Raw genomic sequence first — 57,451 nt, 5'->3', positions numbered from 1 at the left:
TCGACCCGGAAACGATCACCAGTCCTAACCTCGTGGATCGCCTTGTCGATTTCGCAGAACGGGCTCGGTCGCTTGTGAACTGGATGCACAAAATCGAAAAGACGGTTTCCCAACAATCATAATCGTTCATGAATACATCAGCCGGGGTTATGAGTGATGCGCAAATGCGGCATCGCTGTTTAATAGTATGATTTTTTGGGAAATCATATTCCAACGGACCGCAGAATTTCCTAACTACTCTTCATTCGGAGGAGTGAGTATTCGTGGATCAGACTTTTCAGCCTGTAAGAGCCTCGGCGCGCGCCGATATTGTTGATGGTGTACGGCGCGGACTTCCGCTTGTTGTTGCCGGAGCGCCCTTTGGCTTGCTATTCGGCGCGCTTGCCGTCGACAACGGATTGTCACTCGCCGAAACGGTATTCATGAGTGCCGTCATCTATGCCGGTGCCAGCCAGATGGTTGGACTTGACCTCTTTGGTCAGAACATCGCACCGTGGATGATCGTCATGTCGATTTTCGCCGTTAATTTCCGGCACGTGCTTTATTCGGCGACGACAGGACGGCGTATCCGCCATTTCAAACCATGGCAGAAGGTGCTGGCCTTTTTCGTTCTGGTGGATATCCAGTATGCGGAAGTTGAACAGAGAGCGGAAGCAGGCAAGCCAGTCACCTTTGTCTGGTATATGGCCATCGGGCTGACATTCTATCTGACATGGGTTCTCGAAGCGCTGATTGGCGGGCTATTCGGCAATCTGATCACGAACCCTTACGCCTTCGGCATAGATTTTCTGCTACCGATCTACTTTCTCGGTATGGTGATGAGTTTCCGCCATCGAAAGAACTGGTTGCCTGTCGTCATTGTCAGTGCGATTTCCGCGGTAGCGGCATACAAATTCGTTGGGTCGCCCTGGCATGTTTCGCTGGGTGCACTCGGCGGCATTACGCTCGCTGCGATTATTGCCAAGCCACGCGAAGGGGAGGCCTAAATTGTCCACTACGATCTGGATTATTCTCGCAGGCGCTCTCTGCACCTATCTCACCCGTATTGGCGGACATTTGGTCCTTTCACGGTTCAACCGCGTGCATTATCGGGTTGAAGCAGCGCTCAATGCCGTACCCGCAGCCGTTCTGACAGCCATTGTAGCTGCACCGGCTTCGGATCACGGCTGGCGGGAATTGCTCGTGCTTGCCGTCTGTATCGTGCTTTCGTTGCGACTGAGCATGATGACCATGTTCTTCGCAGGCGTAGCGCTTTTGATCGCGCTACGTCATTTCACGGTGTGAAGACATTATTAAAGTGGAGCGGTTGCTGCTTCGAGCCATTTGCTTTCAGCGTCCTTGAGGTGGCCGGACAGTTTTTCGCGCACCTCGGCATGGTAGCAGTTCAGCCAGTCGATTTCATCTTGGGTTAGAAGCGACTTGTCAATCAGGCGCCGGTCGATTGGGCAGAACGTCAGCGTCTCGAAACCCATCATTGGAATATCGCCGCCCTCTGGCACTTCCGGCTCGGTGACGATGATGAGGTTCTCGATGCGGATGCCGAATGAACCAGGCCTGTAATAACCCGGTTCATTGGAAAGAATCATGCCCGGCAGCAGTTCCTGTGCACCCTTTCTCGAAATGCTCTGCGGGCCCTCGTGTACCGACAGATAGGAGCCGACACCGTGACCGGTTCCATGCGCATAATCGAAGCCATGCTTCCATAGCGCAATACGGGCCAGAACGTCGATATCCTGCCCACGTGTGCCTTTTGGGAAGCGAGCCGTGGTGATTGCAATCACCCCTTTCAGCACGAGCGTGAATGCCTTGATCGTCTCTGGCGCTACCTTGCCAATTGGGACGGTGCGGGTGATGTCGGTGGTGCCATCGCGATATTGCGCGCCGGAATCGACCAGATAAAGCTCGCCGTCTTCAAGTGTTCTGTTGGTGTCGGTATTGACGCGATAATGGATAATTGCGCCATTCGGCCCCGCACCGGAGATCGTGTCGAACGATATATCTTCCAGCGGCATTTGGAAGTCGCGCCCGGCATCGATACGCGATTTTTCAAGCTTCTGCGCGGCGCTGATTTCATCAATCGTCCCAGGTTTCTGGGCGTCGATCCAGGAGAGGAAATTGACCATTGCCACGCCGTCGCGCTCATGGGCTGCCCGTGAGCCGTCAAGCTCGGCTTTGTTCTTGATTGCGCGTGGAATACGGGCAGGATCTTTGCCCTCAATTACGTTTCCGCCTGCGCTCGTGACAACGAGGCGAAGTTTTTCGGCAGCGAGGGTCGGGTCGAGAAGGATAGCTTCGCCGTTTGCGGCACCTTGGGTTGCAAGGGCGCTGAGGCGCCCTTCCAGATTGGCAGGTGCAGAGAGCTTGGCGAGCTGGGTCAGATAGGCGCGCGGTTCGATGGCAAGTTTGCGTTCATCGATGAAGAGCTCCGGTTCACCCTTTGCCGGAATGATGGCAAAGCTCAGCGGAAGCGGTGTGTTGGATACGTCTTTGCCACGGATATTGAACCCCCATGCGACCGACGACGGGTCAGTCAGGACGGTAGCGCGGGCGCCGCTTGCGGCGACTGCCGCCTGCATTTCCTTGATCTTGTCTTCCGCTTCATGACCCGCGAAACGGGCCGGTTGGATGGTGACTTCCGCCGTCGGTACGTCAGGCTGGTCGTCCCATACAGCGTCGACAAGATTGATTTCGACGGGAACGAGCTGACCGCCCTGAGCTTCCAGTGCTTCGCGTAAGCTGCGAGCTTCAGCAATGGTGTGGAGCCAAGGATCGAAACCGATACTTAGGTCCTTACCGTTTTCCGCCAGCCAGGAAGACGGCGGATTTGTAACGAGGCTTTCATAGGAAAAGACCTTTGGGTCTGTCTGCGTGCGGACCTGTAGTTCATACCGCCCATCGACGAATATATAGGCACTGTTCTTGAGGATGAGCGCAGCACCGGCCGATCCTGTGAAACCGGTCAACCAGGCGAGACGCTGCGCATGGGGCGGAACATATTCGCCCTGATGCTCATCCGCGCGAGGAACCAGAAAACCGTCGAGGCCAAGTTCGGCCATTCTCTCGCGCAGCCTCGCAACGCGCGGGCTCCCATTGGCCGGATTGGTGGTGACGTCGAAACTCTGAAAAGCCATAGGTTTAACTCGCTCAAAACAGGAATATGTCGTGCTTCGTGTGGCCTGTTACTTCAGATGAATTGCCACCCATCCTTCGCGATGAAGCGTCTTTTGATGGGTGAGTCCCTGTGCCTGATAGGCAGCGAGCACCGCATCGTGCTGGCTGTCAAGTATCCCCGAAAGAATGATGGAGCCACCGGATGCCATATGTTCCTTGAGCGAAGGAGCGAGTTCGATAAGAGGATTTGCAAGAATATTGGCGACGATCAGGTCGAATGGCGCATAGGAACGGAAGATCGGATGGCCGAAGCCTTCCGCTGTTGCCGTAACGATATGTTCCGCAACGCCGTTCTTGGAGGCATTTTCAGCGGCGACCGTGACGGCGACAGGGTCGATATCGGTAGCCAGTACGGGAATGGGGGCGAGCTTGGCAATGGCAATAGCGAGAACAGCGCTGCCGGTGCCAAGGTCAAGCGCATTGGTTGGATGTTCGGTATTGACAGTTTCCTCGATCAGTTCGAGGCATCCTGCCGTTGTTCCATGGTGACCCGTACCAAATGCAAGCCCGGCATCAATTTCGATAGGAATGTCGCCAGCTTCGATCTTGTCACGGTCGTGCGAACCATGGACAAAGAAATGTCCGGCTCTGACAGGTTTCAGACCTTCCAGCGAGTGTGTGACCCAGTCGATGTCGGGAAGTTCCTCGACGGCAAAAAGACTTGGTCCGACCAAGGTATCGATCCGCTCGACGACATCTTCGGCGGCGTCCTCAACATAGACCGAAACCTCGAAAATCTGCCGGTCTTCATCAATCTCCGTGATAGCGATTGGGAAACCGTCTTCCTCAAAAGCCTGTTCGAGAATGTTGTAGACGCGCTCGGCTTCCGCCTTATGCGCCGAAAAGAAAAGTCGTGACTGGGCCATGAAGGAAAAAGCTCTCTGCTGGAAATGTTCTGGAGCTTCTCCTTAGCTCTTTGCAGCGCCTTTGGCCAGATTCTTCAACTTTTCCAGAGCCGTATCCGCGTTTTCCTGATAGGCGATTGTGCTGCGGAAACGTCCACCTTTGTCAAGCAGGAATACCGACGCGGTATGATCCATCGTATAGTCGCCGTCTTCGCCCGGAACCTTCTTGGCATAGATGTGATAGGATTTGACCGCGTCAGCGATATTCTGCGGCGTGCCAGTGATGCCGATGATGCGGTCGGAAACATTGCTTACGTAGGTCTTCATCACCTCCTGTGTGTCGCGCTCAGGGTCGACCGTGATGAAATAGGCCTTGATATCCTTGCCTTCCGGTCCGAGCTGCTTCAGCCAGCCATCCAGTTCGTAAAGTGTGGTGGGGCAAATGTCCGGGCAATGGGTAAAACCGAAGAAGATGGCTGCCGGCGTAGCGCGCAGGTCCTTCTCGGTGAAAGGTGTGCCGTCCATGGTCACAAGGTTGAGCGGACCGCCGAAGGGTTCTTTGGCCGCCTGCTTATCGCGGAAAAGGTTGAGCCCTGCAGCGCCGACTATGACGACGATGAAGGCGATGATGAAGATGGGCAGGAATTTTTTCATGTCCAGTCAGCCTTGAATTTCCGAACGCGCCTCAGCTACGCTGCTCAACAACCAATCTTTTCTTTATGCACAGCAGAACGGTCGATATAGCCGCGTCCTGCCAACATTTAAGAGCGTGGCGGCAATGTACAGTCATTTATTCAATTTTCAATAATTTCTGAAACTTTTGACGATTTGTCGCGTGAAGGAAGAAGCTTCTCTGCTCTTTCTTTTCTACGAGGTCAGTCAAACTGATTTATTTCCATCGTAAAACTGCAATTTGTTGTGAGTGCCATAGTGGAGGTCGGTTATGTAATCGCTTGGTCGATGAGCATAGCTGGTGTGCATATGGCGTACTTTTTCGGGAAGCCTGCCGTTAGTAATTAGCTCAACTCCACCTCTCGTGAACAATTCATGAGGTTGCTCTGGTTCGTCCTGCGAGACGGCTGTCTTATCTGGGGCTTCTACAGGAAAAGCGTGTGGTGCAAGGACGGCTAGTAATTGAAGCGGTATTAGCGCCTTTCGCCTGTGTGCGAGGGGTTGAGTGTTTCGCTTCTAGTTCACCAAACCCGCATTACGAAGTTTGAAGATGATCTGCCGAATGTTATCAAGGTCTCTCTTTCCCAAGAGGAAGATAGCTCGCGGGAAGCGGCCTAGGCAGTTCCAGAGCTGACTATGCTACAGCTAGGCTTGAGGTTAAGTTGCAATGACGTCGTCGGACGAACTTCGTTTTCAGAACAGCGAACCCCGCATTCATTCCACGGCCCAGTTGAAATCCGTTAAGCTCGGACGGTATGCGGATATTGGAGAGCGCGTGATTCTTCGTGAAGTCACGGTCGGCGACTTCACCTATTTCGAGCGGAACGGTGAGGGGATCTATGCCGAGATCGGCAAGTTCTGTTCCATTGCCGCGAATGTTCGTATCAACGCGCTCGAACATCCGATGGAACGATTGACGACTCATAAAGTCAGCTATCGACCGAATGAGTATTTTCGCTATCTCGGCGTTGACGGAGAGTTCCGGGCGAGACGTCAGGCGCAGCGCGTGGTCATCGGCAACGATGTATGGATCGGTCATGGTGCGGTTATCACGCCGGGCGTCCAGATCGGTCATGGTGCTGTCGTAGGAGCAAATGCGGTGGTGACGAAAGATGTCCCACCCTATCATGTGATTGGCGGTGTTCCTGCTCATTTCATCCGCAAACGGTTTGACAATACGGTTATAGACCGGTTGCTTGAACTCGAGTGGTGGAACTGGCCGGTGGAAAAGCTCTATGAAGCGGTGCCGGACATACAGGCGCTTGAAATCGAAACGTTCCTTGAGAAATGGGGTGGTTGAACTCCGGCCCTTGCAAAGCCGCAATTGTTCACCCACTTTTCGCACCACAACAGGTCTGGAGGCTGGAAGATATGGTCGGACTGAAGCGTTTTGCCGGATTAATGCTTGCTCCCATGCTGGTCGTTGCTGCTTCGGCAGCTTCGGCTGAAGAAGTAGGCAAGGTTGGAGTCGACTGGCTTGGAAACGACATCGTCATTGACGCCGTACAGGACCCGAAAGTGCAGGGTGTAACCTGTCATCTGGCGTCGTTTTCACGTGGCATGATTGACCGGCTGCAAAAAGGCAATTGGTTTGAGGACCCTTCCAATGCTTCAATCTCATGCGAGCAGACGGGGCCGATCACAATCGGAGACATCGATCTGGGTAAGGGCGGAGAAAGGGTTTTTTCCGAGCGCACCAGTCTGATCTGGAAGAAGCTTGTCATTACGCGCATTTATGACAAGACGAACAATACATTACTTTATCTTGCCCATGCGACACAGGTTCAGGATGGTTCAGCCAAGACATCGCTGTCCACCGTGCCGCTTTATAAGGGGGATGTAACATGGGCGAAGGGTAAGCCGGAATAATCCGGCTGCCTGATGTTTGACTGAAAATACGAGTTTAGATGGGCTGGACGAAGCTATCGAGAACCCGCTTCTGCCCGGCCTTGTCAAAGTCGATGGTCAGTTTGTTACCATCGATAAGCGAAATCGTGCCATTCCCGAACTTGATATGGAACACGCGGTCGCCGAGCTTGAAGGCCGATGGCTTGTCAGCCACTGACTTGGCTACCAGCTCGCCGTCAATCGTGCGTCCTTTCACGGAGCTACGCCCAGCACCGAAGCCTGAATCGGTTTCACCATAGCCGATACGCTCGACGCGGCTACCGGAGCGCGAGCCCCAGTTGTTGCGTGTGGCATCGGAACGGTTCTGCTGTGCACGCTGCCAGCCGGGCGTCGAATAGGAGTTCTGGAAAGGGTCAGCCTTGTCGAAGCGCGACTGTCCATAGCCGCCGCCGTACCCGCCATAATTGCCTTCCAGTTCGGCCACTTCCACGTGTGCTTCTGGCAGTTCTTCCAGGAAACGAGAAGGAATAGTCGATTGCCACATACCGTGGATGCGCCGGTTGGAAACGAACCATATATGCAGATTCTTTTTGGCGCGGGTGACGCCGACATAGGCAAGACGACGTTCCTCCTCAAGGCCGGAACGTCCGCCTTCATCGAGCGCGCGCTGGTGCGGAAACAAGCCTTCTTCCCAGCCGGGAAGGAAGACGGTTTCAAATTCCAGACCTTTGGCCGAATGCAGCGTCATGATGTTGACGGCATCCATATCCTCGTTCTGCTCGGCATCCATCACGAGTGCGACATGCTCGAGAAAACCACGCAGGCTTTCATACTCCTCCATGGAACGGATCAGTTCCTTGAGGTTTTCAAGCCGCCCCGGCGCTTCCGCGGATTTGTCGTTCTGCCACATGGCCGTATAGCCGGACTCATCAAGGATGGTTTCGGCCAGTTCCGTGTGCGGTGTATTGTCGATCAGAGACTGCCAGCGCAGGAAATTTTCGACCACTTCGCGCAGCGCGGAGCGCGGCTTTGGCTTCAATTCCTCGGTTTCAACGAGGTCGCAGGCTGCGGCGAACATGGAAATATCGCGTGCGCGGGCATAGTCATGGATTTGTCGGATCGCGGCTTCACCTAGACCGCGCTTCGGCGTGTTGATGATCCGTTCCAGTGCCAGATCATCGGCCGGTTGGGCTACGACGCGCAAATAGGCCATCGCGTCGCGGATTTCGAGGCGTTCATAGAAGCGCGGCCCCCCGATGACGCGATAGTTGAGGCCAAGCGTGACAAAACGGTCTTCGAACTCTCGCATCTGGAAGGATGCGCGGACGAGAATCGCCATGTTGTTGAGGAGATGCCCCTGGCGCTGGGCCTGTTCTATGGCTTCGCCGACGGCACGGGCTTCCTCTTCCGAATCCCATGCTGCATGAACTTTGACTCGCGGATCATCTGGATTGGGTGCTTCGGTAAACAGCGTTTTGCCAAGGCGCCCCTCATTGTGTGCAATCAGATGGGCGGCTGCACCGAGGATATGTGCTGTGGAGCGGTAGTTGCGCTCAAGCTTGATGACAACTGCACCAGGAAAATCTTTCTCGAAGCGAAGAATATTGTCCACTTCCGCCCCACGCCAGCCGTAAATCGACTGGTCGTCGTCGCCAACGCAACAGAGATTGACTTTGTTTTCGCTCGCGCCGAGTTCGCCGCGTTCACTGGCTCCGCGGGGACCTCGCATCGGCTCGGACGCATTAGCGGGCTGTATGGGTGCATTTCCGCCTTGGGTGGTGGCAGGTGTAAATGTTGCGTTTCTCGGCTGCGGGCGCTGGGCCAACAGGCGCAGCCAGAGATACTGCGCGGTGTTGGTGTCCTGATATTCGTCTACCAGAATATAGCGAAACTTCGCGTGATACTCACGCAGTATGTCGGGATGATTGCGGAAGATGCGGATCGGGTGCAGCAGAAGATCGCCAAAATCGCAGGCATTCAATGTGCGCAAACGCTCCTGATAGGCCTGATAAAGCTCGCGCCCGCGACCGTTGCCGAAGGAACGCGCATCACCCTCAGGAATATCCGATGGCCCAAATCCCTTGTTTTTCCAGCCGTCGATCATGTTGGCGAAGGTGCGAGCAGGCCAGCGCTTGTCATCGAGGCCTTCAGCCTGAATAAGCTGCTTGATGAGGCGGATCACATCATCTGTGTCGAGGATCGTAAAATCCGATGTCAAATTTGCAAGCTCCGCATGCCGTCGCAGAAGCTTGACGCCGATCGAGTGGAACGTGCCGAGCCACGGCATGCCTTCGACCGCTCCACCGACCAGATGGCCGATGCGTTCCTTCATTTCCCGCGCGGCTTTGTTCGTGAAAGTCACGGCGAGAATCTGGCTTGGATAGGCAAGGCCGGTTGTAAGGATATGTGCGATACGGGTTGTCAGAACGCGGGTCTTTCCCGTGCCTGCACCGGCGAGTACCAGAACCGGACCTTCAGTCGTCAGGACGGCCTGACGCTGCTCCGGGTTCAGCCCTTTCAGGTAATCGGGCTCGCCGCGCTGCTGGTTGCGTGCCGCCATTGCACGCGCGGCAATGCTTCCGGGAGCAGGCGTACGGCTTGCCGGAGCGTCGTCATCGCCGAAAAACGGCATATCGTCGGGAAAGTCAGACATTTGACCCGAATGTAATGATTCGTGGCTGAAAGACCAGCGAAAGGGTTAAAATATTCAATTACTCTAATTGAGTTATACGCCGGTCTGTGAAGTTCAGCCGGTGCGCTGCCAGCGCTTCAACAAGTCCGCGCATTTCCGGTTCGCGGAGCAGAAGATCATCAAGCTCGGTCATCTGGTTCATTGCAATCAACCGCAGAATATCGTCGCGGATGGTCCCGTCAGCACGCCTTGGCAAGTGGGCGACCGGCTGTATAAGTTCAACCTTCTGTCCTTTAAGCCTTGCGCGCAGGCTTTTTTCGTCGGCGTTTAGCGTTTCCACGAATGCGTAGATGCCGACGCCCTTGGCTGGCAGCGAATAAAGCGCAAGAGCCACATCCGATACACGCGGATCGGATTTGAGAGCAGCTTGAATTGCGGGGCCTTCATTGTCGATGCGATCACCGGTGCCTTCACCGTCCGACCAACTGAAAATGCCGCGGGTGATGAAGTTGTAGACCTTCTTGCCTGTCGCCAGCCAGATGCGCGACGGCAGGGAGCGGCGCGCAAGAATGCGCTTTTCCGTCGGTGTCATAAGGTCTTTTGCGAAAGCGCGTTTCTGTTTGATGAGGTGGCGGAAATCCTCATAGGCCATAAGGCGATAGAGAGCGCCACGACGACGATGGACGCTTGCAAGCTGGAAGTCGATGACGGCAGCTTCCCCTTCGGGCGTCATTAGCCAGTTCTGCGGCTTGGCGAGATCGTTGTGAGTGACGCCGAGACGGCGCATGTCGCGCAGGATGCGGTGCGCGGTGCGATACCATTTCGGATCGGAAGGGCGTGCAAGATGCAGCGGTGTCCCCTCAGTCCAAGATCGATACAGGCCATCCTTGTCAGTGGCGAGGAGCTGCGGGACACCTTCTATGCCGCGCACTGTCTTGAGGCCCCGGATTTCGCGCCGGGCTAATATCCACGCCAGCGGCCTGGACCACCAAGGAGCTGCGCTTACGACACGACGGATAATACGAGTGTCGGGATCACCAACGAAATAACCGGCATGCGTTTCTGAGAACACGTCGCGCTTGAACACGGCGGTTTCGACAAATTCCGGTATTCGAGCGCCTTTCAGAGGCACATCTAGATTAGGGTTCTGAACCATAAGGCTCCACTAGCCGCTTGTGTTGGATCAATCAAGTTTGATGGTGCACAACCCTTATTGCAATCGCGTGATCGAAAGCGCACAAGGAACGCACAGGTTTCGTGCAGCTCATCGGGGGAATGCAGAAAATGGCACAGGGCGACGACAGCAAGCGGGCAATCGCGCAGATACTCCGACAGGAGCAGGCGCTTATTTTTCCGTCATTTGACGAGAACGGCGCATTTGCGCTCGGCTATCGCATTCGCGAGATCGCTGTGAAGGAAAAGCTCGGTATCGCTACCGAAATTTCCCTATGGGACCGGCAATTATTTTATGCAACGACTGCCGGAAGTACCGTGGACAATCAAGAATGGTTGCGCCGCAAGTTCAATGTCGTGCGCCGTTTTCATGCTTCGACCTATCGTCTTGTTTTGGAACAGAATCGCGACGACCGCATGTTTGCTCCCCATAAGGCACTGAATGTGGAAGATTATGCCCTGGCAGGCGGCGGATTTCCGATCCATGTTGCGGGGGCCGGCGTGATTGGTGCCGTGATCGTATCAGGGTTGCCGCAGCGCGAGGACCACAACCTTGTTGTCCGTGCTGTTGCCGAACATCTGGGGCAAGACCCCGTTGCATTGGCGTTGCCCGCTGTTTGAATATGAATTTCGGAGAATGAACGATGTCGCTTGAAAATGTTGTCGCGCTTACCCGCAATGAGGCCGGTATTGCAGCGGCAGTGGGAATTCTCAAGCAGCGTTTCGGTGAACGTGCGCAGACCGGTCAGGCTATCCGCGAACAGCACGGCCACACGACGACCTATGTGCCGACACAGGCGCCGGACATCGTCATCTTTGCGGAGACTGCGAAAGAAGTGCAGGACGTTGTGCGTATCTGCGCTGAACATCGTGTTCCTGTCATCGCTTTCGGTGCTGGTTCCTCGCTTGAAGGGCAGGTGAATGCGCCCGCTGGTGGCGTATCGCTCGATCTCACGCGCATGAACAGGGTGATTACTGTGCATGCGGAAGATCTCGATTGTGTCGTAGAGCCTGGCATCACGCGTCGGGAGCTGAATGAATATCTGCGCGATACGGGACTGTTCTTCCCTATAGATCCAGGTGCCAATGCCACGCTGGGCGGCATGGCTTCCACGCGTGCGTCCGGTACGAATGCAGTGCGTTATGGAACTATGCGTGAGAATGTTTTGGCGCTTAAAGCCGTGATGCCCGATGGACGGCTGATCGAGACTTCCAAGCGCGTGAAGAAGACGGCCGCCGGCTATGATCTCACGCGGTTGCTTGTCGGAGCCGAGGGAACACTGGGCATCATCACCGAACTCACATTGAAACTACAGGGGATACCGCAGGCGATCTCCGGTGGTATCTGTCCTTTCCCGGATGTGGATTCGGCTTGCCGCACGGTGATTGAAACCATCCAGATGGGTATTCCGATCGCGCGCATCGAGCTTGTGAACACGCTTCAGATGCAGGCGCTGATCCTCCATTCCAAGTTGCCTTACGAAGCGCAGCCTTATCTGTTCGTAGAGTTCCATGGCACCGAAAACGGCGTTGCCGAACAGGCGGAATTGTTTGGCGAAATTGCTACTGGCAATGGCGGCGGCGAGTTCCGATGGACACACGATGCCGAGGAACGTGACCGGCTCTGGCGGGCGCGTCACGACGCCTATCTTGCGTCCTTTCTGCTGAGGCCCGGTTGCAAGGGCGTTTCCACGGATGTCTGCGTGCCGATTTCACGTCTGGCCGACTGCATTGGGGAGACAGAAGAGGACCTTGCCCAAACCGGTCTTGTAGCTCCGATTGTCGGGCACGTGGGAGACGGCAACTTCCACCTTCTTCTGCTCCTGGACACGGATGATGTGAGTGAGATGGAACGTGCCGAAGCTTTCATGGATCGGCTGGCCAAGCGCGCCATTGCCATGGAGGGAACCTGCACCGGCGAACATGGTATCGGGCAGGGGAAGATGAAGTATCTGGCTATGGAGCTGGGCGAAGCCACGGACTACATGAGCGCCATTAAGAAAGCGCTTGATCCCGACAACATCATGAATCCGGGCAAAATACTGATTTCGTGATTCAAATCAGTCGCTTGGATGGGTTTGCCAAGAGTTTGATTCAGGCAGGCGCGCATATCGATGTGGTCGCGATGCAATTTGCCTTGTTGTCGCCGGATCGATGCCTTTATGTTGCGCAGATAAAGACAGCGTGATTCACTCTTTGTTTCGCGCTAACTTGCAATCTGTTTGACCGGAGCTGTTTCTTGGGCCGCATATTCGTCATCGTCGGCGGACTTCTGGTGCTGCTGTTGACGGCAGCACTTGTCGTGCCGCCTTTTGTTGACTGGAGCGGCTATCGTGCCGATTTCGAGCGCGAGGCGAGCCGTGTTCTTGGGCGCCCTGTCAAGGTTGCGGGTGACGTCAGTGCACGGCTCTTGCCGTTCCCCTCGGTTGCATTTTCTGATGTGCGGGTTGGAGCCGATGCGGCTCATCCGGTAATGGCCGTCGACACGTTTTCGATGGATGCCGAGCTGATGCCGTTCCTGCGCGGCGAGCTTCTGATTTTCGATATGCGCATGGAGCGTCCCCGAGCTACGATCTCTCTCGACAGAAGCGGCAAGATTGACTGGGCAATCCGCCCGTCAACTCCGCTCGATCCAACGAAAATCAAACTCGAACGGCTTTCCATCAGTGACGGATCAATCACGCTGCGCGAAGAGGCAAGCGGCCGCAGTCATACTGCAACCGACCTCAACGCTGTGATCTCCGCAAACAGCCTTGCCGGGCCGTGGCAGGCAAACGGAAGTCTCGTTCTTCAGGGCGAAAAGCTTGCCATCGACCTAGCGAGCGGTGAAGCGAAGCCGGACGGGTCGCTGCGTGTTCGCGCACGTATTTCGCCGGAGTCAATCCCGGCTACTTTCGAGACCGATGGCGATGTGACCGTGACCGAAGGCCGGCTCGACTATGCCGGTGATTTTTCGCTCCGCTCTTCTGATATGGTTGCCAAAACGGCCAAGGATCAGAAGAAGGGGGCGGAGACGCCTTTTTTCAGTGGTGTGAGAGTAACAGGCACATTCAAGGCGGATCGCAATCGCTTTGATGCCAGCGAATTTCGGATGGAGCAGGGGCCTGCCGATAATCCTTATGTAGTGAATGGCACGGCATTCATCGATTATGGTAAAAAGCCGCATTTCGAGGTTAGCGCTGACGGTCAGCAGCTTTTTTGGGGGGCGAATAAAGCCGCAAGCGAAGAACAATCGGGTTCTGTCATGCCGGTTGCAGATCGTATTGCGATAGCGCGCCGCGTTCTCGAACAACTGCCTATTCCGACTATCCCCGGCAATGTGGATTTACGCCTTCCTGCCGTAATCGCAGGTGGGACAACGATACGCTCGGTCACAGTGAGCGCGGAACCTGATGGAAAGAACTGGAATATTCGTCAGTTTGCGGCCGATCTTCCGGGACGAACCAAGGTAGAAGCCAAGGGTACATTATCGGTCGGCAAGGATTTCGGTTTCAAGGGCGATATGCTCGTCGCCTCGCGTCAACCGTCCGGCCTGGCAAGCTGGCTCAATGAGACCGTTGACGATTCCATACGTAAGCTTGAAGGCGCTGGTTTTTCAGGGCGGGTCGATCTTCGCGACGGAATGCAGCGGATCGATAGTCTCGAAATTGCATTGGGGAAAACGACACTCAAAGGCTCGTTTGTTCGCGAAGTGAAGGGGGTGGCGCAACCAGCACTCACACTCACCCTCAATGGTCGGTCGGTTGAAAGTGAAGCCCTGCAGGCGTTTACAGCCTTTTTCTCCAGTGGTGAAGGGCTGGATTTTCTCGACGGGCAGTCGCTGAACCTGGCATTCAAGGCAGGGCCTGTCCGCTATCAGGACATGGAAGCGGCCAATGTCGATATGGCGCTCCGACTGCATGACGGGCGTTTCGATTTCGATCGGCTTTTGGTTGGCGATGTAGCGGGGACCACGCTGACCGCAACAGGCACTTATGAGCCTTTCGCCAATACGCCTTCCGGCTCGCTCGATGCGACGATCCTGTCCGGTGACCTTTCGCGTTTCCTCTCACTGATAGCCAATCGCTATCCCCAGTTGCCACTGTTTCACGCGCTTTCGTTGCGTGCGGCTAATTTTCCGGGACTGTTCGAGGATAGCGAAATTAATGTCGTTGCCAATGCTGTGGTGCCATCGGCGCCACAAGCCGGCAAGATCCCTGCAAGCGGCACGGTATCCAAGGGTAAGAGTGCTCGACCTGTCGAAGCGAATAGCAAAAGCACTCCCGGTGTAGGGGAGTTCTCGTTCAGCGTTACCGGAAAAACAGGAGGTATGAAGCTGGACCTTTCGGGTACGGCGAGCGGCGGTGAGGGGGAAAGCGAGCCGTTGCAGATGCAATTGAACGGCACTGCGATGTCGAAGCACGGTGAGGCGGTACTTGCTTTGATCGGTTTACCTGCCTTGCCTCTTGGGCTTGCTGGTGAGCTCACTGCCGATCTGAGCATGCAGGGTGCGCCGAGTGCGGGCATGCGAACATCGCTCAAACTCACCGCGACCGACGGGTCGGCGACGGCAGACGGCGTGATTTCATTGGTCGGCGGCGATATCGCTGCCAGCGGCAAGGCGCAACTGATGTCCGCCGATCTGCAGCCGTTCATCGCGACGGCTGGTCTTGCACTGCCCGGATTTGGTGAAGGGCTTTCAGCAGACCTCGCCAGCGATTTTCAGTTCGCAAAGGGTATCTTGCGTTTCCCCAATCTGGCCGGAAAGTTGGACGGAGAAGATGTTTCTGCGCGACTGGAGGCCAATTTTGCCGATAGTGGTTTGCCGCAGTTGAAGGGCGAGGCAAAGCTTGCAACGCTCGAGGTTGATAGTCTTGCCGCGATCATGCTTGGGCAGGATGCATTCGAGCCAGGAAAACATACAGCAAAGACAATTTGGCCGCGTGGTGCTTTCTCGGTCCGTCCATCTTTGCCGCTTCTGCTGGATATGAAGCTTAACGTGGCGCAAGCTCACATGGAGGGGTTTGGAACTGCCACAGATTTTTCCACACGACTTATGAAGACCATGGACGGACTTCAGTTAAATGAGTTGACGGGCAACTGGGCTGGCGGATACCTCGTTGGCAAAGTGTCTCTGAGTAACAGCGACAAGAACGCTATTCTCTCGACAGAGCTGAAATGGAGTGGCGCAAACCTCAAGGATTTTTACCAGCTCGAGAGTGGTACTGCGCCGCTCGGCGGTGTGGTGAAGGCTGCCGTCAATCTGAATGGCAGTGGTGAGAGCATTGCGGCGCTGGTCGGGTCATTGGCCGGAACTGCAAGTTTTGACGTGGAGAATTTTACCGTCAATGGTCTGGATGCGACGGCATTGCCTGCAATGATCGCGGCAGCCGATGCCACGGGCGACCAGTCTTCCGGTCCCGACAAGCTCGCCTCCAAGCAATTTGTCGGTATTGCTGACAAGGCAACCGGGCAGGGTACATTCGCACCAGGTAACGCACGGTTCGATTTTACGATCAGCGGCGGTGTTGCGCGTATGGCAGCGGCAAATCTGAACGACGGAAATGCAGCTCTCCTAAGTGATCTGCATTTCGATCTGTCGACACTCGGCATTGGTGGAAATGGTACCTTGACGTTCCAGAACGGCGATGGTGTCGATACGGGCATCTCTCCACAAGTAGCCTTTGCACTCAGCGGCAGCTACAGTGCGCCTGAGGTATCATTCGACAAACAGCCGCTCGTTCAGTTTCTGACTCAGCGTGCGCTTGAGCGCGAACAGGAACGTGTCGAATCGATGCAGGCGAGCCTGATGGAGAAACAGCGTCTTCGTCGCCAACTTGGGCTTTTCGAGGCGGAGGAAGCGGAACGTGATCGTTCACAGCGCGAGGATGAGGCAAGACGGCGTGCTGAGGCCAATGCGCGCGAAGTGGCCCGGAAAGCCGCCGAGGAGGCTCAACGGTCTCAGGCCGAGAAGCCGGAAAGCGGGCCGGCAGGCGGCTCGACAGATCCTCTGGCATCGCCAAGGGGTGGTCAATCCCTGAATGAGTTCCTGAAAAGTCTGGAACGCACTCCCGCTGCGCCGGCACCTCAGCCTTGAACTATTCTGGATTTAAGCCAGTCCAGAACATGCAGTCTAAGCGCGGAAGACAGATTGATTGACTTGTCACGCTTGCTGTCGATTTCAGCGATCAGAGCCGCCACGGAAAGCTCGCGCTCGGTCGCAATCTCTTCGACCAGTTCAAAAAACGAATCTTCCAGCGTATAACTGGTCGCGTGTCCACGGATACTGACGGAATGTTTGCGCAGCCGTCCCGACGAGGTCACTTTCTTTCGTCCGGCTTTGTGGTGCTTTCTCGACGGTTCTGATCCAGAAAACGTTCTGCTTTCGTTAATTCATTGCGAGCGAGAGCTTTTTCAATCTTGGTTCGACCGAATTGAATTCGGTTCTGGTCAGCCAGCCTTTCTTTTTCGGCGCGGGCTTTCTGCTTTTTGAATTGCTTGAGATTGACGATGTCGTTCATGGAACCACGCGGAAATGTTGAGGATACCTAAAAAATACCGCGTTTCGGCTCGGTCTCGCAAGCTCGTAATGGGTTGGCGTTATTTCTGCGGGTTCTTCGGATTGGTAAACCACCAGATGGCCAAGGACACCAAAATCAGAAGTATGAGGCCCACTGTCATCTGCAGCAGAGGAAAGTTGGGTTCATCCTTTGCGACGAAGAAGGCCGCTACGATGCCGCTTATCCACAATACTGCCTGAGCAATCGCACGAATCATCGAACTCAATCCTCAACTGTTGCCGCCACAACAGAGTATAAAACGCCCGCTTGTTTTTCACCATTGATCATGATCAACAACTAAAACAGAACTGTCCAATCAAATGGACAGGACCAGCAGGCGTTCGGGCGCATTCTACAATAAGGAAGGTGCGTATAGAATTACTTCTTACGGAATGCATCCAGGGAAACAACATCGGCAGAAGGTTTGGCTTCCTTGTCGGCGCCTTCATCTGCATTGTTGCCTTTGGACAGTGCAGCGTCTTTTTCGGCTACGGATTTGCGCGACTTCGATTTGGGTTTGTTTGTTTTCTCGACGGGCGTTTCTGCCGGGAGGATTTCGATCGGAGCTACATTGCCGCCTTCATCATTGTCGCTTTCAGGTTGTGCAACAGCAACATCGAACTCGAGTTCGAAATTGACGGAAGGATCGTAGAAGCCGCGGACGGCAGAAAACGGTACTGTGAGCTTTTCGGGAATATCACCGAACGACAGGCCCACTTCGAACAATTGATCCGTAACGAGCATGTCCCAGAACTGATGCTGCAAAACGATTGTCATCTGCTCGGGATATTTCTCCTTCAGGCGCGAGGAAATTCGCACACCAGGCGCTCCAGTCAGGAACGTGATGAAGAAATGATGGTTGCCCGGCAAGCCAGCCTTGGCCACTTCCGCAAGAACCTTGCGAATGACGCCGCGTAGGGCTTCCTGAGCGAGAATATCGTAACGGATCAGGTCTTGTACCATGGTTTGCTTATCCCACGGATTCGGAGGTCGATGTCAAGTTCGTTCTCGCAGGAACCGATGATATATGACCTGAAAAAGCAACAGGGCGATGTCTGTTGTGGGAAGATGTACAATTTTGAACGCAATAGGATAGGCTTGCCCCTACCGGCATCCAAAGGCCATCAGGAAGGTGCGCACTCCGTTGACGGCGCTATCCTCGATGATTGCATCGTCAACGCTTTGACCTGTCAGCATATGATAGTGTGTATCGGCATTGATAAGCGCCATGAAATGGCGTGCGGCAAGATCCGGATCATCAACGCGAAGATGGCCATCCATGGCAAGCCGTGCCAGACGCGCTGCTATGGCAGGAATAGCTTGCGCCGGGCCTTTAGTGCTGCAAATGTTCGCTGCGAGAGGCAAGTTAGTTTCGTTCGCCTGCATTAACCTGCGCAGAAAAGCGCCCGACGAATCGTAGATGCAATTCCGGCTCATGCGGATGGAAAAGGCCACGAGATTCTGTTCCAGGTCCTCGCCGGTCTGTGGAAAAGTAGCCAAAACCGCGAACAGGCTCGCGTTCATGCGTGTGAGCGCATCCTCGACAACGGCGGTGAGCAAGGCTTCTTTGTCGCGATAGTGGTTATAAATGGTCTGACGCGACACGCCTGCTTCGTTGGCGATGAGGTCTATGCTCGCGCCTTGAAAGCCGTCGCGATTGAAAACACGCGCCGCAGAGCACAAAATGAAGTCGCGCTTCATACACTGTCCGGGCTTTATCGCCACGGAATTCGGGCCCTTATCGGATACAGCACGCTTCTCGGGCAGAGCGGCAATGTCGATTATGTCAGTAGGCTTCATAACTCCAACATAAGATAGCTTGACGTTTTGGACAATGGTGTCTAATTTTACATCAATGTCAAAACTGTTTTGACTGCACGTATAGAAATGCTTTTCGCTACAGAGTTTTCAAGTGCCAGCCTTATGGAAAATGGGTCGGTACCATCAAGATCAAACGAAAACTGCTAGTGAATACAAATACCTATCTGTCCTGTGCCGGTTTGCGAAGTTGATGGCGCCATCCTCCCAAGCAAAGCCGGAGATTCTAAATCGGTGCAGGAATCTCACGAAACATTGATGAAAGCGCGTTCCCCATGGCTTCCAGTCTTGTGCGCAATGCCATTGTTCTTGGCCTTCTTTCCGCCATTGGCCCATTTGCGATCGATATGTATCTGCCCGCTCTACCGACCATCGCTGCTGACTTGCACGCGGAAACGGGGGCGGTGCAGATGAGCCTTCTGGCCTTTTTCATTGCTCTCGCGGTTGCGCAGCTCTTCTGCGGGCCGCTGTCCGACATGATCGGGCGCAAGCTTCCGCTCTACGGCGGGCTGGTCTTGTTTGGTATTGGCAGCATCGGTTCCGCTGTCGCTACCGATATAGACGTGCTCGTGCTTTTCCGTTTCGTCCAGGGGCTTGGCGCAGCGGCCGGTATGGTCATCCCGCGTGCTGTCGTGCGCGACCTTCATACAGGTATCGAGGCGGCGCGTCTCATGTCGCTTCTGATGCTGGTTTTCTCCATTTCGCCGATTCTTGCACCGCTGACAGGTTCCGTCATCATCAGCTTCTTCGGTTGGCGTGGCGTTTTCTGGGCGGTTCTGGTCGCTGCCGTCATTGGTATCATTCTGGTCGCAACGGCGCAGAAGGAAACACGCACGACAGAGGCGCGTCTTGAAAGCAATCTGGGCAGCGCTTTGCGTGGGTACGGCCGTCTTCTGAAAGACCGCTATTTCCTTGGCCTGGTTTTTGTCGGGGGCTTTGGTATCGCGTCGTTTTTTGTCTATCTCGCCAATTCGTCTTTCGTACTCATCGATCATTACGGCTTGACGCCAACGCAATATGCCATCGCTTTTTCGGCCAATGCCGTATCGTTCTTTGGTGTTTCCCAGTTGAACGGCTGGCTGGGGTCTCGTTTTGGACTTCGCCGTGTCATGCGATTTGCCGTTTCTGGATTTGCGGCGGCAATGCTGGCAATGCTTGCAGCAGTAGTCATGGGCCATCAGGCGCTTTGGCTGATTGCCGGATTCCTGTTCGTGGGGTATGGCTTCCTCGGCCTTGTCATACCGACAACGGCAGTGCTGGCTCTCGAAGATCATGGGGAGATTGCAGGGACTGCGTCAGCGCTGATGGGAACGATGCATTTTGTGATTGGCGGCTTGGCAATTGGCGTAACAGGGGCGTTCTTTGATGGAACGGCTGCGCCGATGGTCGGCGGGATCGCTGGCTGTGCGCTGATGGCCTTCTTGCTGACGCAGATCGTTCTAGCACGCAAGGCGGGTGAACTCGATACGGAAGCTGCGGTTGCATAGGCTTTTGGAAAGTGGAGGCTTCTGTTGCCAGGTGCCTCCGAACCCCGCCTTAAGGGGCTAACCCTAAGGACTTTAGAGTGGGTTTCCCGCACCGCCATTAGGCAGCGAGAGCATAACCCTGAGCTTTGTTGTCATTTGCAACTACTCAATTGACCCGATAACGGTGGTATCATGCCGAGTAAAAGAGCGATCTTTACACCCTTGTCGATCCTGTTTCGCCCCCGCCACAATACAAACCGATAGGATGATCTGTATTCTGGTGGAGGCGCCGGGTACCGCCCCCGGGTCCAATGGGTTTATTACACCGTCCGTTTATCACCATAGTCAGCTTGCGCCGACACGCCGTATATAGGCGCGGTTGATCGTGATTGGAAGAGGGGGCGCAGCTTTTAATGGGTTTTGCCAATAGGCTCCCGACAACCGGCCCTTGTGTTCATTTTTCATTGACAGCCTGCATTTGCTGGTAAATCCTCGCAGCATATCGGGGTCGGCAAGTAAATTCATATCTAGCTGGATTCCGTGGCTGAAACGGGGTGCTGATACCCCATTCGAAGGAGAGTGGATATATGAGTGAATATCTCGCGGATGTCCGTCGCTACGATGCCGGTGCCGATGAAGCTGTAGTCGACAAGATCGTCAAGCATCTGGGTATTGCGTTGCGCAATCGCGATTCCTCGCTCGTTTCGGCAACGGACCCGGAAGAAATGAAGCGCGTCCGCACCAACTGGGTTTCCAAGAAACTCGGCGTCGATGACGAAGCGAAGGGCGACGAAGTGGTTGCCCATGTTGCTGAAGTCATGAAGGGTGACCGCAACAAAAATCGCGTCACTTTCTATTATCTGGTTGCAAAACAGCTCGGGAAACTCGGCAGCCTCTGATCCACAGCGATCTCGTGAATCCGAAACCCCGGTGTCTCACGCCGGGGTTTTTTCTTTATAGTGGTTTCAAAACGAATCGGATTCTGGATATCCCCCATGCGCACCTATCTCGACCTCCTTCAACACGTGCTGGATACCGGTCTCGACCGTGGCGACCGCACGGGCACCGGCACACGGTCGGTTTTTGGCTATCAGATGCGCTTCAATCTGGAAGAGGGCTTCCCGGTTCTCACGACCAAGAAGCTGCATCTTCGCTCGATCATCCATGAGCTGCTCTGGTTTCTGAAAGGCGATACGAATATCGCTTATTTGAAGGAGAATGGTGTCTCGATCTGGGATGAATGGGCCGACGAGAATGGCGACCTCGGGCCGGTGTATGGTTATCAATGGCGCTCCTGGCCTGCGCCGGATGGCCGTCACATTGATCAGATCTCGAATCTTCTGAAGATGCTGCATGGGAATCCCAATTCGCGGCGTCTGATCGTATCGGCTTGGAACCCGGCGCTGGTCGATGAAATGGCCCTGCCGCCATGTCACTGTCTTTTCCAGTTTTATGTTGCGGACGGAAAGCTCTCCTGCCAGCTATATCAGCGTTCGGCGGATATTTTTCTGGGGGTGCCGTTCAACATAGCTTCCTATGCATTGCTGACAATGATGATCGCACAGGTTGCCGGGCTGAAGCCCGGAGAGTTCATCCATACGCTGGGTGACGCGCATATTTACGCTAATCATTTTGATCAGGCGCGTTTACAGCTTGCCCGGACGCCAAAGAAACTACCGGCTATGCGGATCAATCCGGACGTGAAGGATCTTTTTGCCTTCCGTTTCGAGGACTTCCAGCTTGAGGGTTATGAAGCTGATCCGACCATCAAAGCTCCTATTGCGGTCTGAGGTCCATAATGTGCGCAAACAGCCCGATAGTTTCGATCGTTGTTGCTGCCGCCAAAAATGGTGTCATTGGTCGCGACAATGACATGCCGTGGCGGCTCTCAACTGATCTCAAGCGTTTCAAGGCATTGACGCTCGGGAAGCCTGTTATCATGGGACGGCGGACCTGGGAATCCATCGGGCGTCCCTTGCCGGGACGACCCAATATCGTGGTGACGAGAGACAAGCAATTTCAAGCAGAAGGTGCGAGCATTGTCGGCTCTCTCGATGAAGCAATTGCACTTGGGCAAAAGCTGGCTACTGACCTCGCGGTGGAAGAGATTTGCGTCATAGGCGGTGGAAATATCTATGCGCAGGCCATGTCTCTTGCGGGTCGCATTCATCTGACTCGCGTTCTGGCTGAGATCGATGGAGATACGCATTTTCCGGAAATCGATCCGCAAGTTTGGTGCGTCGTGTCTGAGGAAGATGTGCCCGCCGGTGACAAGGATAGTCACCCAACGCGCTATTTCGTGTACGAAAAACGTGCTGTGTAAAGCATAGTTCACGAATTTTGTCGTCTTCGCGTTGAAAGCGGACCTCCCGATGCCTATAAAACGGAAACATTAGTTGATGACGGGAGTGGGCAGCTCGCTTTCCCGTCGCCTGGACGAGAGGTGAGGATGCCCTGGAGTAATCAGAACGGCGGCGGCGGCCCATGGGGCGGTGGCGGCGATAATAATAACAACAACAATAATGGCGGCCCTTGGGGACAAGGACCGAAAGCCCCACGCGGTGGCGGCCAGAACACCCCGCCTGATCTCGAAGATATTCTGCGAAAAGGACAAGATCGCCTGAAGCAGGTCTTCCCCGGCGGTGGCGGCAAGGGCGGCAGCAATCGCGGCATTCTTTTCCTTATTGGTGCGGCAGTTGTCGGCTTCTGGCTTTTCCAGTCGGTCTATACCGTGCAGCCGGATGAACTGGCTGTCGAACTGCGCTTCGGCAAGCCGAAGGACGAGGTGTCCGAGCCGGGCCTGCATTTCCATTGGTGGCCAATCGAAACCTATGAAAAGGCGCAGATCGTCGAAAAGCAGATTAATATCGGTGGTCAGGGCAACCGGAGTGCCACGCAGGGCTTGATGCTGACGGGCGACCAGAACATCGTCAACGTTCAGTTCTCTGTACTCTACCGCGTATCTGATCCACGCGCTTATCTTTTCAACGTCGACAGTCCCGATGCGATGGTACAGCAGGTTTCTGAAAGCGCGATTCGTGAAATCGTTGGTCGTCGTCCCGCTCAGGACGTTTTCCGCGATAACCGTTCGGCAATCGCGTCGAGCGTTCGCGACATCGTCCAGCAGACGCTCGACACTTATAAAGCCGGTATCCAGATCAATGCGGTTTCTATCGAGGATGCTTCGCCGCCACGTGAGGTCGCTGACGCCTTCGATGAAGTGCAGCGTGCCGAACAGGACGAAGATCGTTTCGTAGAAGAATCGAACCAATATTCAAATCAGAAGCTCGGTCAGGCTCGCGGTGAAGCAGCACAGCTTCGCGAAGAGGCCGCCGCTTACAAGAACCGTGTCGTTCAGGATGCGGAAGGTGAGGCGCAACGTTTCAGCTCTGTTCTGGGTGAATACCAGAAGGCGCCGGAAGTGACGCGTAACCGTCTGTTCCTCGAAACCATGGAACAGGTGCTGAAGAGCACCAAGAAAGTTATTGTCGAGCCTGGAAAGGATGTCGTGCCATATCTGCCGCTGAATGAACTCATGCGCCAGCAGCCACGCCCAGGCGTGAATGCGACTACGACGACCCCGAGCGGAGGTAACCAGTAATGGCTCAGAACAGGCTCCCAATCATTGGCGGCATTATCGCCGTCATCGCTTTCCTGATCTACTCCGCCACGTTCATCGTATCCGAGCGTCAGCAGGCTATCGTGCTTCGTTTTGGTCAGATCGTGGATGTGAAAACAGAACCGGGTATCTACTTCAAGCTGCCTTTCGGTTTTCTTGATGCAGATACGGTGCAATTGATCGATGATCGCCTCCTACGCTTTGATCTGGACGATATCCGCGTTCAGGTTTCGGGCGGCAAGTTCTATGACGTTGACGCATTCCTCGTCTACCGCATTACCGATGCCCGTAAGTTCCGCGAAACCGTTTCGGGCAGCACTCTTCTTGCCGAACAGCGTCTTCGTACGCGTCTCGATGCTGCTCTGCGTGGTGTCTATGGTCAGCGCGGTTTCGAAGCAGCACTTTCGGAAGAGCGCGGAGATATGATGCGCGAAGTGCGAGACCAGCTTCGTCCCGATGCGACGTCTCTTGGTCTGACCATCGCCGACGTACGAATTCGTCGTACCGATCTGACGGCCGAAGTATCGCAGCAGACTTATGACCGCATGAAGGCCGAGCGTCTCGCTGAAGCGGAGCGTCTGCGTGCCCGTGGCCGTGAAGCCGCCCAACGTATACGCGCTGTCGCTGATCGTCAGGTCGTTGAAACGATTGCGGAAGCGCGTAAAGAATCGGAAATCCTCCGCGGTGAAGGCGATGCACAGCGCAGTGAAATCTTCGCTGCCGCTGCGGGCAAAGATCCTGGCTTCTTTGCCTTCTACCGGTCGATGTCCGCTTATCGTGAGTCCCTTGAAACACCGGATACAACGCTGGTTCTCTCGCCGGATTCGGAGTTCTTCAAGTTCTTCCGTGATGCTGGCGGGAAGCTGGCAACGCCTGCCCAGTAGTATCCGGGTCAAACGCTCATGAGCGATTTTCTAGCCGCCGTAGGTCTTCTCTTCGTTCTCGAAGGGCTGCTCTACGGCGGCTTTCCTTCTTTGGCGAAGAAGCTTGCCCGTGATGCAAGCGAAGCACCGGAGAACATGTTGCGCATTGCCGGGATTGCAGCACTAGCAATCGGCGTCGGCATTGTCTGGCTTGTCAGGGGATAAGCCACTTTCCTCCCGTTAATTGTTGTCTGTAGTCTATGCGGGGCCGTAAACAGGCCGTATTTTGCAGCAATTAAGCCTTAGTATATCTATCGCTAATCAAACGACTGCAAGCAGACAGGAACGGAGCAGGGCTTCATGGCAATTGCACCAAAAGCGGGATTTGCTCGCACCCTTTTCGCAACCGTGGCATTGGGGGCGATGACCGTCACTGGAACTCTTTCGATAGGCGTGCCTTCGGCAATCGCGGCGCAGGGACCAGCTTCCGTTGCCGATCTGGCCGAAGGGCTGCTGGATGCGGTTGTGAACATCTCGACTTCCCAGACCGTCAAGGACGACGGCGAAGATGACGGCGCGGTGCCGATGCCGCAAGTGCCGGAAGGTTCTCCGTTCCAGGAATACTTCAAGGACTTTTTTGGTGACAAAGGCGGTGTGCAAGGTGAGGAATCACGCAAGGTCCAGTCGCTGGGTTCCGGCTTCGTCATAGATGCCGAAAAGGGCTTTATCGTCACGAACAATCACGTGATTGCCGATGCGGATGAGATCGAAGTCAATTTTAACGATGGCTCCAAGCTGAAAGCGGAGCTGATTGGAAAAGACATCAAGACCGATTTGGCCGTGCTGAAGGTAGACCCGGCCAAGCACAAGCTGCAGGCTGTACAGTTCGGGAACTCGGACAAGGCGCGTATCGGCGACTGGGTTCTTGCAATTGGCAATCCGTTCGGTCTCGGTGGAACGGTAACAGCGGGCATTATCTCGGCCCGCAAGCGCGACATCAATTCTGGTCCCTATGATGATTTCATTCAGACCGATGCGGCCATCAACCGGGGTAATTCCGGTGGGCCACTGTTCGATATGGACGGCAAGGTGATCGGCATCAACACGGCAATCATCTCGCCGTCGGGCGGCTCTATCGGTATCGGCTTTGCTATCCCCGCCGAAATGGCTGTGGGCGTGATTGACCAGATCAAGGAATTCGGTGAGGTTCGTCGCGGCTGGCTTGGTGTACGTATCCAGCCTGTAACAGAGGATATTGCCCAGAGTTTGGGACTTAAGGACGCCAAGGGTGCGCTGATTGCCGGTCTGATCGAGAATTCCGGCGTTGACAACAAGGCTATTGAAGCCGGTGACGTCGTGATCCGCTATGAAGGCAAGCCCGTCGAAACCGCACGTGATCTGCCACGGCTCGTTGCTGAAACCCCGGTCGGCAAGGAAGTCGAGATCGTCGTTATTCGTCAGGGCGAAGAAAAGACAGTGAAAGTCAAGCTCGGGCGCCTGGTTGAAGACGATAAGAGCACCGAAGCTGCGGCTGAAGATCAGGCTCCTTTGCCTGAGGGCGAGGGCGATGACGAAGGTACGCAAACACCGGATACGCCGAAAAAGGAACAGAAAAGCGATGCTGCGCCGAGCGTGCTTGGAATGAAGCTCAGCGAACTGAATGACGATGTTCGCGGAGAGTTTGGCATTGCAGAAGATGTGGAGGGGGTTGCTATCCTGTATGTTTCTCCAGGCTCTGCCGCGGGCGAGAAACGTATCGAAACCGGCGATGTTATCGTCGATGTAGGACAGGTGAATGTGAAGACACCAGAGGACGTTAAGAAACGTATTGATGCCCTGCGCCGCGAAGGACGCAAGAATGCGCTCATTATGCTGGCCTCACGGTCGGGAGAGCTGCGTTTTGTGACTGTCCGTCTCAATTGATTCTGAAATATACCTGTCGCGGAAACGGCATTGCAGGGAAATCTGCAATGCCGTTTTGTTTTGCGGTTTGAAACACTTGGCGCAAGAGCTGCATAAAGAGATTCGAACGTTTCATCAGTTGCCGTACAAAATGGCGTGGCCTTCTGTTTCATTATCGTCCGGTGTGCTATGGACCGGCGCCATTTGGAGTAGGGTTAGTTGGAAACAGTCGACATTGTGGTCATAGGCGCTGGCGCGGCAGGCATGATGTGCGCCATCGAGGCGGCCAGACGCGGACGTTCCGTGCTGGTAGTGGATCATGCAAAAGCTGCCGGTGAGAAAATACGCATATCGGGCGGCGGTCGCTGCAACTTCACCAATCTTTATGCAAGCCCGAAGAACTATCTCTCGCAGAACCCGCACTTCTGTATTTCGGCTATGAGTCGCTACACGCAGCGCGACTTCATTGCGCTCGTGGAGCGTCACCGTATCGCCTACCATGAAAAGACGCTTGGCCAGCTTTTCTGTGATGGCTCGGCGTTGCAGATAATTGAAATGTTGCTCGGAGAAATGAAGCGCAACGGCGCGCGATTGAAGCTTGGTTGCAGTGTCAGTTCGGTCGAAAAAACCGCGAAGGGCTTTTCACTTCAACTGTCGGATGGACCTGTTGGCTGCCGATCGCTGGTGGTGGCCTGTGGTGGGAAGTCGATTCCCAAGATGGGGGCGACAGGATTCGGCTACGACATCGCGACACAATTTGGGTTGCGGATTGTCGAAACACGACCGGCGCTTGTGCCGCTTACATTTGAACCCAACACATTGGAACGGCTAAAGCCGCTGGCCGGTGTTGCCGTGGATGCCGTTGTCTCCTGCGGCAAAGCCGATTTTGCCGAGGCGATGCTTTTTACGCATCGTGGCATTAGTGGACCTTCGATCCTGCAGATTTCTTCCTATTGGCGGGAAGGCGATGAGATCCGCATTGCGATGCTGCCTAAAGTTGACATTTTTGAAGCACTGCGCGAGCAGCGCAAACAGAACGGCAAGCAAGCACTGCAGACCGCTCTGGCGCTTTATCTTCCGAGGAAGCTTGCGCAGACCGTTGCCGAAGATATCGGTGCGGTTGGTCATCTGGCGGATATATCCGACAAGATATTCCGTCGTGTTGAGGCCGCGATAAACGACTGGCGTATCAAACCCGCCGGCTCGGAAGGCTATCGTACGGCTGAGGTCACACTTGGAGGGGTCGATACACGCGATCTCGACTCCAGGACCATGGAAGCCAAAGCCGTTCCCGGACTGTTTTTCATCGGCGAGGTCGTCGATGTTACCGGGTGGCTCGGCGGCTATAATTTCCAGTGGGCATGGTCTTCGGGCTGGGTGGCCGGTCAGTCTGCCTGAATGCGATAGACTGTGTGACGCTTCAAATGCGGAGTTTCATCCGGCACGCGAGGATGATCGAAATCGCTTGCCGGATCGCGGGTCATGCCGATGCGCTGCATGACAGCCGTGGATCGCTCGTTATTGTGAACGGCGAAAGAAACCACTTCCGAGAGGCCAAGAGCGTCAAAAGCATATTCGATCAGCGCTTTGCCGGCTTCGGTTACATAGCCCTTGCCCCAAAAGGGAGTGGCCAGTCGCCAGCCGATTTCAACCGTGCCGTCCGGTAAATGCGGTTCCAGGTTGGTGCGGGCGAGACCGGCGAAGCCGATGCACTGACCACGTTCTTTTTCTTCCAATGCATAGAAGCCGAGGCCCGTTTCAGAAATCATCTTCTGGAGGTGGTCGAAAAGTTCATCCGATTGCGAGCGATTCCTGCGAAAGGGAAAGAAGCGCATCACTTCTTCATCAGAATTGAGGACATGGAACAGGTCGCGGTCGCGATCCTCCCAGTTTCGGATGATAAGGCGTGGCGTTTCCAGAATAATCATTGAACGAAGTCCGTCTTTCGATAGCCCTGAATATAGAGGAGGGCAGTCAGGTCGCCATGGTCAACCCGCATTCTGGCCTGAGCCGCCACCGCTGGCTTTGCGTGGAGTGCGACGCCGGTGCCTGCAAGCTTGATCATGCCGAGATCGTTCGCTCCGTCGCCCACCGCAATTGCGTCATCCGGTTTGAGGCCAAGGCGCTCGGATATCTCCACGAGTTTCTCGACTTTGGCTTCACGGCCAAGAATTGGTTCTGTGACAAGGCCAGTCAGATGCATGCCATCGTCGATCAGCCTGTTTGCACGCTCTTCGTTGAAGCCGATCATTTCAGCAATACGTTGGGTGAATGAGGTGAACCCGCCGGACACAAGCGCCGTGTAAGCACCATGTTTACGCATAGTGCGGACGAGTTCGGGCCCGCCCGGCATTAGTGTGATGCGGGTTGCAATGACCTTGTCGATTACATTGAGCGGCAGGCCTTTCAACAAGGCCACACGCTCGCGCAAAGCCGGTTCAAAGGCGATCTCGCCATTCATGGCACGTGCGGTGATTGCCGCCACATGTTCGCGCAGCCCGGCTTCTTCTGCCAGTTCGTCGATGCACTCTTGCTGAATCATCGTAGAATCCATGTCAGCAATCAGAATTTTCTTGCGTCGGCGCTCCTGTTCCTGCACCACGACGTCGACCGGCGCGCCATCAAGCGAACGGCGCAGCAGGGTTTCGGCTTCTTCACTGCTGATCCCCGATGGAAGCGGAATGTCGCAGGCGATGTTGTCGGCCAGCCAATAGAGACCGGTTGCATTCACTGCCGCTGAGGCTTTAATCCCAAGCGCTGATGCAAGCGAGGCTTTGGCCGGGTTGGCAATCAAAGTGGCGACGAGAGAAACCTGTTGGGACATGGAGAACAATTCCGGCGATGAATGAAGGGGCGGTCACGAATGCAATCCTGATAGCTGGCCCGACGGCCAGCGGCAAGTCGGCACTTGCCATTCGCATTGCGCGTGAGACTGGCGGTTTCATCGTGAACACCGATTCCATGCAGATTTACGATGTTCTTGATCTTCTGACTGCGCGACCGGACAAGGCAGATCTTGCCGCCGCAGAACATCATCTCTATGGACATGTTCCTCCGTCGGTATCCTATTCGACCGGACGATGGCTGGATGACGTAGCCAGCCTGTTATCACAACCTGTCATGAAAAATAGACCCCCGATCTTTGTTGGCGGAACTGGGCTTTACTTCAGAGCGCTGCTCGGAGGACTGTCACAAATGCCAGAGATACCAGGTGATGTTCGCGCCTACTGGCGGGGACGGATGGAGGCGGATGGTCCAGAAAATCTTCACCGGCTCCTCAGCGAACGTGATCCGGATATGGCTTCAACCCTTCAACCATTCGACAGCCAGCGCATTGTCCGGGCGCTGGAAGTTTTTGAAGGTACTGGAAAGTCACTTCTTGGGTGGCAGCAGACAAAAGGGCGAGTGCTGGTAGACGATGATAGCGCGCGCAAAGTCGTGTTGCTGCCGGACCGGACATGGCTTTCCGAGCGCATTGCTCGGCGATTTGCTCTCATGTGGGACAATGGCGCGATTGACGAAGTGAAAGCTTTGCTGGCGCTTGATCTCGACCCGGCATTGCCTGCAATGAAGGCCATTGGTGTACGCGAGATCGCGGCATTTCTGCAATGTTCAATGTCGCGGGAAGCAGCCATTGAACGTTCGGTCGTCGCCACCCGACAATATGCAAAGCGTCAGTCAACCTGGTTTCGCAATCAGCTCGATGATCGGTGGCACGTACACGCAAACTCTGATGATGCCTTCGCTCAATTAACGACAACGAAATAACTCGCTGGCACTCTTTGATACAGGAGAGGCGGGCGCGAACAATGCGATTCCATAAATCGGAGCGGGCATTTTTCATTCTGATTGTTTTGATGTTCGGTATCGGGCTGTTGGTCTATCAAGCTCGTGTCGACATCGGACAATTGCAGGCGTTGCCTCTTGATGTGGGTACTTCTGAACTCGTGTCGAGGCTTGACCAGTTGAGTTACGTCACAATCTGGGTGCTAATTGCGACCATCGCTTGCGGGCTGTTCCTGATCTATCCGCAAATCCGTACCGATGCGCAGGACCGCGGCAAGTTGCAGGTCATTACGCAGGATCTATCCGAACGATCGCAAACCTTGGAACACGCCGCGCTGACGGATAGCCTGACCGGCATGCAGAACAGGCGGTATTTCGATGAGGCGCTGAAGGAATATCTGGTTCAATTTGACCGTATCCAGCGACCTGTCGGGCTGATGATTATCGATCTCGACCACTTCAAGGCAGTGAATGACACTTATGGGCATGACATTGGCGACATCGTGCTGCAAGAAGTGGCGCGGTGTCTCAAGGACTATACGCGGTATCATGACGTCGTTGCCCGGCTTGGCGGCGAAGAGTTCGCAGTCCTTGCGCCGAACATGGACGCGGAATTGATGATCAAACTTGCCAATCGAATCCGCAAAGCCATATCGACGCTCGAAATCGATCTGGGCGATGAAAAGCTTGGCGTCACTGTCAGTATTGGCCTTGCCATATGGGACAGGCGCGAGAACTCGAAGGATCTCTATCGCCGGGCCGACAAAATGCTCTATGCCGCTAAGAACATGGGGCGGAATCGTGTCTGTGCGTGAATTTAGCGCTCGCGATCCTTCCGAAAATTGCGTACCAGTTCCCCCATCTTTTCAATGCTTTGCTTCGCATCAAGGCTGAGTGATACCTGCGGCCTTGCTGGGGGCGAAAAATCATCGGCCGGTGAGTAGCCCACACGACTGGTGGAAGCCGGACTGCCCCACAGACTATCCTCGTCTCCGAGGTGGTCCACCGATTCCACCTGTGAACTGTTCTCAAAAGCGCGCAACTTTTCAACGATACGGTCGAGCGATACTTTGCCCTCGCTGCGCCAGCTCGAAAGAGCACTGTCGTTCTTGCTGCGTCCTGGAAGCTGATGCGGGGGAATGGTTTCGAATGTAAGGCGCATCGGCGTAGAGAATGCCTCGCCAAAGGCTATCGCTTCGCGATTGGCGATTGATGAAAGAAAGCCTGCCATGCTTTGCGCGCCGCCGCGAATAGCGCCCCTAATAATCTCCTGATCACGTTCATTGCCGAGGCGCATTGCAAAAATCGAGTTGCACTGTGACAGGATTGTTGGATCAAGCTCGCCGGGGCGCTGGCTTATCACTCCGAGATAGGAGCCGTACTTCCGCCCCTCTTTGGCAATTCGCGCTATGGCTTGTCTTGTTGGCCAGAACCCTGCCTCACGATCGCTGGGAATATACCGATGCGCTTCTTCACAGATCACGAGCGTCTGTAAGCTACCCTCGCTTGATAGAGCGATATCGAATGACAGACGGCACAAGACGGAAGCAACAGCGTTGACGACTTCGGATGGCAAGCCTGCGAGCTGAAATGTGCAGATAGGCTTGTCGTTTTGCGGGATGCGGAAAATCCGGCCAATGGCCTGCCGCATTGTTTCCGGGCCTCCAGTTACGGCGAACATGAAACGGAAGCGAGGATCGGCTGAGATCGATTCCAGTCGAGCCTTGAGGCTACGCAGATAGGGACGTTCCGTCTTGCTGTCGAGAAGTCCCATACGTTCATCGATGAGGGCTATCAGGTCAGCCAAGCGATAGGCGACAGGCGTGTCGGCGCTGACGCTTTGGCGGTCGGCAAGCTGTCGTCGCAGTGTTTTCGTGGCGGGCGTATCAGTGCCTTGCATTTTTTCGCGGGCAAGCTGGACCAGATCACGCAATATATCGAGTTCTACAGGATCCGGTGGACGACCGCGGAAGATCACATCTGCAAACTCGTCCAATCGCAGCATCCAGAATGGTAGTTCGATATTGGTTTGATCGACAGCCACCGCCAGATCGGGAAATGCACTCGCGAACTCATTGTGTGGATCGAGGATAAGCACGCGCAGATTAGGCTTTTCGGCGACGATCCGGCGGAGCAACAGCATGACTGCACTCGATTTACCGACGCCCGTTGTGCCGACGATAGCGAAGTGCCGGGAGATAAGATCTTCGACCGATATGTAGGCGGGTACGGTCGCGTCCTGTGTGAGCGTACCGATTGAAACGCTGCTGTTGCCGGTTTGTGCATAAATGGCAGCCAGATCGGTGGCGCGGATGCGGTGGGCAATCGCGCCAGGGTGGGGGAACTGCGAGATACCGCTGTTGAATGTGGTTTGTCCGGCAGGCTGGACGCGAACTTCGCCTAGAAACTCAACATGGACATGGAGCATGTTGTCACCACCGCGTATCCAGATATCTCCGGGAACAAGTACATTGCGGATGAGGCCTACGACGCGGCTTTTACCTGTCTGAATGGATATAAGCTGGCCTACGGTCCAATAATCGTCAGACGCGGTCGACGAAGGACCTGACACTGCTGAGACGATGGCGCTCTCGCCGTCACATTGGATAACATAGCCTTCCGTGCGGTTGCGATGGACAAAATCGCTCTGCCCCCGCCCGTTGGAACTGTCCCGGATTTCGCTCATGCTGCCCACTCCGCCCCAAACTTCAACAGGAGGTTTTGCATCAGGATAAGAATCTTCTGTTGAAATAAAGTTATCGTTTGGGGCGATTGAGCCTAAGAAAATATCACGCGCGACGCATTTATGCGTTGACGACGCCAAATCCCGCTATTAGTGTCCGCGACCATGAACACGATTATTATTCTTGTGGTACGGGCGCGCATGGGCAGGATGGTGTAACCATCCGGCGAAAGCTCCCATGCGCGAAAGACAGGCTCCCTCGGGGGCCTTTTTTATTATCCAGATCAGAAATGAAATGCAGACGACGGGAAGAGAACAATGACTGCAGGTAAACGTGAGGCGGACGCAAACGCCGCAGAAACGCAGGAAGCAAGCAATCCACGCGAAATGACCGGCGCTGAAATGGTCATTCAAGCTTTGATCGATCAGGGCGTGGAGAGCCTCTTCGGTTATCCCGGCGGCGCCGTGCTTCCGATCTATGACGAGTTGTTCCAACAGGACAAGATACAACACATTCTGGTCCGCCATGAGCAGGGTGCGGGGCATGCTGCGGAAGGCTATGCACGTTCGACCGGCAAGGTCGGAGTGATGCTTGTTACGTCCGGTCCCGGGGCGACCAATGCAGTCACGCCGCTGCAGGATGCTCTGATGGACTCTATTCCATTGGTTTGCATTTCAGGCCAGGTTCCGACAACGCTGATCGGTTCCGATGCATTTCAGGAGTGCGATACTATCGGCATCACACGTCCGTGTACCAAGCACAACTGGCTGGTGAAGGATGTCAACGATCTGGCACGCATTCTGCATGAAGCCTTTCATGTCGCTTCCACCGGTCGTCCCGGTCCTGTTGTTGTTGACATTCCAAAGGATATCCAGTTCGCCAAGGGCATTTATACGCCGCCAGAGACGGTGCCGCGCACCAGCTACCGTCCGGCTCTCGACGGCAATGCTCAGGCAATCTCGGATGCCGTTCGACTGCTTGTCAACGCGAAGAAGCCTGTCATCTATTCTGGCGGCGGCGTGATCAATTCCGGCCCGGCAGCTTCCCGTCTGCTGCGCGAACTGGTCGAGATCAGCAATTTTCCGATCACATCTACGCTGATGGGGCTTGGTGCCTATCCGGCCTCGGGCAAGAACTGGCTCGGCATGCTCGGTATGCACGGTACCTACGAAGCCAATATGACCATGCACGATTGTGATGTCATGCTGTGCGTCGGCGCCCGTTTCGACGACCGCATCACCGGGCGTCTGAACGCATTTTCTCCGAACTCGAAGAAAATCCATATCGATATCGACCCGTCATCGATTAACAAAAGCGTTCGCGTTGATGTCCCGATAATTGGCGACGTCGCGCATGTTCTGGAAGATATTGTTCGGCAATTCCGCGCCTCTGACAAAAAGCCGGAGAAGCAGGCTATCAGCGCGTGGTGGGAACAAGTCGATCGCTGGCGTGCCCGCAATTCGCTCGCTTATGCGCCGAACAAAGACGTTATCATGCCGCAATATGCAATTCAGCGGCTTTATGAACTGACCAAGGATCGGAAGACCTATATCACTACTGAAGTTGGTCAGCACCAGATGTGGGCAGCGCAATTCTATGGCTTCGACGAGCCAAACCGCTGGTTGACCTCTGGCGGGCTCGGCACGATGGGCTACGGACTGCCAGCAGCACTCGGCGTGCAGATCGCACATCCTGATGCGCTGGTTATCGATATTGCAGGCGATGCCTCAATCCAGATGTGCATTCAGGAAATGTCGGCTGCTATCCAGCATAATGCTCCGATCAAGATTTTCATCTTGAACAACCAGTATATGGGCATGGTGCGCCAGTGGCAGCAACTCCTGCATGGCAACCGCCTGTCGCACTCCTATACCGAGGCAATGCCTGATTTTGTCAAGCTGGCCGAAGCTTACGGTGCGCATGGCATCCGCTGCGACAAACCGGGTAATCTCGATGCAGCCATTCAGGAAATGATCGATATCGACAAGCCGGTCATTTTTGATTGCCGCGTGGCAAATCTCGCCAACTGCTTCCCGATGATTCCGTCGGGCAAAGCGCATAATGAAATGCTGTTGCCGGATGAAGCAACGGATGAGGCAGTCGCCAACGCTATCGATGCCAAGGGCCGCGCGCTCGTCTGATCCTGGAGAAAAAATCATGAATGCACAGAACCTAGCTTCCGGATCGGCCTATTTTATTGCAGCCGAAACGCAAACGCCGGAAACCCATACGCTTGCCGTGCTCGTTGACAACGAACCGGGTGTCCTCGCCCGCGTGATTGGTCTTTTCTCCGGTCGTGGCTACAATATTGAAAGCCTGACGGTTTCGGAAACCGAGCATGAAAAGCATCTCTCGCGCATCACAATCGTGACGCGCGGCACGCCTCACGTGCTTGACCAGATTCGCCATCAGTTGGCTCGTATTGTTCCGGTGCACCGCGTTGTCGATCTCAGCCATCGCGCATTTGAACTCGGTCACGACCGTCCTGTCGAGCGTGAACTGGCGCTGGTGAAGGTTGCAGGTAAAGGCGAGGCAAGGGCCGAAACGCTTCGTCTTGCCGATGCCTTCAAGGCCAAGGTGGTGGATGCGACGACCGATCATTTCATCTTGGAAATTACCGGAAAGACCGCCAAGATTGATCAGTTTATCTCGATCATGAAGCCACTGGGGCTGGTTGAAACCTGCCGTACGGGAGTTGCAGCCATGAATCGCGGTCCGGAAAGCATGTAAGGGTTTTCCACAAAACTGATACAATATGTTTGAAAACCGGCACAATGTTTCGATTGTGCCGGTTTTTTATTGAGCTAATTTGTCCCCATAAATTGGGGCTGTCCTATGTCTGTTGAAATTTTTCTGGCGCTTCTTGTCTTCGCCTTCGTGTCGTCTGTTACGCCAGGACCAAACAATCTCATGCTTCTGGCATCAGGCGTAAACTTTGGTTTCCGTCGTACGATCCCGCATATGCTGGGTATCGGTGCCGGATTTTTCATATTGCTGCTGGCGGTTGGTTTTGGTCTGGGTGCTTTGATTGAGACAGTACCATCATTCTATACCATCCTGAAGTTCGCCGGCGGCGCGTACATGCTTTACCTTGCCTGGAAGATTGCCATGTCGCGTTCCATCGGAGAGGCAAAACATCGGGATAAAGCTGAGCCGATGACTTTTTTACAGGCTGCAGCGTTTCAGTGGGTCAACCCCAAGGCATGGGTCATGGCGATCACAGGAATTGCCACCTATGCCAATCACGAGAACTACTATGTCGCCGTGCTTCTGGTTAGCACTGCCTTCGCGATTGTGAATTTGCCAAGCGTTTCGGTCTGGGCAGGGTTCGGCACATTGCTGCGCAACTGGCTTTCCGATCCTGTTCGATTGAAATGGTTCAACCTTATCATGGCCTTGCTGCTCGTTTTGAGCCTGTGGCCGATGCTGAAATAAAGAATGAAGAGGCGAATGATGCACCAGCTTCCAGCTTATGATGATGTGATCTCAGCCGCAAAGCAGATCGAAGGATACGCGCACCATACTCCGGTCTTCACATCGTCAACTATCGACCGTGAAACCGGCGCGCAATTCTTTTTCAAATGCGAGAACTTCCAGCGCATTGGTGCTTTTAAGTTTCGCGGAGCCTTCAATGCTCTTTCGCGGTTTACGGATGAGCAAAAGGCACGAGGGGTGCTGGCTTTTTCGTCCGGCAACCACGCGCAGGCAATTGCACTCGCAGCAAAACTGCTCGGTATTGGCGCGACTATCATCATGCCTGAGGATGCGCCGCGCATGAAACTTGACGCAACGCGAGGCTATGGCGCGAAGGTTGTCACCTATAACCGTTACGAAGAAGACCGCGATGTGATCTCGAAGCGTCTGGCCGACGAGGGTGGGCTGACCCTCATTCCGCCGTTCAACCATCCTGATATCATCGCCGGACAAGGGACTGCGACCAAGGAGTTGATCGAAGAAACCGGTCCGCTCGACGCTCTCTTCGTGTGTCTTGGCGGTGGTGGCCTGCTTGCGGGTTCGGCCCTTGCCGCGAAAGCCCTGTCGCCGGACTGTGATGTTTACGGGGTGGAGCCGGAGGCGGGAAACGACGGGCAGCAATCTTTCCGGTCTGGCAAAATAGTCCACATCGACGTGCCGAAGACCTTGGCGGATGGCGCGCAGACACAAGCCCTCGGCGACATCACCTTTGCCATTATCCGCGAAACCGTTCGCGATATTCTAGCCGTCCGCGATGATGAGTTGGTTGAAAGCATGAAATTTTTCGCCAGCCGGATGAAAATGGTGGTCGAACCTACTGGATGTCTCGCTTTTGCCGGTGCGCGACAGATGTCGTCGAAGCTGAAAGGCAAGCGTGTGGGTGTGATCGTCAGTGGCGGCAATGTCGATCTCGACAGATTTGCCGCGTTAGTTAGCACAAGCGTTTGATCACGGTTTGATCTTGTTTTCAGGCAGCGAATCCTGTCTGAAAAGATCATGCAGTTTTCACCGGAACAGGATCAGGCGCTGAAGGCCGTCGGACAATGGCTTAAAGGCGGTCGTAGCCCCATTTTCAGATTGTTCGGCTATGCGGGTACGGGCAAGACGACGCTCGCCCGCTATTTCGCCGAGCATGTGGATGGCGATGTGCAATTTGCCGCCTTTACCGGCAAAGCGGCACAGGTGTTGCGCTCTAAAGGCGCCAGCAATGCCCGCACGCTCCATTCGTTGATCTATCGCCCGCGTGGTGAAGAAGCGATTGAGGACGAAACGACAGGCAAGACTTCCATTGCACCAACCTTCTCGCTTAACCGGCAAAGCCCTGTTGCCAAGGCGGCGATGATCGTCGTGGACGAATGTTCCATGGTTGATGAAGCACTGGGGCGCGATTTGATGAGCTTCGGCACTCCGATCCTCGTTCTCGGCGATCCCGGACAGTTGCCTCCAATTTCCGGCGGTGGTTTTTTCACTGAGCACGAGCCGGATTATCTTCTGACCGAGATACATCGCCAGGCACAGGACAATCCGATCATCCGGATGGCGCTTGATGTGCGGGAAGGCCGTGAACTTCCCTATGGTGACTATGGTGCTGCGAAGGTTATCGGAAAAAGCGACGTCAATCAGGAAATGGTGCTGTCTGCTGACCAAGTGCTCGTTGGTACCAATCGGACACGGCGTCGCTACAATCAGCGCTTGCGGGAGCTGAAAGGTTTTACTGCGGATTACCCGCAGGCCGGAGATAAACTGGTCTGCCTGCGTAACGATCCTGCGAAGGGGCTTCTCAATGGTTCGCTTTGGAAGGTAATGACTTCTTCTAAGGAAACGGTGAAGCCCGGCATCAATCTTCTGGTTGCGCCGGAGGATGATGATCGCGGTGTGGCAAAGATCAAGCTGCTAAAGGCACAGTTTGAAGACCCCGACAGTGAAATTCCGTGGCAGACCAAAAAGCGCTACGACGATTTCGATTACGGTTATGCCTTGACAGTCCACAAAGCGCAGGGTTCCCAATGGGATGAAGTCGTGCTCTTCGATGAAAGTTTTGCGTTTCGTGATACGCGCGAGCGTTGGCTTTACACAGCGATCACGCGTGCGGCTGAACGTTTGACTATTGTGAAATAACTATTCGTCGGTCGGTCGGGCACCGAGCCATTCCCAGGCTTCATTTTCCTCGTCTGCTTCGAAAGCACGAAGTTCGATGGAGAGGAAAGGTTGCATGAGCGTTATGCTGGCCTGTATCCACAAGGGGCCGCCGACGATTGCATAGTGGCGGAGTTTTTTGAGGGACTTTGCGCGTATGGAGAGCATGCTCTCGGAGAAGGCAGCCGTCCAATCGACCCCTTCATAGCCGGTCAGACGGATCAGGAGGTCGATTTCTTCGTGCGTTTCGTAAGCTGCGTCGAGAAGGCCGTAGAGGTTTTCCAATGACGCATCGTCGAGATGTCCTTCGATTGCAAAAGCGAAAACGTCTTCCCGGTTCGTTGGAATGCGGCGAATGACGGGTATGTCTTCATTTCGCATTATAGACCTCCATTAGTGATCAGATTTAAACGTCGAAGCTAGGGCAATGGTTGCGTCACACCGCAAATTGATGCGAACTGGAGAACTCTGCAAACCCCGAGCGTTGTGCGCTTATTTCATGATTGGGGATTGCGGATGTGGTGTGGCGGCAAAACACTCACATTTTTTCATGGCAGGCGTTATAAAGCGGAATATTCATCCGGGAGTCTCCAATGCCTGCGAAATTATCGGTCAATCTCAACGCTGTTGCGATGCTGCGAAACCGGCGCGATTTGCCATGGCCAAGTGTTACCGGCCTGGGTCGTGTCGCTCTTGCCGCCGGTGCTGCCGGACTGACAGTGCATCCGCGCCCCGATCAGCGTCATATCCGGTTTTCCGATCTTGGTGATATACGCGCTTTGATTGACGACGAATTTCCGCAGGCAGAGTTCAATATAGAGGGCTTTCCGAGCGAGGCATTCCTTGATCTGGTGGAGAAGCATCAGCCGGAACAGGTGACGCTGGTGCCCGATGATCCAACCCAGGCGACGTCGGATCATGGTTGGGACTTTGTGTCGAAGGCTGACTTCCTGGCTCCAATTGTGGCCCGTCTGAAAGCCGGTGGAATGCGGGTGTCGCTGTTCGCCGACCCCGACCCGCTAGGTTATGAAAGCGCTGCGGCTATCGGTGTGGATCGTGTCGAGCTCTATACTGGCCCTTATGGTGCAACCTACGATGACCCCGCCGCTGCGGCACGCGAGTTGGATCGATTGGAAGAGGCTGCAAATGCAGCCGCGGCGCTAGGCCTCGCTGTTAATGCCGGACATGATCTGACAGTAGACAATCTGCCTGCACTGGTGAAACGTATTCCGCAGTTGAGAGAGGTGTCCATTGGGCACGGATTGACAGCCGATGCATTGATGTATGGAATGACGGTAACGGTCAGTCGCTACATCTCAGCCCTTGCGCAGCGTGTCGGCCAATGCGTTTAATGCATAGCTAAGATGGAAGCTGTGCAAAAAGTGCAATTGCAATCGCACGAGGCAAGCTTTAGGCGTCCGCCACTATTCATATGCGCTGGGGGCGCGATTGTATGAGGGAAGCATTGAAGCAGTTTTCTGACTCTGCTTTCCGTGCCATGGCAAGTCTGTTGATATTGCGTTCGAGCGGATTGCCGGGTTCAACCAGCACTAACAGCATGTTTAACGCTGATTTGGGCAATGGTACGGCAACAATGCTGCATTTCGCAACTTTGTGCGAATACGTTCTTTATCTCAATTCGATACCCAGTGATTCCGGCCAGAATCTTTTCAGGAAGTTGCGAGGTGCCTGCACATGAGCGGCGAGCTAAATGGCAAAGATACGCCGATAGAGGCCGCTGTGCCTGCTTCCAGTTCTTCTGAAACCGCCGCTTTTGCAGAAGATACCGAACAGCACAATGAGAGCATGAAGACTTTGGTACTTGGCGCTCTGGGGGTTGTCTACGGGGACATCGGCACTAGCCCTATCTATGCTTTTCGCGAAGCCCTCCACGCAGCGGCAAGTGATGGTATTCTCGCTCGCAGCGACATTCTGGGTGTTGTTTCGCTGATCTTCTGGGCGCTTACACTGGTTGTGACCATCAAATACGTGCTGTTTGTTCTGCGTGCCGACAATAACGGCGAGGGCGGTATCCTTTCCCTGATGGCTCTTGTCAGAGGTGCACTGAAGGGGAGGCCTGACCTGATCCTCGGCGTGGGCATCTGCGGTGCGGCGCTGTTCTTCGGCGATGCGGTTATTACGCCCGCAATCTCGGTTCTATCGGCAATGGAAGGTCTTGAGATCGTCGCACCAGACTTAACGCCTTTCGTGGTTCCCATAACTGTCGTTATTCTCGTGACACTGTTTTCGGTGCAAAAGCTAGGCACGGGAAAAGTTGCCATTGTCTTCGGGCCGATCATGGCATTGTGGTTCTTGGCGCTGGGCGCGTCGGGCCTTTGGCATATTTTCGATGATCCGACTGTTATGGTGGCGCTCAATCCATATTATGCGGTGCGCTTCCTGACAGTTAGTCCCAGTGTAGCGTTCATCACCGTCGGTGCCGTGTTCCTCGCAATGACAGGCGCCGAAGCTCTCTACGCTGATCTCGGTCATTTCGGGCGTAAGCCGATCGTGCGTGCATGGTTGTGGATCGTGTTCCCATGTCTGCTGCTCAACTATTTCGGGCAGGCTGCATTCATTCTTTCACATGGTGAAGCGGCGGCATTGCCATTCTTTCAGATGATGCCCAGTTTTGCTCTTTTGCCCATTGTTCTGTTGGCGACGGCGGCGACCGTTATCGCCAGTCAGGCCGTGATCACGGGCGCTTATTCAGTGGCGCGCCAGGCAGTTCAGCTCAACATTCTACCGCGTCTCGAAATCCAGCACACCTCGGAAAAGCTGCATGGGCAGATCTATATTCCGCGCGTGAACCTGCTTTTGGGGCTGGCGGTGGTTATTCTGGTGCTCGGGTTCGAGAAGTCCAGCAATCTGGCCGCAGCATATGGCATTGCCGTCACTGGCAACATGCTGGTAACCACGGTACTTCTCTATATCGTGATGACCCGGATCTGGAACTGGCGTGTGAGCCGCGCACTGCCGATCATTCTGGGTTTTCTCGTTATTGACGTGATGTTCTTCGGCGCGAATATCATCAAGGTCCATGAGGGCGGATGGGCTTCGATCAGTATCGCTGCCGTACTCGTCCTCATTATGTGGACGTGGGTGCGTGGAACGCGGCATCTCTTTAACAAGACCCGCAAGGCTGAAGTGCCGCTTGATCTCATCGTCCAGCAGATGACCAAGCGCCCGCCAACCATCGTTCCGGGCACGGCAGTGTTTCTCACCGGCGACCCAAAAAGTGCTCCAACCGCCCTCATGCACAGCCTGAAACATTATAAGGTTCTGCACGAAAACAACGTCATACTAACGGTCGTGACCGCCTCAAGGCCATGGGTTTCCAGTGCTGATCGCGCACGTGTCTCCCAATATAACGAGCGCTTTATGCAGGTAACGCTCACTTTCGGCTATATGCAGCAGCCGAACATTCCGCGAGCACTTGGCATCTGTCGCAAGCTTGGCTGGAAGTTCGACATCATGACGACATCTTTCTTCCTGTCTCGCCGGTCACTCAAAGCATCTGCCCATTCAGGCTTGCCGCTCTGGCAGGACAAGCTGTTTATTCTGCTCGCCCGAACCGCTTCCGACGCGACAGAATATTTCCAGATTCCGACTGGCCGCGTGGTGGAAATTGGAACGCAGGTAAATCTGTAAACACGCCTGAATGACAGTTTTAAAAAGCGCTTTTCCGTTTTCGGGAAAGCGCTTTTTTGCACATGTTTCGATGAAAGTTACTTTTGCGGGAGTCGATTGCAATTCTCGAAAACATGCTTGACCGCTGATGAGACAGCAATTATGAATTAGGAACCGTACCGTACGGTACAAGGTGGAGGAAAGACCCGTGACTGATAACAGCGACGAATTGCAGGCTCAGAAGCAGCAGGCTCTTTCGCCGCGTCAGAACGATGTTCTGGAGCAGGCGTTGCGCCTTCTAGTGGAAGGCGGAGACCGCGCTTTGACGACGGCAAGCATTGCGCGTGCCGCCAACTGCTCGAAGGAAAGCCTCTACAAATGGTTTGGTGATCGGGATGGCTTGCTGACGGCGATGGTTCGCTGGCAGGCATCCAAGGTCCGTGTGGTGCCACTGACCCGTGAGAAGCTGGACGCGGAATCTCTTTTCTCTAGTCTGGAGCATTTTGCACGTGACTGGCTGCTGGTGCTGTCGGGAAAAACGTCGATTGCCCTGAACCGACTGGCTGTGAGCCATGCAGCGTCCAGCAAATCGACATTGGGTGATATCGTTCTGGCTAACGGTCCGGTGGCCATGGCACAGCGCCTCAAGCCCATTCTTCATATGGGGCAGGAGGCCCGTTTGCTGGTCTTCGACGATATAGATGAGGCATTTCGCACGTTTTTCGGACTTGTCGTCCGGGACATGCAAATACGGTTGCTGCTTGGCGACCGTCTGGAACTGACTGACGACGTGGTCATCCGGGACGCCCGGCGCGCCACCAAGCAGTTTTTTGCCCTATACGGGGCCTAATCACATCGGTGGACGCAAGAAAGCCGAAGAACAATCTGAACGAAGGGAAAAAGGAAATGCGCGTTTACTACGATCGGGATGCAGACGTTAACCTGATCAAGTCGAAGAAGGTGGTTATCGTCGGTTATGGCAGCCAGGGCCGCGCCCATGCGCTGAACCTCAAGGATTCCGGCGCCGCCAACGTGCGTGTTGCCCTTCGTGACGGTTCTGCGACCGCGAAGAAGGCACAGGCTGACGGCTTTGAAGTGATGAACGTTGCCGATGCCGCCAAGTGGGCTGATCTTATGATGATGGCAACCCCTGACGAGCTGCAGGCTGACATCTACAAAGAGCACATTCACGACAATCTTCGTGATGGCGCAGCTATCGCTTTCGCTCACGGCCTCAATGTGCATTTCGGCCTCATCGAGCCGAAGAAATCGGTTGATGTGGTCATGATCGCACCGAAAGGCCCGGGCCATACGGTTCGCGGCGAGTACCAGAAGGGCGGCGGCGTTCCGTGCCTTATCGCCATTCATCAGGATGCCTCGGGCAATGCGCATGATCTGGCTCTCTCCTACGCTTCGGGCGTTGGCGGCGGTCGTTCAGGCGTTATCGAAACCACCTTCAAGGAAGAGTGCGAAACTGACTTGTTCGGTGAACAGGCTGTTCTTTGCGGCGGCGTTGTCGAACTGATCCGCACCGGCTTTGAAGTTCTGGTTGAAGCCGGTTATGCGCCGGAAATGGCTTACTTTGAGTGCCTGCACGAAATGAAGCTAATCGTGGATCTGATCTACGAAGGTGGCATCGCCAACATGAACTACTCGATCTCGAACACTGCCGAATGGGGCGAATACGTTACCGGCCCGCGCATTATCACTGCCGAAACGAAGGCTGAAATGAAGCGCGTCCTGAAAGACATTCAGACCGGCAAGTTCACGTCGGACTGGATGCAGGAGTGGAAGGCAGGCGGTGCTCGCTTCAAGGGTATCCGTCGTCTCAACGATGCTCACCAGATCGAAGAAGTCGGCGGCAAGTTGCGCGCCATGATGCCTTGGATCGAAAAGAACAAGTTGGTCGACAAGGCTCGCAACTAAAATCAGTGAGCTTCAGGTTCTGGTCGCCTGCGGGCGCAAGAGCCGAGTATCGTCTGATTATGAAACTCTGCGAAGCTTGAAAAGAGGGGGCGTTTCTTACGCCCCCTTCATTCATAGTGCGTTTTGACGAGGTCAATCGTGAGCATGTTGCGAACAAAAAGAACGCGAATCCTGCGCCAGTTTTTTCGTTTCGTGCACTTTTAAGGCCAAAACAATTCCGAATATCTTTATTCCATAGAAGCATGGGAAAAGCTGTTCTCGTCTGCCGAAAATTGCGCTAGAGCTTCACATCCAATAGCGAAGTTTTGAGGAGACTTAGCTATTACAAGTTCCGTAAGATGTACGGATAGTCTAATTGAGGAGATTTCCCGTGTTGGACTGGGAAAATGTTTTTGCAACGCGCTCGAAACGTATGCGCGCATCGGAAATCCGCGAACTATTGAAGCTTCTGGAACGTCCAGATATTATTTCGTTTGCGGGTGGTATTCCTGATCCGGCGCTTTTCCCGCACGAGGAATTCCAGGCGGCCTATCAGGATATTCTTACCGGCCCTGAGGCTAATGCTGCGCTGCAATATTCCGTTTCGGAAGGTTATAAGCCGTTGCGCACCTGGCTCGTCAGTGAGCTTGCGAAGATCGGCATTCCCTGCACGGAAGACAATGTTTTCATCACATCGGGTTCGCAGCAGGCTCTTGATTATCTGGGCAAGCTGTTTTTGTCGCCCGCCGACACGGCGCTCGTGACCGCGCCTACGTACCTTGGCGCACTGCAGGCTTTTAACGCTTATGAGCCGAACTACGATACGCTGGCGATCAATGGCAATCGTACTCCTGCGTCCTACGCCGAAGCCGCCAAGAAAGCTGGTGGTCAGGTGAAGTTCGCTTATCTGTCTGCCGATTTCAGCAACCCAACAGGAGAAACGGTCGATCTTGCAGGTCGTGAAAAATTGCTCGGCCAGGCGGACGAACTTGACATTCCTGTAATCGAAGATGCCGCCTATCAGTATCTTCGCTACAATGGCGATGCGATTTCGCCGATCCTGGCGCTCGATATTGCCCGAAACGGTGGTGACATAGAGAAAACCCGTACCATCTATTGCGGCTCTTTCTCGAAGACGCTGGCTCCGGGGTTGCGCGTCGGCTATGTGGTTGCGTCGAAGCCTGTTATTCGCAAGCTGGTTCTCATGAAGCAGGCTGCTGATCTTCATTCGTCCACTATCAACCAGATCGCTATTCAACGTGTCGCGACCAATGGCTTTGATGTTCAGGTGGCAAAGCTGCACAAGGTTTATAAGCACCGTCGCGACAAGATGCTCGAAGCGCTAGCGAAATATATGCCGGAGACCGCAAGCTGGACGAAACCTGAAGGGGGTATGTTCATCTGGGTCACGCTGCCCGAAGGTATGGATGGTGCCGCATTGCTCGCTGCATCCATTGATAGCGAGAAAGTGGCGTTTGTTCCGGGGCGGGCATTTTTTGCCGACGGTAGTGGTGTCAATACATTGCGTCTCAGCTATTCTTGCGCCAACGACGAGATGATTGATGAAGGTATCAAACGGCTAGGCCGGTTGATACGGACCCATACGAAATCTGTTGCAGCCTGAGTTCGTGGGAGTAATTAGCCGGGTGCAGGCCCGGCTTTTTTCCTACTGGAATGGCGAATTGCAGCCAGTCCTCGGACCAGCCAGCGGTTGGAATGTGTTGTCGGATGTCCGGTAGCTGCGATAGCGGTTCGAGCACCACTGGATATGATTGCTGCTTGGTCGCGCACCGGCGGTTGGCGGCTGCATCGTGCGTCGATATTGCAGTGCGTCGCCGTTCTTGTAGTTTAATACGCCGTGCTCGGTAATATAAGTTCCACTCTCCCGGCAAAGCGTTGAGCCGTAGCAGTTGCGAGCGGTCGGATCTGTGCGATTCGCGCCTGCCTGACCGCCGATAATCAACGGTCCGCTCGGTTTCAACGAGGGAAGATACTGGCTGTTGCGCAGTTCGACGGCTGAAGCTGCACTCGCAATGCCTGCAACGAACAGTCCTGTCAGTATCGTCAGGCGCAAAACCTTTCGCATCGTTTGGGCTCGCTTCAATCAACCGTCCCCCAATATATGGGTATAATTTACACCCATGTCACCGCTTCGGCAGAAATTTATTCGTTTCAGAAATCATCCTCTTGCCAATCGACCGGCAAGCAGAGAGATTGCGGATACATGTTTACCATCGCTACCTTCAATGTCGAAAATCTGATGCGTCGGTTCGATTTTTCCGGCTTTCGCAACGAATTGCATCAGGATCGCACCTTGCAACTATTCGAAATCAACGATGAGGCGCAGTATCGCCTTCTCGAGCAGGCGCGCACCGTGGCGCACGCAGACGATACGCGCCAGATGACGGCGCTCGCCATTGCCGAAACGCGTGCCGATATTCTTTGCCTACAGGAGGTGGACAATCTCTCGGCTCTCAATGCCTTCGAGTATGGCTATCTTTTCAAGATGATAGGGCATGGCTTCCGGCATAAATATCTCATAGACGGCAATGACAGTCGTGGCATCGATGTCGCCGTTATGATGCGTGACACGACGCGGGACGGGCAGCCTATAGAGGTCGACGAAGTCACGAGCTATGCCTATGTAACTTATAATGATTTTGGCCTGTATGAGCCGGTTCTCGCTGAACTGGGGATTCAGCCCCATGATCGCGTTTTCAAGCGGGATTGTCTGAATGTGGATTTTCGCGTCGCAGGAAAGCCCATATCGCTTTTCGTGACTCATATGAAATCAATGTCGGGCGCGCGCAACGGGTTTGATGGACGGACCTCTTCGCTTCCTGTGCGGCGCGCGGAGGCAAGAGCAATACGCCGCATTATCGAGAACAAGTTCGGGCCTTCAAAGGCCGCGGAACTGCGCTGGCTGATTTGCGGTGACTTCAATGATTACCGTGAGCGGATCGTTATCGACGGCGACGAATGGAACGGCTATCAGTTCACGCCTATGGTTGAAGAAGAAAGTGCGCTCGACGCGCTTTTAGGGGATGGTTTCGCCGTCAATCTGGTCGAGCGCCGCCCCGTTATGGATCGCTGGACGCTATACCATACGCGCGGGCCACAAGAGCGTCACCTTTGCCAACTGGATTACATCATGGCTTCTCCTTCATTCGCGGAGAAGAATGGGAAGGCGGTTCCAAATATCATCCGGCGCGGCCAGCCCTGGCGCACAATATTTCCGCCCGACCAGCAGGTCGACCGTTATCCGCGAACCGGGTGGGATCGCCCGAAGGCGAGCGATCACTGCCCGGTCGCAGTGACATTAAACATGGTCTGAGCGATGAATAAGGTTCGGGAGAATACCGTCCACATTATCGATAGTGCCTATGTTCGGGTGCTACCCGGTCCGTTACCTTATACCGTGGAGAATAAGGACGCGATAGCTTCGAACTGGACACGTGAGCAGGTGGCGAACCCCACTTTGTTCGATGGTGAATTCTATCTGGCGACTAAAGCTGAATTGACAGGCGGTGCTTTTAAGGCTGATTTCCAACGTACCAGCTTTGCGACGCTGATGCATTGGCGACGTGACAGCTCGCAGGAACGTCCGTGGCACATTTTCGGTGTCGGTGTAATTGTCTCACGTGAAGGACATTTGATTGCTGGACGCATGAGCGCACAGAGTGCGGGAGCAGGAAGGGTTTATTTTCCGGCAGGCTCGGTGGATGATAATGACATTGTCGATGGTTATGTCGATTATGACGCCAATCGGCGACGGGAGGTTCGCGAGGAAACAGGACTTGATCTTCTGGATGCGTTTGCGGAGCAGCAGATCAATCTCGTGACTGGAAACCGTAGCATAGCGTTGTTCCGCCGTTATTATTTTGACGTGCCATCAACGAGGCTGGTATCGCGGATTGAACAACACCTTTCTGCGGAGGAAGAGCCGGAGTTATCGGAGATCATACCGGTAAAAGCGGCAGGCGCGATGGGAGAAGCCACCCCATCGTATGTGCGAGCTTTTGCCGATTGGCATTTCAATAATCGCTAAACTTGGTCGGACTTACAGATGACAGCGGCGCGAAATTAGCTATGCTCGCATATAATGCGACGTATGAGACATTAGATTGAAATCGGCCAGGCCGTCGATTTTGTGAGTAGGTCGAGGGAGAATGAGGAATGAGTGAGGCCGCCGTTTCCGGCAGATTTTATGAGGTTTTCGACGTTTTCGCCGACAAGGCTCTGGCTGGAAATCCGCTGGCTGTCGTCCATGATAGCGCAGGTTTGACCGACACGCACATGCAGGCCGTCGCACGCGAGTTTAATCTTTCCGAGACGGTGTTCATTTTTCCGCCGAGCAATCCCGCGCACGAAGCGGCGGTACGCATCTTTACACCTGATTACGAACTTCCCTTTGCCGGGCACCCGACCGTAGGGGCTGCTGTATCGCTGGCTCGACGTCGAAAAACCGGTGACGGAATGGACAGGCTCGTTGCTTTGGAAGAAAAAGTTGGCATCGTGCGCTGCGGCGTTATGCTCGGCGAAAATAGCGCATTTGCCGAATTCGATCTGCCTCGCTTGCCAGAGCGAGTTGACGTCAAGGTCGAGAGAGAGGAGGCAGCTGCCGCGATCGGTCTCGGCACGCATGAAATTGGGTTCGAGAACCATACACCTGCCGTCTGGAGTGCAGGCACGCCCTATCTGCTCATACCGGTTCATAATCTGATTGCGGCGGCAAAAGTGTCTATTGATCCAGTTTATGTGAGCGAAAGTCTGCCGCATGTCGATGGTCGGGCTTTGCCGATCTATGTTTATTGTCGCGAAACAATTCTGTTCGACAGTCATTTCCATGCGCGCATGTTTGTAACTGGCGCCAATGTCTACGAAGATCCAGCCACGGGGTCGGCTGCTGCCGCCTTTGCAGGCATGATCCAGAAGAATGACAAGCCTGTTGACGGCAGTTCGCAGTGGTGGATCGAACAGGGAATGGAGATGGGGCGACCTTCGCGCATTCGCCTTGAGCTGGACGTTGCAAGGCAACAGCTCACAGGAGCCCGGATCGGAGGTACGGCAGTGAAGATCGCGGAAGGGCGTTTGTTCGTCTGATAAATTAGCCCTGCTTGTGTTTTGATTACGGTCAAAGCTGGGACGCCGCCCTATGTTAGTTTATCGGTGAATAGGCAAACGGCGGAGGCGAGCCATGATAATTAGGCAAATGTCGGAATACGATATCCGGGACATGATACAGCACACCCATCTGGGGCGGCTGGCATATGTTCTCGATAATCACCCGTTTATAGTACCACTCAGTTTCCGGTTCAGCGGCGGTTCACTCTACTCCTTTACTACTGACGGGCAGAAGACTGAAGCCATGCGCAAGAACGATGCGGTTTGTATCCTTTTTGATCGTATAGATTCTCGGACCAAATGGCGCACTGTGGTGCTGACTGGTCATTATCGGGAGATCGAACTTGAGGATGAGAAGAACTCGATTGTCGCACTTATGGCGTCGGAACCGACATGGTGGGAACCAGCATACATCAAGACGATTGGGAATGACGGAAAAGAACGCAAACTTGATCCGATCTTCTTCCGTATCGATATCGACAGTGCAACAGGTCACCAAGCTGGTTGACAACGAAGAAGGCCCGATATTCGGGCCTTTTCGATGTTGCTTTATTTTACGACCAGAACCGGTGTGTTGCCGCGAGTCAGGACTTCATAGGTCTGACTGCCGAGCAGCATTCCTTTCAGTCCACGACGACCGTGGGACGCCATGACGATGAGATCGTTGCCCAGTTCTTTGGCTGTCTCAATGATGGATGTAGCCGGATGAGAGGCAACTTCATGCAGCGTATGAACTTCGACTTCAGCTCCAGCCGCCAGCTCGCGAGCGCGGGCGAGGGATCTATCGGCATAGTCGTTCCATTCTTGTTCGAAACGCTCGATGAAGGCAGGGCTATCGGTCCAGCCACCAGGAAGCCCTGAAACTGAATAGGGGGCGGTCACAGTCAGTACTGTGACCTTCGCACCCACTGTACGCGCCAGATTGAATGCGTGAAGGAGCCCGCGCTCCGCAAACTCTGACCCATCGGTTGTTACGAGAATATTCTTGTACATGCTGCCCTCGCTATTGCTTTTCTATTTATAAGCTAATGCGATAAAGAGCCATATCAAACCCCTTGCCTGACAAGTTGTTTAGACGGAACGGTTTTATGCCCCTTGATTGCGACGCATTTCATGCCAGTTGGATAGCGACGGTACTCAATCTCGATTGGCCGTCCCGCAGTTCATCGCGCATCGAAGATGATGCCGAACGCATAAAGCTTCAGAAAGAAGAGCTGCTCAAGCTTTTCGACGAGGCATCCGAGCATGGTATCAATGCTGTCATCTTTCAGGTTTCGCCGACCGCTGATGCATTTTACCAGTCATCCTATTTGCCGTGGTCATCCTATCTGACGGGAACACTCGGAAAAGATCCCGGCTTTGATCCGCTAAAGTTTGCAATTGAGGAGGCGCATAAGCGCGGCATAGAACTGCATGCTTGGCTTAATCCCTATCGTGTCTCGATGGATACCAAGCCGTCTACCCGCAAGGAATTGCGGAATTCTTCAAACGAGTCGCCGGTCAGCGTTTTCAAGTCCCATCCCGAATGGGTCGGTGTTTCAGCCGACCGTTATGTCCTCGATCCTGGTATACCGGCGGTCCGCGAATGGGTGACAAATGTAACGGCAGAGGTCGTGCAGAAGTATGATGTCGATGGCATTCAGTTTGATGATTACTTCTACTACGAAACCGCAGCGTCGAAACTCGACGACGACAAATCATACGCGCAGTTTGGCACACGCTTTTCAAGCAAATACGAGTGGCGTCGTTACAACACCCATACTCTGGTGCGGGAAATCTCGGACAAGATAAAGTCGATCAAACCAAATGTTCGTTTCGGCATCAGTCCGAGCGGTGTATGGCGCAACGCTGCGGACGACCCGCGCGGTTCTGCCACCCGTGCCGGAAAAACCAACTATGATGGAGACTTTGCCGACACTCGGCGCTGGGTGAAAGAAGGCATGATCGATTATATAGCACCGCAGATCTACTGGTCTTTTGGCCGCAAGGATGCATCTTTCGGAACAATTGCCAAATGGTGGGTCGATACGGTGCGTGGTACGAAGACCGATCTCTATATCGGTGTGGCGCTCTATCGGGCTGGTACCGGAACTACGCTTGAACCGAGTTGGCAGGCGGGTGAGGGTGTGACCGAAATCAAGCGTCAGCTAGAACTCAATGAATCTTTGCCAGAAGTGAAGGGAAGCATTCTCTTTCGCCAGGGTTTTCTATCAGATCCGAAGCTCAAAAGTGTGTCGAACTATCTGAAGAAAACGTGGGGCAAATGCAAGCCGCGGAAAACTGGCGAGAAAAATTGATGATCGACTGCTGAATTGTGACCTGTTTGATTGAAATCAAAGAGCGCCGTTTGAGCGAGTGCTAACCAACAACCGTTGCCGGTTTCCACCAGAGTCGGTGACCCGGGGTGCCGAGGCCCTACTCGAATGGCACCCCGGCTAAATCAATCTGTCGAGCGCATGAGCGCGATCTTTCCGTAACGCCGCCTATCGACAGCCAGCGGGTGCTGTCGGCGTTGCTCCCCTCTGTTTCATCAAATCAGCACCCGCGTCTTCAATAATCTTGTACTTTAGTTATTCTTGATTCTAATCAAAGCGAACAATTGTGACCGTGGTAGAGCGATGCCAACCGGGAGTTTGCGTTTCTCGATCGCTTCCCCCCAATTCACCGGTTGCTAAATGAAAAGGTAGTTCCATATCCTCTCAAGAAGGTTCTGGCTGAAGCTGGAGGCGGGGCGGGGATAATGAAACCCTTTGCAGACAGTGACCGCTTGCTGGTGCTTCATTTGAAGACGGTATTGTGACGACGATGGCAATGAGGGTGTTTCAATATGGCTTTCAACCGTAAGCAATGGATACTGGCTGGAGCGATTATCGTCCTTGCCGCAGGTGGTTACTATGCCTGGAAAGCGTTAAGTGGCGATGGATTGTCGGAAGGTATCGCTAAGGGTAACGGTCGCATTGAAGCCGTTGAAATTGATATTTCGACGAAGAGCCCGGGGCGTATTCGCGAGATTCTCGCGGATGAGGGCGATTTCGTGCAAGCAAATGATATCCTCGCACGGATGGACACGGATCAGCTGGAAAGCCAGCGCAAGCAGGCTGAGGCACAATTGCGCCGGGCGGAGATTGGTATCGAGACGGCGCGCAGTCTGGTTACGCAGCGCGAGGCCGAACGTACGGCTGCGGAAGCCACCGTCGCGCAGCGAGAGGCGCAGTTGGACGCTGCACAGCGCCGCCTGGCGCGCTCCCAGCAATTGACGCAATCGCGTACGGTTTCTCAGCAAGTTCTGGACGATGATCGCGCAACGGCACAGGGCGCAGGAGCTGCTGTCGGTGCAGCCAAGGCGCAGCTTGCAGCCACGGAGGCAGCCATTGGGGCTGCGAAGGCGCAGGTCGTGGATGCCGAAGCATCGGTTGAGGCCGCCAAGGCGGCAATCGCAAGTATTGAGGCCGATATCAATGACGCCACTTTGAGAGCGCCGAAGCCGGGACGCGTTCAATATCGCGTCGCTCAACCGGGTGAGGTCCTTTCCGCAGGCGGGCGGGTGCTTAACCTTGTAGACGTCAGCGACGTTTACATGACCTTCTTCCTGCCAACGGCGCAGGCCGGGCGAGTGGCCATCGGTGCTGATGCCCGGATCGTTCTTGATGCTGCGCCGCAATATGTCATTCCTGCAAAAATAAGTTTTGTCGCTGATGTGGCCCAGTTTACGCCGAAGACTGTTGAAACGGAGGAAGAGCGACAGAAGCTGATGTTCCGTGTGAAAGCAAAAATCCCGCAAGAACTGCTTCAAAAATATATCCAGCAAGTGAAAACAGGGTTGCCGGGCATGGCTTATGTCAAGCTTGATCCCAATGCCGAGTGGCCGAAGAATCTTGCGGAAACCGTGAAATGAACGATCGAGTCAAAGCTGGTGCCAAAGAAGACAGCTTTGTCGTTCAGGCGCGAGATGTCGGGCTGTCCTATGGGAAAACCCGAGCTCTGCGAGAGATCAAGCTCGATATTCCTGCCGGTTGCATGGTTGGGCTAATTGGACCTGACGGGGTGGGCAAGTCGAGCCTTTTATCATTGGTCGCCGGAGCGCGAACGATGCAGCAGGGCCACATAAAAGTTCTTGGCGGTGATATTTCGGATAAGCGCCATCTTCAATCTGCTTATCCTCGTATCGCTTATATGCCGCAAGGGCTTGGGAAAAACCTATATCCCACGCTTTCGGTGTTTGAGAACATCGATTTTTTCGGGCGATTGTTCGGGCATAATCGAAAAGAGCGCGAGCGTCGCATCACCGATCTTCTGGTACGCACGGGGATGTCGGCTTTCGCGGATCGCCCCGCCGGCAAGTTATCAGGCGGGATGAAGCAGAAGACCAGTCTCTGCTGCTCGCTTATCCACGATCCTGACTTGCTTATACTTGATGAGCCAACGACCGGTGTTGACCCTCTTTCCCGGCGCCAGTTCTGGGAACTGATTGACGACATCCGTAAGGATCGACCCGGAATGAGTGTCATCGTCGCCACAGCCTATATGGAAGAGGCCGAACGTTTTGACTGGCTGGTCGCTATGAATAGCGGACAGATTCTGGCGACAGGTTCACCGCAAGAGTTGCTGCAACGTACCAATACTCCGAATCTCGATGCGGCTTTCATCGCGCTTCTGCCGGAAGAGTTGCGGAAAGGCCATCATGATATCGAAATTCCACACCGCGATTTCGGTGCCGATGCTGAAATCGCGATTGAAGCAGAACATGTCACTGTTCGATTCGGCAATTTTACTGCGGTGAACGATGTAAGCTTTCGAATTGCGCGTGGTGAAATCTTTGGGTTTCTGGGGTCTAACGGTTGCGGCAAGACCACCACCATGAAGGTTTTGACCGGGTTGTTACCCGCCAGTGAGGGAACGGCGCGGCTATTCGGGCGCGAGGTTGATCCCAAGGATATCGATATCCGCCGCCATGTCGGATATATGTCGCAGGCGTTTTCGCTCTATTCGGAGTTGACTGTTCACCAGAATCTGGAACTCCATGCTAAATTGTTTGATATGGCACCGGTATTGACCGCACGCCGTATCAAGGAATTGACCGAACGCTTTGATCTTATTGAGGTCATGGATTCCTTACCTGACGCCTTGCCGCTCGGTATCCGCCAGCGCTTGTCGCTGGCTGTAGCGTTGATCCATTCGCCTGATATTCTCATTCTTGATGAGCCGACATCTGGTGTGGACCCGGTCGCTCGTGACGCTTTCTGGCAAATTCTTGCTGATCTGTCGCGTAAGGACAATGTGACCATCTTCGTTTCTACCCATTTTATGAACGAAGCGGAGCTTTGCGACCGGATTTCGCTGATGCATGCCGGTAAGGTTTTGATTAGCGACACGCCGAAGGCGATTACGGAAAGTCGCCATACCGAAACTCTGGAAGAGGCCTTCGTTGCATATCTTCAGGACGCTATTGGCGAGACAGGACAGTCAGCGCCATCGCCTGCAATCCTTCCAGAACAGACGACACAGGCAGATGAAACGCATCCAAAGAAGGCCTCAAGTTGGTTACCGGATCTGCGGCGAATGTTGGCTTACACAAGGCGTGAAGCTCTGGAACTGAAACGCGATCCAATCCGTGCAACGCTGGCTATTTTGGGCAGCGTTATCCTGATGTTCGTCATCGGTTATGGCATTAACCTGGACGTCGAGGATCTGAAATTTGCGGTACTGGACCGTGACGATACGACGATCAGCCGTGACTATACGCAGCAGATTGCAGGTTCGCGCTATTTCTCTGAACAGCCTCCTATAACCGACTATGACGATCTGGATCGGCGAATGCGTGATGGCGAAATCAGTCTGGCTATCGAGATCCCGCCCAATTTCGGCGCAGATGTCATGCGCGGACGCCCGGTGGAAGTTGCCGCGTGGATTGACGGGGCGATGCCAACCCGAGCCGAGACGATCAAGGGCTATGTTCAGGGCATGCATGCCAACTGGCTGACGCAAAAAGCCCGCGAGCTGTATGGTCGTGCGGCGAGCGTTGGCAGCTTCAATCTGGAGATACGCTACCGTTATAATCCCGATGTGCAGAGCCTCGTGGCAATGGTGCCGGCGGTGATTCCGCTGCTGCTTCTCATGATCCCCGCCATGCTGGCGGTGTTAAGCGTGGTTCGCGAAAAGGAACTGGGCTCAATCATCAATTTTTACGTGACGCCCGTGACGAAGTTCGAGTTTCTGTTCGGCAAGCAGTTGCCCTATATCGGGCTGGCATTTCTGAACTTCCTCATGCTGACTGCCTTTGCTGTGTTTATTTTCCAGGTGCCGTTTACAGGAAGTTTTCCAACTTATGCGCTGGCGGCGTTGCTTTACGTCACGATTGCGACCGGTATGGGGCTGGTACTGTCTACATTCATGAACAGCCAGATAGCCGCGATCTTCGGAACGGCTCTTCTGACACTCATCCCGGCTGTTCAATACTCAGGTATCATTGATCCCGTATCGTCTCTGCAAGGCGCAGGCGCGTTCATCGGTAAAATCTATCCGACGACCTATTTTGTGACCATTTCACGCGGGGTTTTCTCCAAGGCGTTGGGATTTGCCGACCTTGCTAGTTCGTTTTTGCCGTTGCTGATCGCGGTGCCAGTACTCATGGTGCTGGCTATCGTTCTCCTCAAGAAACAGGCGAGCTAAGATGCGGATGTCCAACATAATGCAGCTCGGCGTGAAAGAACTGCGTGGTCTGGCTCGCGACCCTATGCTGTTGATCCTGATCGTCTATGCCTTTACGCTTGCAATCTACACGGCGTCGAAGGCGATGCCTGAGAGTCTCAACAATGCGGCGATAGCGATCGTAGACGAGGATCAGTCGCCTGTTTCGAGCCGGATTACGACCGCATTTTATCCGCCATATTTCGTGCCTCCGAAGTTGATTTCATCCTATGAAATGGATGCACGGATGGATGAGGGGCTTGATACGTTCGCACTGAACATACCGCCGAATTTCCAGCGTGATCTTCTGGCCGGTCGTTCGCCGACAATTCAGCTCAATATCGACGCAACCCGAATGAGCCAGGCATTTACCGGCGGAGGCTACGTGCAGTCGATTGTGTCGAGTGAGGTGAGCGAATTTCTAAATCACTATCGCGGTAGTGCACAAACGCCTGTTGAACTGAATCTCAGGACGAGATTCAATCAGGATTTGAACAAGGGTTGGTTTGGAGCGATCAACAATGTGATTTCATCGGTTACGATGCTATCGATCATCCTGACGGGCGCGGCGCTCATTCGGGAACGCGAGCACGGAACCATAGAGCATCTATTGGTGATGCCCGTGACCCCGGTTGAAATTATGATCAGCAAGATATGGTCCATGGGGCTTGTCGTGCTGGTTGCTTCGGCATTTGCATTGGTCTTCGTGGTGCAGGGGCTACTTGCCGTGCCGATCTATGGATCCGTATCGCTGTTTCTTGTTGGTGCGGCGCTCCAGCTTTTTGCTACGACTAGCCTTGGCATTTTTTTGGCCACCGCGGCTGGTTCGATGCCGCAGTTTGGGATGTTGCTCATGCTGGTGCTCCTGCCTTTGCAGGTGCTTTCGGGAGGGACAACGCCCCGCGAAAGCATGCCGGAAATCATCCAGACAATCATGCTGGCAGCGCCAAACACGCACTTCGTCATACTGGCCCAATCGATCCTGTTTCGTGGAGCGGGACTGGGCGTCGTATGGCCGCAGTTTCTGGCCCTGATCTTGATCGGCTCGGTGTTGTTCTACTTCGCGCTCCAGCGTTTTCGTGCCTTTCTGCGATAGGAAAATTCTTTGAAAACAGGAAGCTGAATCCATTCCTTGTGAATGTGATTCAGTTCTCCGTGCCGGATTCTCTTCAGCGGAGTTGCGAATTCTTAACCATGTTGCTATCGCAATCATCAGGAAACGGTTCCGCTGTTCTGGCGGATGAAAAGGGAACACGGTGAAGCTATTTTGGCTGATGCCGCGACTGCCCCCGCAACTGTAACCGGAGAGCTATCCTCCACAGCCGCGTGAGCGGTGAAAGCCACTGAGAGCAATTGAGCACTCGGGAAGGCGGAGGGAAAGCGACGACCCGGAAGTCAGGAGACCTGCCGTATCCGGTCACCCATGCATGGATACGGGGTGTGTCCAGGCGCGGCTGTCCGTGGCGGTGACATTGTT

53 protein-coding genes, 1 other RNA gene and 1 riboswitch (1 of these 55 running past the window's edge) are annotated in these 57,451 nt (G+C 54.4%); of the genes, 37 read left to right on the top strand and 17 right to left on the bottom strand.

Translation table 11 applies throughout. From position 1 onward, the window contains the following. The 3 genes from FJQ48_RS17750 to FJQ48_RS17740 form a co-directional block, all read left to right on the top strand. Window positions 1-122 carry the end of a TIGR02453 family protein gene (locus tag FJQ48_RS17750; protein WP_139976233.1) on the top strand. Its footprint begins 583 nt before the window's first position, so 122 of the gene's 705 nt are visible here — the last part of the coding sequence; its start codon lies beyond the left edge, outside the window; its stop codon occupies window positions 120-122. A 141-nt stretch (window positions 123-263) separates the two neighbouring features. Then, window positions 264-986 (top strand): AzlC family ABC transporter permease, encoded by a 723-nt coding sequence (locus FJQ48_RS17745; protein WP_139976232.1) that lies wholly within the window; start codon window positions 264-266, stop codon window positions 984-986. Between the two features lies 1 nt (window position 987). Further along, a complete protein-coding gene (locus FJQ48_RS17740; RefSeq protein ID WP_139976231.1) occupies window positions 988-1,284 on the top strand; it encodes an AzlD family protein in 297 nt (98 codons plus the stop codon). 8 nt (window positions 1,285-1,292) lie between these two features. Here the strand turns inward: FJQ48_RS17740 and FJQ48_RS17735 are convergent, their stop codons facing one another. From FJQ48_RS17735 to FJQ48_RS17725, 3 genes are read right to left on the bottom strand one after another with little or no spacing between them, the layout of a single operon-like run. Further along, the gene (locus FJQ48_RS17735) at window positions 1,293-3,131 is read right to left on the bottom strand and encodes an aminopeptidase P family protein (RefSeq protein ID WP_139976230.1); all 1,839 of its coding nucleotides are present in this window, start codon (window positions 3,129-3,131) and stop codon (window positions 1,293-1,295) included. 48 nt (window positions 3,132-3,179) lie between these two features. Then, window positions 3,180-4,037 (bottom strand): 50S ribosomal protein L11 methyltransferase, encoded by an 858-nt coding sequence (locus FJQ48_RS17730; RefSeq protein WP_139976229.1) that lies wholly within the window; start codon window positions 4,035-4,037, stop codon window positions 3,180-3,182. 42 nt (window positions 4,038-4,079) lie between these two features. Next, window positions 4,080-4,670, bottom strand: a complete 591-nt coding sequence (locus tag FJQ48_RS17725) for an SCO family protein (RefSeq protein ID WP_139976228.1) — start codon at window positions 4,668-4,670, stop codon at window positions 4,080-4,082. Window positions 4,671-5,355: 685 nt separating this feature from the next. Here FJQ48_RS17725 and FJQ48_RS17720 point away from each other — a divergent pair. Continuing rightward, window positions 5,356-5,988: a DapH/DapD/GlmU-related protein gene (locus FJQ48_RS17720; protein WP_139976227.1), complete on the top strand. Its 633-nt coding sequence runs from the start codon at window positions 5,356-5,358 to the stop codon at window positions 5,986-5,988. Between the two features lie 71 nt (window positions 5,989-6,059). Then, window positions 6,060-6,557 (top strand): CreA family protein, encoded by a 498-nt coding sequence (locus FJQ48_RS17715; RefSeq protein ID WP_139976226.1) that lies wholly within the window; start codon window positions 6,060-6,062, stop codon window positions 6,555-6,557. Between the two features lie 34 nt (window positions 6,558-6,591). Here the strand turns inward: FJQ48_RS17715 and FJQ48_RS17710 are convergent, their stop codons facing one another. Continuing rightward, window positions 6,592-9,189: a UvrD-helicase domain-containing protein gene (locus FJQ48_RS17710; protein ID WP_139976225.1), complete on the bottom strand. Its 2,598-nt coding sequence runs from the start codon at window positions 9,187-9,189 to the stop codon at window positions 6,592-6,594. 58 nt (window positions 9,190-9,247) lie between these two features. Next, window positions 9,248-10,324, bottom strand: a complete 1,077-nt coding sequence (locus FJQ48_RS17705; protein ID WP_139976224.1) for a serine/threonine protein kinase — start codon at window positions 10,322-10,324, stop codon at window positions 9,248-9,250. 128 nt (window positions 10,325-10,452) lie between these two features. On the opposite strand from FJQ48_RS17705, the gene FJQ48_RS17700 reads away from it, so the two are divergent. From FJQ48_RS17700 to FJQ48_RS17690, 3 genes are all read left to right on the top strand, one after another. Continuing rightward, entirely contained in the window at window positions 10,453-10,962 is a 510-nt protein-coding gene (locus FJQ48_RS17700) for a heme-degrading domain-containing protein (RefSeq protein ID WP_139976223.1), read from the top strand. Window positions 10,963-10,985: 23 nt separating this feature from the next. Continuing rightward, a complete protein-coding gene (locus FJQ48_RS17695; protein ID WP_139976222.1) occupies window positions 10,986-12,395 on the top strand; it encodes an FAD-linked oxidase C-terminal domain-containing protein in 1,410 nt (469 codons plus the stop codon). A 185-nt stretch (window positions 12,396-12,580) separates the two neighbouring features. Further along, complete coding sequence (locus FJQ48_RS17690; protein WP_139976221.1) at window positions 12,581-16,417, top strand: AsmA family protein; 3,837 nt, start codon at window positions 12,581-12,583, stop codon at window positions 16,415-16,417. On the opposite strand, the gene FJQ48_RS17685 is transcribed toward FJQ48_RS17690, so the two are convergent. The 5 genes from FJQ48_RS17685 to FJQ48_RS17670 all read right to left on the bottom strand — a co-directional run bounded on the left by FJQ48_RS17685 (window position 16,408) and on the right by FJQ48_RS17670 (window position 18,680). Continuing rightward, window positions 16,408-16,644, bottom strand: a complete 237-nt coding sequence (locus FJQ48_RS17685; RefSeq protein ID WP_139976220.1) for a ribbon-helix-helix domain-containing protein — start codon at window positions 16,642-16,644, stop codon at window positions 16,408-16,410. The genes FJQ48_RS17690 and FJQ48_RS17685 overlap by 10 nt on opposite strands. Beyond that, window positions 16,641-16,841, bottom strand: coding sequence for a DUF4169 family protein (locus tag FJQ48_RS17680; RefSeq protein ID WP_139976219.1), 201 nt, complete (start codon window positions 16,839-16,841; stop codon window positions 16,641-16,643). Before FJQ48_RS17680 ends, FJQ48_RS17685 begins: the two co-directional genes overlap by 4 nt. A 79-nt stretch (window positions 16,842-16,920) precedes the next feature. After that, window positions 16,921-17,097 (bottom strand): hypothetical protein, encoded by a 177-nt coding sequence (locus tag FJQ48_RS22475; RefSeq protein WP_180350230.1) that lies wholly within the window; start codon window positions 17,095-17,097, stop codon window positions 16,921-16,923. 161 nt (window positions 17,098-17,258) lie between these two features. Next, window positions 17,259-17,843 carry an SspB family protein gene (locus FJQ48_RS17675; RefSeq protein WP_139976218.1) on the bottom strand — a complete coding sequence of 195 codons (585 nt, stop codon included), beginning with the start codon at window positions 17,841-17,843 and terminating at the stop codon, window positions 17,259-17,261. Between the two features lie 141 nt (window positions 17,844-17,984). Beyond that, window positions 17,985-18,680: a TetR/AcrR family transcriptional regulator gene (locus FJQ48_RS17670; protein ID WP_139976217.1), complete on the bottom strand. Its 696-nt coding sequence runs from the start codon at window positions 18,678-18,680 to the stop codon at window positions 17,985-17,987. A gap of 293 nt (window positions 18,681-18,973) precedes the next feature. Between FJQ48_RS17670 and FJQ48_RS17665 the strand changes: the two genes are divergently transcribed. After that, on the top strand, window positions 18,974-20,185 hold the full coding sequence (locus FJQ48_RS17665; protein ID WP_139976216.1) for a multidrug effflux MFS transporter: 1,212 nt from the start codon (window positions 18,974-18,976) through the stop codon (window positions 20,183-20,185). A 10-nt stretch (window positions 20,186-20,195) separates the two neighbouring features. Here the strand turns inward: FJQ48_RS17665 and ssrA are convergent. Beyond that, window positions 20,196-20,563, bottom strand: a transfer-messenger RNA (tmRNA) gene (ssrA, locus tag FJQ48_RS17660). A 188-nt stretch (window positions 20,564-20,751) separates the two neighbouring features. On the opposite strand from ssrA, the gene FJQ48_RS17655 reads away from it, so the two are divergent. The 8 genes from FJQ48_RS17655 to FJQ48_RS17620 all read left to right on the top strand — a co-directional run bounded on the left by FJQ48_RS17655 (window position 20,752) and on the right by FJQ48_RS17620 (window position 27,946). Next, on the top strand, window positions 20,752-21,063 hold the full coding sequence (locus FJQ48_RS17655; RefSeq protein ID WP_139976215.1) for a DUF2853 family protein: 312 nt from the start codon (window positions 20,752-20,754) through the stop codon (window positions 21,061-21,063). Between the two features lie 96 nt (window positions 21,064-21,159). Further along, the gene (locus FJQ48_RS17650; protein ID WP_139976214.1) at window positions 21,160-21,954 is read left to right on the top strand and encodes a thymidylate synthase; all 795 of its coding nucleotides are present in this window, start codon (window positions 21,160-21,162) and stop codon (window positions 21,952-21,954) included. An 8-nt stretch (window positions 21,955-21,962) separates the two neighbouring features. Continuing rightward, a complete protein-coding gene (locus FJQ48_RS17645) occupies window positions 21,963-22,487 on the top strand; it encodes a dihydrofolate reductase (protein WP_139976213.1) in 525 nt (174 codons plus the stop codon). A gap of 126 nt (window positions 22,488-22,613) precedes the next feature. Continuing rightward, window positions 22,614-23,765: an FtsH protease activity modulator HflK gene (gene hflK, locus FJQ48_RS17640; protein ID WP_139976212.1), complete on the top strand. Its 1,152-nt coding sequence runs from the start codon at window positions 22,614-22,616 to the stop codon at window positions 23,763-23,765. Beyond that, on the top strand, window positions 23,765-24,667 hold the full coding sequence (locus tag FJQ48_RS17635) for a protease modulator HflC (RefSeq protein WP_139976211.1): 903 nt from the start codon (window positions 23,765-23,767) through the stop codon (window positions 24,665-24,667). Before hflK ends, FJQ48_RS17635 begins: the two co-directional genes overlap by 1 nt. Before the next feature lie 18 nt (window positions 24,668-24,685). Beyond that, window positions 24,686-24,871 carry a DUF2065 domain-containing protein gene (locus tag FJQ48_RS17630; RefSeq protein ID WP_139976210.1) on the top strand — a complete coding sequence of 62 codons (186 nt, stop codon included), beginning with the start codon at window positions 24,686-24,688 and terminating at the stop codon, window positions 24,869-24,871. Between the two features lie 135 nt (window positions 24,872-25,006). Continuing rightward, complete coding sequence (locus FJQ48_RS17625; RefSeq protein WP_139976209.1) at window positions 25,007-26,569, top strand: Do family serine endopeptidase; 1,563 nt, start codon at window positions 25,007-25,009, stop codon at window positions 26,567-26,569. 198 nt (window positions 26,570-26,767) lie between these two features. Then, window positions 26,768-27,946 (top strand): NAD(P)/FAD-dependent oxidoreductase, encoded by a 1,179-nt coding sequence (locus FJQ48_RS17620; protein ID WP_139976208.1) that lies wholly within the window; start codon window positions 26,768-26,770, stop codon window positions 27,944-27,946. Here the strand turns inward: FJQ48_RS17620 and FJQ48_RS17615 are convergent. After that, window positions 27,934-28,476 (bottom strand): GNAT family N-acetyltransferase, encoded by a 543-nt coding sequence (locus tag FJQ48_RS17615; protein WP_139976207.1) that lies wholly within the window; start codon window positions 28,474-28,476, stop codon window positions 27,934-27,936. The two genes, FJQ48_RS17620 and FJQ48_RS17615, sit on opposite strands and share 13 nt — an antisense overlap. Further along, the gene (gene serB / locus FJQ48_RS17610; RefSeq protein WP_139976206.1) at window positions 28,473-29,372 is read right to left on the bottom strand and encodes a phosphoserine phosphatase SerB; all 900 of its coding nucleotides are present in this window, start codon (window positions 29,370-29,372) and stop codon (window positions 28,473-28,475) included. The genes FJQ48_RS17615 and serB overlap by 4 nt, the downstream gene beginning before the upstream one ends. 17 nt (window positions 29,373-29,389) lie before the next feature. Here serB and miaA point away from each other — a divergent pair, with 17 nt between their 5' ends. Both miaA and FJQ48_RS17600 read left to right on the top strand, forming a co-directional pair. Further along, window positions 29,390-30,316: a tRNA (adenosine(37)-N6)-dimethylallyltransferase MiaA gene (gene miaA, locus FJQ48_RS17605; protein WP_139976205.1), complete on the top strand. Its 927-nt coding sequence runs from the start codon at window positions 29,390-29,392 to the stop codon at window positions 30,314-30,316. 41 nt (window positions 30,317-30,357) lie between these two features. Further along, window positions 30,358-31,149, top strand: a complete 792-nt coding sequence (locus tag FJQ48_RS17600) for a GGDEF domain-containing protein (protein ID WP_139976204.1) — start codon at window positions 30,358-30,360, stop codon at window positions 31,147-31,149. Window positions 31,150-31,151: 2 nt separating this feature from the next. On the opposite strand, the gene FJQ48_RS17595 is transcribed toward FJQ48_RS17600, so the two are convergent. Continuing rightward, complete coding sequence (locus tag FJQ48_RS17595) at window positions 31,152-33,020, bottom strand: ATP-binding protein (protein ID WP_139976203.1); 1,869 nt, start codon at window positions 33,018-33,020, stop codon at window positions 31,152-31,154. Between the two features lie 315 nt (window positions 33,021-33,335). On the opposite strand from FJQ48_RS17595, the gene FJQ48_RS17585 reads away from it, so the two are divergent. From FJQ48_RS17585 to FJQ48_RS17565, 5 genes are all read left to right on the top strand, one after another. Continuing rightward, window positions 33,336-35,159 carry an acetolactate synthase 3 large subunit gene (locus tag FJQ48_RS17585; protein ID WP_139976202.1) on the top strand — a complete coding sequence of 608 codons (1,824 nt, stop codon included), beginning with the start codon at window positions 33,336-33,338 and terminating at the stop codon, window positions 35,157-35,159. A gap of 16 nt (window positions 35,160-35,175) precedes the next feature. Next, window positions 35,176-35,748 (top strand): acetolactate synthase small subunit, encoded by a 573-nt coding sequence (gene ilvN / locus FJQ48_RS17580; RefSeq protein ID WP_139976201.1) that lies wholly within the window; start codon window positions 35,176-35,178, stop codon window positions 35,746-35,748. Between the two features lie 105 nt (window positions 35,749-35,853). Continuing rightward, entirely contained in the window at window positions 35,854-36,453 is a 600-nt protein-coding gene (locus FJQ48_RS17575; protein WP_139976200.1) for a LysE family translocator, read from the top strand. Between the two features lie 18 nt (window positions 36,454-36,471). Then, window positions 36,472-37,440: a threo-3-hydroxy-L-aspartate ammonia-lyase gene (locus FJQ48_RS17570; RefSeq protein WP_139976342.1), complete on the top strand. Its 969-nt coding sequence runs from the start codon at window positions 36,472-36,474 to the stop codon at window positions 37,438-37,440. 48 nt (window positions 37,441-37,488) lie between these two features. Further along, complete coding sequence (locus FJQ48_RS17565) at window positions 37,489-38,610, top strand: ATP-dependent RecD-like DNA helicase (RefSeq protein WP_139976199.1); 1,122 nt, start codon at window positions 37,489-37,491, stop codon at window positions 38,608-38,610. Here the strand turns inward: FJQ48_RS17565 and FJQ48_RS17560 are convergent, their stop codons facing one another. After that, on the bottom strand, window positions 38,611-39,009 hold the full coding sequence (locus FJQ48_RS17560; RefSeq protein ID WP_139976198.1) for an STAS/SEC14 domain-containing protein: 399 nt from the start codon (window positions 39,007-39,009) through the stop codon (window positions 38,611-38,613). A gap of 212 nt (window positions 39,010-39,221) precedes the next feature. Between FJQ48_RS17560 and FJQ48_RS17555 the strand changes: the two genes are divergently transcribed. The 5 genes from FJQ48_RS17555 to FJQ48_RS17535 all read left to right on the top strand — a co-directional run bounded on the left by FJQ48_RS17555 (window position 39,222) and on the right by FJQ48_RS17535 (window position 45,787). Further along, complete coding sequence (locus FJQ48_RS17555) at window positions 39,222-39,980, top strand: pyridoxine 5'-phosphate synthase (protein WP_139976197.1); 759 nt, start codon at window positions 39,222-39,224, stop codon at window positions 39,978-39,980. A gap of 343 nt (window positions 39,981-40,323) precedes the next feature. Then, window positions 40,324-42,279: a potassium transporter Kup gene (locus tag FJQ48_RS17550; protein ID WP_139976196.1), complete on the top strand. Its 1,956-nt coding sequence runs from the start codon at window positions 40,324-40,326 to the stop codon at window positions 42,277-42,279. Window positions 42,280-42,466: 187 nt separating this feature from the next. Next, window positions 42,467-43,108 carry a TetR/AcrR family transcriptional regulator gene (locus FJQ48_RS17545; protein ID WP_139976195.1) on the top strand — a complete coding sequence of 214 codons (642 nt, stop codon included), beginning with the start codon at window positions 42,467-42,469 and terminating at the stop codon, window positions 43,106-43,108. Window positions 43,109-43,164: 56 nt separating this feature from the next. Continuing rightward, complete coding sequence (gene ilvC / locus FJQ48_RS17540; RefSeq protein WP_139976194.1) at window positions 43,165-44,184, top strand: ketol-acid reductoisomerase; 1,020 nt, start codon at window positions 43,165-43,167, stop codon at window positions 44,182-44,184. 370 nt (window positions 44,185-44,554) lie between these two features. Then, on the top strand, window positions 44,555-45,787 hold the full coding sequence (locus FJQ48_RS17535) for a PLP-dependent aminotransferase family protein (RefSeq protein ID WP_139976193.1): 1,233 nt from the start codon (window positions 44,555-44,557) through the stop codon (window positions 45,785-45,787). Window positions 45,788-45,829: 42 nt separating this feature from the next. On the opposite strand, the gene FJQ48_RS17530 is transcribed toward FJQ48_RS17535, so the two are convergent. Further along, window positions 45,830-46,249, bottom strand: coding sequence for a BA14K family protein (locus FJQ48_RS17530; protein WP_139976192.1), 420 nt, complete (start codon window positions 46,247-46,249; stop codon window positions 45,830-45,832). A gap of 138 nt (window positions 46,250-46,387) precedes the next feature. On the opposite strand from FJQ48_RS17530, the gene FJQ48_RS17525 reads away from it, so the two are divergent. The 4 genes from FJQ48_RS17525 (at window position 46,388) to FJQ48_RS17510 (ending at window position 49,795) form a co-directional block, all read left to right on the top strand. Beyond that, on the top strand, window positions 46,388-47,497 hold the full coding sequence (locus FJQ48_RS17525; protein ID WP_139976191.1) for an endonuclease/exonuclease/phosphatase family protein: 1,110 nt from the start codon (window positions 46,388-46,390) through the stop codon (window positions 47,495-47,497). A 3-nt stretch (window positions 47,498-47,500) separates the two neighbouring features. Further along, window positions 47,501-48,211: an NUDIX hydrolase gene (locus FJQ48_RS17520; RefSeq protein WP_139976190.1), complete on the top strand. Its 711-nt coding sequence runs from the start codon at window positions 47,501-47,503 to the stop codon at window positions 48,209-48,211. 128 nt (window positions 48,212-48,339) lie between these two features. Beyond that, the gene (locus FJQ48_RS17515; protein ID WP_139976189.1) at window positions 48,340-49,266 is read left to right on the top strand and encodes a PhzF family phenazine biosynthesis protein; all 927 of its coding nucleotides are present in this window, start codon (window positions 48,340-48,342) and stop codon (window positions 49,264-49,266) included. Window positions 49,267-49,360: 94 nt separating this feature from the next. Then, entirely contained in the window at window positions 49,361-49,795 is a 435-nt protein-coding gene (locus FJQ48_RS17510) for a pyridoxamine 5'-phosphate oxidase family protein (protein WP_139976188.1), read from the top strand. A gap of 41 nt (window positions 49,796-49,836) precedes the next feature. On the opposite strand, the gene FJQ48_RS17505 is transcribed toward FJQ48_RS17510, so the two are convergent. Beyond that, window positions 49,837-50,280 carry a universal stress protein gene (locus tag FJQ48_RS17505; RefSeq protein ID WP_139976187.1) on the bottom strand — a complete coding sequence of 148 codons (444 nt, stop codon included), beginning with the start codon at window positions 50,278-50,280 and terminating at the stop codon, window positions 49,837-49,839. Window positions 50,281-50,375: 95 nt separating this feature from the next. On the opposite strand from FJQ48_RS17505, the gene FJQ48_RS17500 reads away from it, so the two are divergent. From FJQ48_RS17500 to FJQ48_RS17485, 4 genes are all read left to right on the top strand, one after another. After that, entirely contained in the window at window positions 50,376-51,584 is a 1,209-nt protein-coding gene (locus FJQ48_RS17500) for a glycoside hydrolase family 10 protein (protein ID WP_139976186.1), read from the top strand. Between the two features lie 530 nt (window positions 51,585-52,114). Beyond that, the gene (locus FJQ48_RS17495; RefSeq protein WP_139976185.1) at window positions 52,115-53,182 is read left to right on the top strand and encodes an HlyD family efflux transporter periplasmic adaptor subunit; all 1,068 of its coding nucleotides are present in this window, start codon (window positions 52,115-52,117) and stop codon (window positions 53,180-53,182) included. Continuing rightward, window positions 53,179-55,956 (top strand): ribosome-associated ATPase/putative transporter RbbA, encoded by a 2,778-nt coding sequence (gene rbbA, locus FJQ48_RS17490; protein WP_139976184.1) that lies wholly within the window; start codon window positions 53,179-53,181, stop codon window positions 55,954-55,956. Before FJQ48_RS17495 ends, rbbA begins: the two co-directional genes overlap by 4 nt. 1 nt (window position 55,957) lies before the next feature. Beyond that, complete coding sequence (locus FJQ48_RS17485; RefSeq protein ID WP_139976183.1) at window positions 55,958-57,070, top strand: ABC transporter permease; 1,113 nt, start codon at window positions 55,958-55,960, stop codon at window positions 57,068-57,070. 107 nt (window positions 57,071-57,177) lie between these two features. Then, window positions 57,178-57,401: riboswitch (cobalamin riboswitch) on the top strand. Window positions 57,402-57,451: the final 50 nt, after the last annotated feature.

Source organism: Ochrobactrum sp. CGA5 (assembly GCF_006345815.1).
Classification (GTDB): Bacteria; Pseudomonadota; Alphaproteobacteria; order Rhizobiales; family Rhizobiaceae; genus Brucella.
This window is presented reverse-complemented; position numbering and strand designations above follow the sequence as displayed.

Bases quoted from the DNA above. Each gene is read 5' to 3' on its own strand.
- FJQ48_RS17735 (WP_139976230.1), bottom strand. From the start codon at position 3,131: ATGGCTTTTCAGAGTTTCGACGTCACCACCAATCCGGCCAATGGGAGC.
- FJQ48_RS17730 (WP_139976229.1), bottom strand. From the start codon at position 4,037: ATGGCCCAGTCACGACTTTTCTTTTCGGCGCATAAGGCGGAAGCCGAG.
- FJQ48_RS17725 (WP_139976228.1), bottom strand. From the start codon at position 4,670: ATGAAAAAATTCCTGCCCATCTTCATCATCGCCTTCATCGTCGTCATA.
- FJQ48_RS17720 (WP_139976227.1), top strand. From the start codon at position 5,356: ATGACGTCGTCGGACGAACTTCGTTTTCAGAACAGCGAACCCCGCATT.
- FJQ48_RS17715 (WP_139976226.1), top strand. From the start codon at position 6,060: ATGGTCGGACTGAAGCGTTTTGCCGGATTAATGCTTGCTCCCATGCTG.
- FJQ48_RS17710 (WP_139976225.1), bottom strand. From the start codon at position 9,189: ATGTCTGACTTTCCCGACGATATGCCGTTTTTCGGCGATGACGACGCT.
- FJQ48_RS17705 (WP_139976224.1), bottom strand. From the start codon at position 10,324: ATGGTTCAGAACCCTAATCTAGATGTGCCTCTGAAAGGCGCTCGAATA.
- FJQ48_RS17700 (WP_139976223.1), top strand. From the start codon at position 10,453: ATGGCACAGGGCGACGACAGCAAGCGGGCAATCGCGCAGATACTCCGA.
- FJQ48_RS17695 (WP_139976222.1), top strand. From the start codon at position 10,986: ATGTCGCTTGAAAATGTTGTCGCGCTTACCCGCAATGAGGCCGGTATT.
- FJQ48_RS17680 (WP_139976219.1), bottom strand. From the start codon at position 16,841: ATGAACGACATCGTCAATCTCAAGCAATTCAAAAAGCAGAAAGCCCGC.
- FJQ48_RS22475 (WP_180350230.1), bottom strand. From the start codon at position 17,097: ATGATTCGTGCGATTGCTCAGGCAGTATTGTGGATAAGCGGCATCGTA.
- FJQ48_RS17675 (WP_139976218.1), bottom strand. From the start codon at position 17,843: ATGGTACAAGACCTGATCCGTTACGATATTCTCGCTCAGGAAGCCCTA.
- FJQ48_RS17670 (WP_139976217.1), bottom strand. From the start codon at position 18,680: ATGAAGCCTACTGACATAATCGACATTGCCGCTCTGCCCGAGAAGCGT.
- FJQ48_RS17665 (WP_139976216.1), top strand. From the start codon at position 18,974: ATGGCTTCCAGTCTTGTGCGCAATGCCATTGTTCTTGGCCTTCTTTCC.
- FJQ48_RS17655 (WP_139976215.1), top strand. From the start codon at position 20,752: ATGAGTGAATATCTCGCGGATGTCCGTCGCTACGATGCCGGTGCCGAT.
- FJQ48_RS17650 (WP_139976214.1), top strand. From the start codon at position 21,160: ATGCGCACCTATCTCGACCTCCTTCAACACGTGCTGGATACCGGTCTC.
- FJQ48_RS17645 (WP_139976213.1), top strand. From the start codon at position 21,963: ATGTGCGCAAACAGCCCGATAGTTTCGATCGTTGTTGCTGCCGCCAAA.
- hflK (WP_139976212.1), top strand. From the start codon at position 22,614: ATGCCCTGGAGTAATCAGAACGGCGGCGGCGGCCCATGGGGCGGTGGC.
- FJQ48_RS17635 (WP_139976211.1), top strand. From the start codon at position 23,765: ATGGCTCAGAACAGGCTCCCAATCATTGGCGGCATTATCGCCGTCATC.
- FJQ48_RS17630 (WP_139976210.1), top strand. From the start codon at position 24,686: ATGAGCGATTTTCTAGCCGCCGTAGGTCTTCTCTTCGTTCTCGAAGGG.
- FJQ48_RS17625 (WP_139976209.1), top strand. From the start codon at position 25,007: ATGGCAATTGCACCAAAAGCGGGATTTGCTCGCACCCTTTTCGCAACC.
- FJQ48_RS17615 (WP_139976207.1), bottom strand. From the start codon at position 28,476: ATGATTATTCTGGAAACGCCACGCCTTATCATCCGAAACTGGGAGGAT.
- serB (WP_139976206.1), bottom strand. From the start codon at position 29,372: ATGTCCCAACAGGTTTCTCTCGTCGCCACTTTGATTGCCAACCCGGCC.
- miaA (WP_139976205.1), top strand. From the start codon at position 29,390: ATGAATGAAGGGGCGGTCACGAATGCAATCCTGATAGCTGGCCCGACG.
- FJQ48_RS17600 (WP_139976204.1), top strand. From the start codon at position 30,358: ATGCGATTCCATAAATCGGAGCGGGCATTTTTCATTCTGATTGTTTTG.
- FJQ48_RS17595 (WP_139976203.1), bottom strand. From the start codon at position 33,020: ATGAGCGAAATCCGGGACAGTTCCAACGGGCGGGGGCAGAGCGATTTT.
- FJQ48_RS17585 (WP_139976202.1), top strand. From the start codon at position 33,336: ATGACTGCAGGTAAACGTGAGGCGGACGCAAACGCCGCAGAAACGCAG.
- ilvN (WP_139976201.1), top strand. From the start codon at position 35,176: ATGAATGCACAGAACCTAGCTTCCGGATCGGCCTATTTTATTGCAGCC.
- FJQ48_RS17575 (WP_139976200.1), top strand. From the start codon at position 35,854: ATGTCTGTTGAAATTTTTCTGGCGCTTCTTGTCTTCGCCTTCGTGTCG.
- FJQ48_RS17570 (WP_139976342.1), top strand. From the start codon at position 36,472: ATGCACCAGCTTCCAGCTTATGATGATGTGATCTCAGCCGCAAAGCAG.
- FJQ48_RS17565 (WP_139976199.1), top strand. From the start codon at position 37,489: ATGCAGTTTTCACCGGAACAGGATCAGGCGCTGAAGGCCGTCGGACAA.
- FJQ48_RS17560 (WP_139976198.1), bottom strand. From the start codon at position 39,009: ATGCGAAATGAAGACATACCCGTCATTCGCCGCATTCCAACGAACCGG.
- FJQ48_RS17555 (WP_139976197.1), top strand. From the start codon at position 39,222: ATGCCTGCGAAATTATCGGTCAATCTCAACGCTGTTGCGATGCTGCGA.
- FJQ48_RS17550 (WP_139976196.1), top strand. From the start codon at position 40,324: ATGAGCGGCGAGCTAAATGGCAAAGATACGCCGATAGAGGCCGCTGTG.
- ilvC (WP_139976194.1), top strand. From the start codon at position 43,165: ATGCGCGTTTACTACGATCGGGATGCAGACGTTAACCTGATCAAGTCG.
- FJQ48_RS17530 (WP_139976192.1), bottom strand. From the start codon at position 46,249: ATGCGAAAGGTTTTGCGCCTGACGATACTGACAGGACTGTTCGTTGCA.
- FJQ48_RS17525 (WP_139976191.1), top strand. From the start codon at position 46,388: ATGTTTACCATCGCTACCTTCAATGTCGAAAATCTGATGCGTCGGTTC.
- FJQ48_RS17520 (WP_139976190.1), top strand. From the start codon at position 47,501: ATGAATAAGGTTCGGGAGAATACCGTCCACATTATCGATAGTGCCTAT.
- FJQ48_RS17515 (WP_139976189.1), top strand. From the start codon at position 48,340: ATGAGTGAGGCCGCCGTTTCCGGCAGATTTTATGAGGTTTTCGACGTT.
- FJQ48_RS17510 (WP_139976188.1), top strand. From the start codon at position 49,361: ATGATAATTAGGCAAATGTCGGAATACGATATCCGGGACATGATACAG.
- FJQ48_RS17505 (WP_139976187.1), bottom strand. From the start codon at position 50,280: ATGTACAAGAATATTCTCGTAACAACCGATGGGTCAGAGTTTGCGGAG.
- FJQ48_RS17500 (WP_139976186.1), top strand. From the start codon at position 50,376: ATGCCCCTTGATTGCGACGCATTTCATGCCAGTTGGATAGCGACGGTA.
- FJQ48_RS17495 (WP_139976185.1), top strand. From the start codon at position 52,115: ATGGCTTTCAACCGTAAGCAATGGATACTGGCTGGAGCGATTATCGTC.
- rbbA (WP_139976184.1), top strand. From the start codon at position 53,179: ATGAACGATCGAGTCAAAGCTGGTGCCAAAGAAGACAGCTTTGTCGTT.
- FJQ48_RS17485 (WP_139976183.1), top strand. From the start codon at position 55,958: ATGCGGATGTCCAACATAATGCAGCTCGGCGTGAAAGAACTGCGTGGT.